The sequence below is a fragment of the Aminobacter sp. LjRoot7 genome, assembly GCF_964252895.1.
In the GTDB taxonomy this organism is placed as follows: domain Bacteria; phylum Pseudomonadota; class Alphaproteobacteria; order Rhizobiales; family Rhizobiaceae; genus Aminobacter; species Aminobacter aminovorans_B.
In genome coordinates this window covers 505,911-561,913 of record NZ_CAXUPX020000002.1, presented here as the reverse complement: position 1 = coordinate 561,913, position 56,003 = coordinate 505,911, and the positions used below count along the sequence as shown (strand labels likewise).

The 56,003-nt window shown below is 64.2% G+C and carries 52 protein-coding genes and 1 pseudogene (2 of these 53 cut by a window edge); 25 read left to right on the top strand and 28 right to left on the bottom strand.

Annotated features, from left to right (window positions below; all coding sequences use genetic code 11):
• The 5 genes from mltG to fabD all read right to left on the bottom strand — a co-directional run.
• Positions 1–218 carry the beginning of an endolytic transglycosylase MltG gene (gene mltG / locus ACSQ3E_RS08390; RefSeq protein ID WP_436122320.1) on the bottom strand. 988 nt of this gene lie to the left of the window's left edge, so the window shows 218 of its 1,206 coding nt (coding positions 1–218); its start codon is at positions 216–218; its stop codon lies beyond the left edge, outside the window.
• A 106-nt stretch (positions 219–324) separates the two neighbouring features.
• Complete coding sequence (fabF, locus tag ACSQ3E_RS08385; protein ID WP_436122502.1) at positions 325–1,587, bottom strand: beta-ketoacyl-ACP synthase II; 1,263 nt, start codon at positions 1,585–1,587, stop codon at positions 325–327.
• A gap of 29 nt (positions 1,588–1,616) precedes the next feature.
• A complete protein-coding gene (locus tag ACSQ3E_RS08380) occupies positions 1,617–1,853 on the bottom strand; it encodes an acyl carrier protein (protein WP_055978681.1) in 237 nt (78 codons plus the stop codon).
• Between the two features lie 195 nt (positions 1,854–2,048).
• A complete protein-coding gene (gene fabG / locus ACSQ3E_RS08375) occupies positions 2,049–2,786 on the bottom strand; it encodes a 3-oxoacyl-[acyl-carrier-protein] reductase (protein WP_115733903.1) in 738 nt (245 codons plus the stop codon).
• 56 nt (positions 2,787–2,842) lie between these two features.
• Positions 2,843–3,784: an ACP S-malonyltransferase gene (gene fabD, locus ACSQ3E_RS08370; protein ID WP_436122319.1), complete on the bottom strand. Its 942-nt coding sequence runs from the start codon at positions 3,782–3,784 to the stop codon at positions 2,843–2,845.
• Positions 3,785–4,212: 428 nt separating this feature from the next.
• Between fabD and ACSQ3E_RS08365 the strand changes: the two genes are divergently transcribed.
• The 6 genes from ACSQ3E_RS08365 to ACSQ3E_RS08340 all read left to right on the top strand — a co-directional run bounded on the left by ACSQ3E_RS08365 (position 4,213) and on the right by ACSQ3E_RS08340 (position 9,781).
• Positions 4,213–6,069, top strand: coding sequence for an LTA synthase family protein (locus ACSQ3E_RS08365; protein WP_436122501.1), 1,857 nt, complete (start codon positions 4,213–4,215; stop codon positions 6,067–6,069).
• A gap of 307 nt (positions 6,070–6,376) precedes the next feature.
• The gene (gene rpsF / locus ACSQ3E_RS08360; RefSeq protein ID WP_310324673.1) at positions 6,377–6,868 is read left to right on the top strand and encodes a 30S ribosomal protein S6; all 492 of its coding nucleotides are present in this window, start codon (positions 6,377–6,379) and stop codon (positions 6,866–6,868) included.
• Positions 6,868–7,116, top strand: coding sequence for a 30S ribosomal protein S18 (gene rpsR / locus ACSQ3E_RS08355; protein WP_018427106.1), 249 nt, complete (start codon positions 6,868–6,870; stop codon positions 7,114–7,116). Before rpsF ends, rpsR begins: the two co-directional genes overlap by 1 nt.
• Positions 7,117–7,331: 215 nt before the next feature.
• On the top strand, positions 7,332–7,910 hold the full coding sequence (rplI, locus tag ACSQ3E_RS08350) for a 50S ribosomal protein L9 (protein WP_310324657.1): 579 nt from the start codon (positions 7,332–7,334) through the stop codon (positions 7,908–7,910).
• 155 nt (positions 7,911–8,065) lie between these two features.
• Entirely contained in the window at positions 8,066–9,373 is a 1,308-nt protein-coding gene (locus tag ACSQ3E_RS08345; protein ID WP_436122318.1) for a class I SAM-dependent methyltransferase, read from the top strand.
• Between the two features lie 84 nt (positions 9,374–9,457).
• Complete coding sequence (locus tag ACSQ3E_RS08340; protein ID WP_436122500.1) at positions 9,458–9,781, top strand: YnfA family protein; 324 nt, start codon at positions 9,458–9,460, stop codon at positions 9,779–9,781.
• 39 nt (positions 9,782–9,820) lie between these two features.
• On the opposite strand, the gene ACSQ3E_RS08335 is transcribed toward ACSQ3E_RS08340, so the two are convergent.
• The gene (locus tag ACSQ3E_RS08335; RefSeq protein ID WP_436122317.1) at positions 9,821–12,160 is read right to left on the bottom strand and encodes an autotransporter outer membrane beta-barrel domain-containing protein; all 2,340 of its coding nucleotides are present in this window, start codon (positions 12,158–12,160) and stop codon (positions 9,821–9,823) included.
• Between the two features lie 583 nt (positions 12,161–12,743).
• Between ACSQ3E_RS08335 and ACSQ3E_RS08330 the strand changes: the two genes are divergently transcribed.
• From ACSQ3E_RS08330 to purF, 4 genes are all read left to right on the top strand, one after another.
• Entirely contained in the window at positions 12,744–14,240 is a 1,497-nt protein-coding gene (locus ACSQ3E_RS08330) for a replicative DNA helicase (protein WP_436122316.1), read from the top strand.
• A gap of 253 nt (positions 14,241–14,493) precedes the next feature.
• Positions 14,494–15,897 (top strand): DNA repair protein RadA, encoded by a 1,404-nt coding sequence (gene radA, locus ACSQ3E_RS08325; RefSeq protein ID WP_310324647.1) that lies wholly within the window; start codon positions 14,494–14,496, stop codon positions 15,895–15,897.
• A 28-nt stretch (positions 15,898–15,925) separates the two neighbouring features.
• Positions 15,926–16,528 carry a CvpA family protein gene (locus ACSQ3E_RS08320; protein ID WP_310324645.1) on the top strand — a complete coding sequence of 201 codons (603 nt, stop codon included), beginning with the start codon at positions 15,926–15,928 and terminating at the stop codon, positions 16,526–16,528.
• An 81-nt stretch (positions 16,529–16,609) separates the two neighbouring features.
• The gene (purF, locus tag ACSQ3E_RS08315; RefSeq protein ID WP_436122315.1) at positions 16,610–18,079 is read left to right on the top strand and encodes an amidophosphoribosyltransferase; all 1,470 of its coding nucleotides are present in this window, start codon (positions 16,610–16,612) and stop codon (positions 18,077–18,079) included.
• A 26-nt stretch (positions 18,080–18,105) separates the two neighbouring features.
• Here purF and ACSQ3E_RS08310 read toward each other — a convergent pair whose 3' ends face one another.
• Complete coding sequence (locus ACSQ3E_RS08310; RefSeq protein ID WP_436122314.1) at positions 18,106–18,528, bottom strand: DoxX family protein; 423 nt, start codon at positions 18,526–18,528, stop codon at positions 18,106–18,108.
• A gap of 188 nt (positions 18,529–18,716) precedes the next feature.
• Between ACSQ3E_RS08310 and ACSQ3E_RS08305 the strand changes: the two genes are divergently transcribed.
• The 4 genes from ACSQ3E_RS08305 (at position 18,717) to ACSQ3E_RS08290 (ending at position 22,984) form a co-directional block, all read left to right on the top strand.
• Complete coding sequence (locus ACSQ3E_RS08305) at positions 18,717–19,463, top strand: SDR family NAD(P)-dependent oxidoreductase (protein ID WP_436122313.1); 747 nt, start codon at positions 18,717–18,719, stop codon at positions 19,461–19,463.
• Positions 19,464–19,659: 196 nt separating this feature from the next.
• The gene (locus ACSQ3E_RS08300) at positions 19,660–21,426 is read left to right on the top strand and encodes an SLC13 family permease (RefSeq protein ID WP_436122312.1); all 1,767 of its coding nucleotides are present in this window, start codon (positions 19,660–19,662) and stop codon (positions 21,424–21,426) included.
• An 85-nt stretch (positions 21,427–21,511) separates the two neighbouring features.
• Entirely contained in the window at positions 21,512–22,138 is a 627-nt protein-coding gene (locus ACSQ3E_RS08295; protein ID WP_436122311.1) for a hypothetical protein, read from the top strand.
• A gap of 273 nt (positions 22,139–22,411) precedes the next feature.
• Positions 22,412–22,984 (top strand): GNAT family N-acetyltransferase, encoded by a 573-nt coding sequence (locus tag ACSQ3E_RS08290; protein WP_436122499.1) that lies wholly within the window; start codon positions 22,412–22,414, stop codon positions 22,982–22,984.
• A gap of 126 nt (positions 22,985–23,110) precedes the next feature.
• Here the strand turns inward: ACSQ3E_RS08290 and ACSQ3E_RS08285 are convergent, their stop codons facing one another.
• Positions 23,111–28,129 carry an autotransporter domain-containing protein gene (locus ACSQ3E_RS08285; RefSeq protein ID WP_436122310.1) on the bottom strand — a complete coding sequence of 1,673 codons (5,019 nt, stop codon included), beginning with the start codon at positions 28,127–28,129 and terminating at the stop codon, positions 23,111–23,113.
• Between the two features lie 736 nt (positions 28,130–28,865).
• Positions 28,866–29,370: pseudogene (locus ACSQ3E_RS08280) on the bottom strand (OsmC family protein).
• Positions 29,371–29,480: 110 nt separating this feature from the next.
• Here ACSQ3E_RS08280 and ACSQ3E_RS08275 point away from each other — a divergent pair.
• Together ACSQ3E_RS08275 and ACSQ3E_RS08270 are read left to right on the top strand one after the other, a co-directional pair.
• Complete coding sequence (locus ACSQ3E_RS08275; protein ID WP_436122309.1) at positions 29,481–30,398, top strand: DMT family transporter; 918 nt, start codon at positions 29,481–29,483, stop codon at positions 30,396–30,398.
• 222 nt (positions 30,399–30,620) lie between these two features.
• Positions 30,621–32,840 (top strand): AMP-binding protein, encoded by a 2,220-nt coding sequence (locus ACSQ3E_RS08270; RefSeq protein ID WP_436122308.1) that lies wholly within the window; start codon positions 30,621–30,623, stop codon positions 32,838–32,840.
• A gap of 25 nt (positions 32,841–32,865) precedes the next feature.
• Here ACSQ3E_RS08270 and ACSQ3E_RS08265 read toward each other — a convergent pair whose 3' ends face one another.
• From ACSQ3E_RS08265 to ACSQ3E_RS08245, 5 genes are all read right to left on the bottom strand, one after another.
• Positions 32,866–33,705 carry a CDP-alcohol phosphatidyltransferase family protein gene (locus ACSQ3E_RS08265; RefSeq protein WP_436122307.1) on the bottom strand — a complete coding sequence of 280 codons (840 nt, stop codon included), beginning with the start codon at positions 33,703–33,705 and terminating at the stop codon, positions 32,866–32,868.
• The gene (locus ACSQ3E_RS08260; RefSeq protein ID WP_310324622.1) at positions 33,705–34,403 is read right to left on the bottom strand and encodes a phosphatidylserine decarboxylase; all 699 of its coding nucleotides are present in this window, start codon (positions 34,401–34,403) and stop codon (positions 33,705–33,707) included. The genes ACSQ3E_RS08265 and ACSQ3E_RS08260 overlap by 1 nt, the downstream gene beginning before the upstream one ends.
• Positions 34,404–34,565: 162 nt before the next feature.
• The gene (locus ACSQ3E_RS08255; protein ID WP_436122306.1) at positions 34,566–36,464 is read right to left on the bottom strand and encodes an ABCB family ABC transporter ATP-binding protein/permease; all 1,899 of its coding nucleotides are present in this window, start codon (positions 36,462–36,464) and stop codon (positions 34,566–34,568) included.
• Between the two features lie 14 nt (positions 36,465–36,478).
• The gene (locus tag ACSQ3E_RS08250) at positions 36,479–36,814 is read right to left on the bottom strand and encodes an ArsR/SmtB family transcription factor (protein ID WP_436122305.1); all 336 of its coding nucleotides are present in this window, start codon (positions 36,812–36,814) and stop codon (positions 36,479–36,481) included.
• 68 nt (positions 36,815–36,882) lie between these two features.
• A complete protein-coding gene (locus ACSQ3E_RS08245; protein WP_436122304.1) occupies positions 36,883–38,334 on the bottom strand; it encodes a LysM peptidoglycan-binding domain-containing protein in 1,452 nt (483 codons plus the stop codon).
• A gap of 110 nt (positions 38,335–38,444) precedes the next feature.
• Here ACSQ3E_RS08245 and ACSQ3E_RS08240 point away from each other — a divergent pair, with 110 nt between their 5' ends.
• Positions 38,445–39,056 carry a TIGR00730 family Rossman fold protein gene (locus tag ACSQ3E_RS08240; RefSeq protein WP_310324612.1) on the top strand — a complete coding sequence of 204 codons (612 nt, stop codon included), beginning with the start codon at positions 38,445–38,447 and terminating at the stop codon, positions 39,054–39,056.
• A gap of 160 nt (positions 39,057–39,216) precedes the next feature.
• On the opposite strand, the gene rarD is transcribed toward ACSQ3E_RS08240, so the two are convergent.
• The 10 genes from rarD to cysS all read right to left on the bottom strand — a co-directional run bounded on the left by rarD (position 39,217) and on the right by cysS (position 47,431).
• Positions 39,217–40,134, bottom strand: a complete 918-nt coding sequence (gene rarD, locus ACSQ3E_RS08235; RefSeq protein WP_436122303.1) for an EamA family transporter RarD — start codon at positions 40,132–40,134, stop codon at positions 39,217–39,219.
• 245 nt (positions 40,135–40,379) lie between these two features.
• Complete coding sequence (locus ACSQ3E_RS08230; RefSeq protein ID WP_436122302.1) at positions 40,380–40,859, bottom strand: hypothetical protein; 480 nt, start codon at positions 40,857–40,859, stop codon at positions 40,380–40,382.
• A gap of 36 nt (positions 40,860–40,895) precedes the next feature.
• Entirely contained in the window at positions 40,896–42,518 is a 1,623-nt protein-coding gene (gene cimA / locus ACSQ3E_RS08225; protein ID WP_436122301.1) for a citramalate synthase, read from the bottom strand.
• A complete protein-coding gene (gene pip / locus ACSQ3E_RS08220; protein WP_436122300.1) occupies positions 42,515–43,471 on the bottom strand; it encodes a prolyl aminopeptidase in 957 nt (318 codons plus the stop codon). The genes cimA and pip overlap by 4 nt, the downstream gene beginning before the upstream one ends.
• Complete coding sequence (locus tag ACSQ3E_RS08215) at positions 43,468–43,944, bottom strand: GFA family protein (RefSeq protein WP_436122299.1); 477 nt, start codon at positions 43,942–43,944, stop codon at positions 43,468–43,470. Before ACSQ3E_RS08215 ends, pip begins: the two co-directional genes overlap by 4 nt.
• Positions 43,941–44,414, bottom strand: a complete 474-nt coding sequence (locus ACSQ3E_RS08210) for a GFA family protein (RefSeq protein WP_436122298.1) — start codon at positions 44,412–44,414, stop codon at positions 43,941–43,943. The genes ACSQ3E_RS08215 and ACSQ3E_RS08210 overlap by 4 nt, the downstream gene beginning before the upstream one ends.
• Complete coding sequence (locus ACSQ3E_RS08205; RefSeq protein WP_436122297.1) at positions 44,411–44,902, bottom strand: GFA family protein; 492 nt, start codon at positions 44,900–44,902, stop codon at positions 44,411–44,413. The genes ACSQ3E_RS08210 and ACSQ3E_RS08205 overlap by 4 nt, the downstream gene beginning before the upstream one ends.
• Positions 44,903–44,914: 12 nt before the next feature.
• Positions 44,915–45,295 carry a VOC family protein gene (locus ACSQ3E_RS08200; protein ID WP_436122296.1) on the bottom strand — a complete coding sequence of 127 codons (381 nt, stop codon included), beginning with the start codon at positions 45,293–45,295 and terminating at the stop codon, positions 44,915–44,917.
• The gene (locus tag ACSQ3E_RS08195; RefSeq protein ID WP_436122295.1) at positions 45,292–45,681 is read right to left on the bottom strand and encodes an endonuclease domain-containing protein; all 390 of its coding nucleotides are present in this window, start codon (positions 45,679–45,681) and stop codon (positions 45,292–45,294) included. The genes ACSQ3E_RS08200 and ACSQ3E_RS08195 overlap by 4 nt, the downstream gene beginning before the upstream one ends.
• Before the next feature lie 313 nt (positions 45,682–45,994).
• The gene (gene cysS / locus ACSQ3E_RS08190) at positions 45,995–47,431 is read right to left on the bottom strand and encodes a cysteine--tRNA ligase (protein WP_436122294.1); all 1,437 of its coding nucleotides are present in this window, start codon (positions 47,429–47,431) and stop codon (positions 45,995–45,997) included.
• Between the two features lie 307 nt (positions 47,432–47,738).
• On the opposite strand from cysS, the gene ACSQ3E_RS08185 reads away from it, so the two are divergent.
• Complete coding sequence (locus ACSQ3E_RS08185; protein WP_436122293.1) at positions 47,739–47,936, top strand: transcriptional regulator; 198 nt, start codon at positions 47,739–47,741, stop codon at positions 47,934–47,936.
• Here ACSQ3E_RS08185 and ACSQ3E_RS08180 read toward each other — a convergent pair.
• Positions 47,919–48,527, bottom strand: coding sequence for a LysE/ArgO family amino acid transporter (locus tag ACSQ3E_RS08180; protein WP_436122498.1), 609 nt, complete (start codon positions 48,525–48,527; stop codon positions 47,919–47,921). The two genes, ACSQ3E_RS08185 and ACSQ3E_RS08180, sit on opposite strands and share 18 nt — an antisense overlap.
• Before the next feature lie 129 nt (positions 48,528–48,656).
• Complete coding sequence (locus tag ACSQ3E_RS08175) at positions 48,657–49,433, bottom strand: SOS response-associated peptidase (RefSeq protein WP_436122292.1); 777 nt, start codon at positions 49,431–49,433, stop codon at positions 48,657–48,659.
• Between the two features lie 115 nt (positions 49,434–49,548).
• Between ACSQ3E_RS08175 and ACSQ3E_RS08170 the strand changes: the two genes are divergently transcribed.
• The 4 genes from ACSQ3E_RS08170 to ACSQ3E_RS08155 all read left to right on the top strand — a co-directional run bounded on the left by ACSQ3E_RS08170 (position 49,549) and on the right by ACSQ3E_RS08155 (position 51,805).
• On the top strand, positions 49,549–49,971 hold the full coding sequence (locus ACSQ3E_RS08170) for an NUDIX hydrolase (RefSeq protein WP_310324589.1): 423 nt from the start codon (positions 49,549–49,551) through the stop codon (positions 49,969–49,971).
• Positions 49,972–50,029: 58 nt separating this feature from the next.
• Complete coding sequence (locus tag ACSQ3E_RS08165) at positions 50,030–50,407, top strand: TIGR02301 family protein (RefSeq protein ID WP_409014653.1); 378 nt, start codon at positions 50,030–50,032, stop codon at positions 50,405–50,407.
• A gap of 133 nt (positions 50,408–50,540) precedes the next feature.
• Entirely contained in the window at positions 50,541–50,798 is a 258-nt protein-coding gene (locus tag ACSQ3E_RS08160; protein ID WP_214387082.1) for a hypothetical protein, read from the top strand.
• A 173-nt stretch (positions 50,799–50,971) separates the two neighbouring features.
• Positions 50,972–51,805, top strand: coding sequence for a hypothetical protein (locus ACSQ3E_RS08155; RefSeq protein ID WP_436122291.1), 834 nt, complete (start codon positions 50,972–50,974; stop codon positions 51,803–51,805).
• 148 nt (positions 51,806–51,953) lie between these two features.
• Here ACSQ3E_RS08155 and ACSQ3E_RS08150 read toward each other — a convergent pair whose 3' ends face one another.
• The gene (locus ACSQ3E_RS08150) at positions 51,954–53,285 is read right to left on the bottom strand and encodes a dihydroorotase (RefSeq protein WP_436122290.1); all 1,332 of its coding nucleotides are present in this window, start codon (positions 53,283–53,285) and stop codon (positions 51,954–51,956) included.
• Between the two features lie 71 nt (positions 53,286–53,356).
• On the opposite strand from ACSQ3E_RS08150, the gene ygfZ reads away from it, so the two are divergent.
• Entirely contained in the window at positions 53,357–54,211 is an 855-nt protein-coding gene (gene ygfZ, locus ACSQ3E_RS08145; protein ID WP_436122289.1) for a CAF17-like 4Fe-4S cluster assembly/insertion protein YgfZ, read from the top strand.
• Positions 54,208–54,828 carry an HD domain-containing protein gene (locus tag ACSQ3E_RS08140; RefSeq protein ID WP_436122497.1) on the top strand — a complete coding sequence of 207 codons (621 nt, stop codon included), beginning with the start codon at positions 54,208–54,210 and terminating at the stop codon, positions 54,826–54,828. The genes ygfZ and ACSQ3E_RS08140 overlap by 4 nt, the downstream gene beginning before the upstream one ends.
• A 50-nt stretch (positions 54,829–54,878) precedes the next feature.
• On the opposite strand, the gene ACSQ3E_RS08135 is transcribed toward ACSQ3E_RS08140, so the two are convergent.
• The gene (locus ACSQ3E_RS08135) at positions 54,879–55,505 is read right to left on the bottom strand and encodes a glutathione S-transferase family protein (RefSeq protein WP_436122288.1); all 627 of its coding nucleotides are present in this window, start codon (positions 55,503–55,505) and stop codon (positions 54,879–54,881) included.
• A gap of 169 nt (positions 55,506–55,674) precedes the next feature.
• Between ACSQ3E_RS08135 and ACSQ3E_RS08130 the strand changes: the two genes are divergently transcribed.
• Positions 55,675–56,003: the 5' portion of a TSUP family transporter gene (locus ACSQ3E_RS08130; RefSeq protein WP_436122287.1), read on the top strand. It continues 421 nt past the right edge of the window; only the first 329 of its 750 coding nucleotides appear in the window; its start codon is at positions 55,675–55,677; its stop codon lies beyond the right edge, outside the window.

Sequence of the window (56,003 nt, the reverse complement as noted above, 5' to 3'; positions counted from 1 at the left end):
TAGAGCGCAGCACCACCGGCGAGGATGACCAGCACCGCCGTCGACATCATGAAATTCAGGAACACGACGATCTGGTTGCGCGAGGCGCGCGAGCGCTTGGAGGGCGGCGGCGTGCCGGCTTCCGGCCGCAACGCTTCCTGCGCGGTCTTTGGAACGATCGGACTGGCCGGTGCGGCGCGTGGTGCGCCCTCTCCCTGACCTGGCGTATTGATGCTCATCTTGCCTCGCCACTCCCTCTTGCGTCGAATCCCCGCCGGGAGACTAGGCTTGAATGTGGCAAAAATCACGGCAAAGGGCCCTCAACGGGCCCCTTCCCACAACCTATCAGCCGTTGAAGCGCTGGAATACCAGCGAGGCGTTGGTGCCGCCGAAGCCGAAGGAGTTCGACAGGGCGACGTCGACCTGCCGGTTGCGCGGCTTGTTCGGCACCAGATCGATGGCCGTCTCGCGCTCTGGATTGTCGAGATTGATCGTCGCCGGCACGATGTTGTCGCGGATGGCGAGGATCGAGAAGATCGCTTCTGCCGCTCCGGCAGCACCCAGCAGGTGGCCGATCGACGACTTGGTCGACGACATCGACACCTTGGAGGCGGCGTTGCCGACGAGACGCTCGACAGCGCCGAGCTCGATCGTATCGGCCATGGTCGAGGTACCATGGGCGTTGATGTAGTCGATGTCGGCAGGCGTCAGGTTGGCGCGCTTGAGGGCGGCCGTCATGCAGCGGAAGGCGCCATCGCCATCCTCGGCGGGAGCCGTGATGTGATGGGCATCGCCGGTCAGGCCATAGCCGACAACTTCGGCATAGATCTTGGCGCCGCGCGCCTTCGCATGCTCGAGTTCTTCGAGAACGACAACGCCGGCACCCTCGCCCATGACGAAGCCGTCACGGTCGCGGTCATAGGGGCGCGAAGCCTTTTCCGGATCGTCGTTGCGGTCGGTCGAGAGCGCCTTGCAGGCGGCAAAGCCGGCGAGCGACAGGCGCGTTACCGGTGCTTCGGCACCGCCGGCCACCATCACGTCGGCATCGCCGAACATGATCAGGCGGGCAGCATCGCCAATGGCGTGCGCGCCGGTAGAGCAGGCGGTGACCACGGCATGGTTCGGGCCCTTGAGCCCGTGCCGGATAGAAACCTGGCCGGAAACCAGATTGATGATCTGGCCTGGAATGAAGAAGGGGCTGATGCGGCGCGGGCCGCGTTCCTTGAGGATCAGGGCATTTTCGGCGATGCCGTCAATGCCACCGATGCCCGAGCCGATCATGACGCCGGTCGAATTCTGTTCGTCCGGCGTCTTTGGCTGCCAACCCGAATCCTTCAATGCTTCGTCGGCGGCCGCGATCCCGTACAGGATGAAGTCGCCGATCTTGCGCAGTTCCTTGGGTTCAAGGACCGCTTCGGGATTGAAGGTGTTGTTGGAGCCATCACCGCGAGGGATGACATTGGCGATCTTGCACGCGAGGTCGTCGACCTCGAACTCCGTGATCCGCCGGGCTGCGCTGCGGCCGGAAAGAAGCTCTTTCCAGCCGTGCTCGTAGCCCATGCCGAACGGTGAAAGCAGGCCAAGGCCTGTGACGACCACACGCCTCATCGCAGGCATCCCTGACAATTCGCGATCGCTCAGGCCGAAGCCTTGTCGATGTACTTCACGGCGTCGCCAACGGTGAGGATGGTCTCGGCCGCGTCATCGGGGATCTCGACGCCGAATTCTTCTTCGAAAGCCATGACGAGCTCGACCGTGTCGAGGCTGTCCGCGCCCAGATCGTCGATGAAGCTCGCAGCTTCCGTCACCTTGTCGGCGTCGACGCCAAGATGTTCAATGACGATCTTCTTGACGCGCTCTGCGGTGTCACTCATGTGGGCATCCTCAGTCTGGTGTTGTTAGGTCTTCGTTAGCGGGCGGATTGCCGCTAATCAAGCTGTAATCTACGCTTTCCCAAGCGCTCGGGCGGCGGTCGGGTTTCGTCCTGGCCACCTGATGGAGCGCGGCAATACACGAAAAATTCACCGCGTCCAAGGCAAAAGGGCCGGTTATCCCGGCCAATTGCCCAATCAGATCATCGCCATGCCGCCATTGACGTGGATTGTCTGGCCGGTGACGTAGGCCGCTTCGTCGGAAGCGAGATAGGCAACGGCCGAGGCAACTTCCTTGCCGGTTCCCATGCGCTTGGCCGGGATCGCGGCCATGATCGCCTCTTTTTGCTTGTCGTTGAGCTTCTCGGTCATTGCCGATTCGATGAAGCCCGGTGCCACGCAGTTGACGGTGATGTTGCGGGTGGCGATCTCCTGCGCCAGCGACTTGGAGAAGCCGATCATGCCGGCCTTGGAGGCGCAGTAGTTGGTCTGGCCGGGATTGCCGGTGACCCCCACCACCGAGGTGATGTTGATGATGCGGCCATGACGGCGGCGCATCATCGGGTGCGTCAGCTCGCGTGTCAGGCGGAACATCGCCGTCAGGTTGATCTCGATGACCTGGTCCCAGTCGGCGTCGGACATGCGCACGAACAGCCCGTCCTTGGTGATGCCGGCATTGTTGACCAGGATGTCGACGCCTTCGAGTTCGGCCTCGGCCTTCTGGCCCAGCGCCTTGACCTCGTCGCGGTCGGCGAGATTGGCGGGGAACAGTTTGACGCGGTCGCCAAGTTCGCCGGCAAGCGCCTCGAGCTTTTCGATGCGGGTGCCGTGCAGGCCAACGATGGCGCCCTGCTTGTGCAGGATGCGGGCGATTTCTTCGCCGATGCCGCCGGATGCACCGGTGACGAGTGCCTTGCGGCCGGTCAGATCGAGCATGTTGCTACCTTCCTTGAAGAGCGCACCCTTCACACGGGTGGGGTCGATTGAATTGCTCAGGCGAGCGCGGCGATGGCCGCGTCGACGTCGGCCGGAGTGTTGACGGCAGCCGTCGCGATCTCCTTGTTGATGCGGCGGGCGAGGCCCGACAGCACCTTGCCGGCGCCCACCTCGTAAAGCGTGGTGATGCCGTTGTTGCCGAACCACTCGACCGTCTCGCGCCAGCGCACCTGGCCGGTGACCTGCTCGACGAGGCGGGCGGCAATCTCTTCGGGATCGGTGATCGGCTTGACGGTGACGTTGGCAACGACCGGCACGACCGGCACGTTCTTGGTCACGCCGGCCAGCGCCTCGCGCATCTTCTCAGCCGCAGGCGCCATCAGCGCCGAATGGAAGGGGGCGGAGACCTGCAGCATCAGCGCCCGTTTGGCGCCCTTTGCGGTGCAAAGTGCCGCAGCACGCTCGACGGCCGCCTTCTCACCCGAAATGACCAGCTGGCCGCCGCCGTTGTCGTTGGCAATCTGGCAGACCGAACCTTGCGCGGCCTCAGTGCAGGCGGCGTCGACGTCGCCCTGCTCGAGGCCGATGATCGCGGCCATGGCGCCCTGGCCTGCCGGCACGGCGGCCTGCATGGCGTTGCCGCGGATACGCAGCAGGCGGGCGGCGTCAGCGACCGAAACAAATCCTGCGGCGGCAAGTGCCGAATATTCGCCGAGCGAGTGGCCGGCGACATAGGCGACCTTGTCCTTGAGCGACAGGCCGCGCGATTCAAGCGCGCGGAACGCGGCCATCGACACCGCCATCAACGCCGGCTGGGCATTTGCGGTCAGCGTCAGTGTCTCCTCGGGCCCTTCCCAGATCAGCCTGGACAGCTTTTCACCGAGTGCATCATCGACTTCCTCGAAGACGCGGCGTGCCTCTGGAAAGGCATCTGCGAGTTCCTTGCCCATGCCGACGGCCTGGCTGCCTTGCCCCGGAAAAGTGAATGCAACGGCCATGTTGGTCTCCTGGCTATTTGCCGCATCGGCCCGAACCGGAATCGGCTTTTCGGGATTCGACGGGGCAGAGATATCACGCGGCACGGCGCCGGACGTCCTGGAACCGGCAGCGCGCCATATCGTTGTGCCTCTGGCGCAATGGATACCGCGAAGTCAAGCCTTGAGGGCTTTGGGACCCGTTTGGGGCAAATAATCACAGAGAATTAATGCGAAATACGTTTTGTTTGCCCCATCCTTCTCAATTTTGCCATATGCGCTAGCTTTTCGATGACAGTTTCGTGACGGTTGCGTGACGCCGCCGTCCAGCGTTCGAGGAAGTTGAGTTGGCAAAGCTGTTCGCGACAGGCAAAACCGTCGCACATGACCAGGAAAACGAGGCTGAAGCACTCAGCCGGCGTGCCTATGCCCTGGGCGTCCTGCGCTCGGTGATGATCACGCTTGCCGTCTCGGCCGTTCTCGTCTTCGCCATCGAGTTCGTCGCCCGCGGCTCCTTCATCGACACGCTCAACTTCTTCCAACAGCCGTTCAAGCCGAGCTGGACCACGGTTGCGCTGTTCGCGCTTCTGATCATCGGTTTCGACGCGCTGCTCGGCCGCCCCTATAACGGCCTTCTGATCGTCGCACCCGTGGCGCTCTTTCTGGCCTTTGTCGGCCATCAGAAGTCGCTTTATCTCGGCGACCCGCTCTATCCGACCGATTTCCTCTATGCCCGCCAGATCGTCGAACTGATGCCGCTGCTGGTCCGCGAGCGGCCGCTCGCAGGCATCGGCATTGCCGTTGGTCTCATCGCCGGCATCTCCCTGTTCGTCTTTGCCTGGCGCTACTGGCGCCGCCGTATGCCGACGCTGTCGTTCTGGGCCCGCATCTCGCGCCTGGCGATCGCCATTCCGGCGCTGGCCTTCTTCGTCTCGATCATGGACTACGCCACCTTCTCGTGGACGCGCGATCGCCTGCAGATCATCCCGATGATGTGGGATCAGAAGGAAAACTACGCCTCCAACGGCTTTGCCATCGCCTTTGCCCTCAACGTGCCGATGGCCAAGGTCAAGGCGCCGCAAGGCTATTCCGACAAGGCCATCGACGCCATCGCAGCACCGTCGCAGACGGCGGCCGTGCTGCCCGAGGAAAAGCCCGACGTCATCATCGTGATGAGCGAATCCTTCTGGGATCCGACACGGCTGCCCGGCGTCTCGATCACCCCGGACCCGATCCAGAACGTGCGCGCATCGCAGTCCGGCCATGTCTTCTCGCCCGAATTCGGCGGCATGACCGCCAATGTCGAGTTCGAGGCGCTGACCGGCTTCTCCAACGCGTTCCTGCCGGCTGGCTCGATCCCCTACCAGCAATATGTCCGCGCACCGGTGCCTTCGCTTGCCACCTTCTTCAAGAGCGAAGGCTACGACACCAAGGCCATCCATCCCTTCGGTGGCTGGTTCTGGAACCGCGCGCCGGTCTACAAGGCCTTCGGCTTCGACAAGTTCATGTCGGAAGAGAACCTGCCGCTGCTCGCCAAGCGCGGCCCGCTGGTCTCGGACGCCGCGCTGACCGAAGAGATCATCCGCGAGGCCGACGCCACCGATCACCCCTTCTTCATGTTCGCGGTCTCGCTGCAGAGCCACGGCCCTTACGAGCCGAACCGCTACAGCGACACCACCCACAAGGTCGAGGCGCCGACATCGCAATGGGCGCGCGATTCGATCCTGACCTATGCCGAAGGTGCCTCCGACGCCGACCGTGGCCTGAAGCGCCTGATGGACTGGGCCAGCAAGCGCGAGCGCCCGACCGTTATCGCCTTCTTCGGCGACCACCTGCCGCCGCTTGGGCCGGTCTATGTCGAGACGGGTTTCATGAAAGAGCCGGTTGCCAAGCGCAAGGCGCCGATCGACGAGATGCTGGTGCAGCACGAAACACCGCTGGTGGTGTGGTCGAACCGCACGGGTGCCGCGCGCAACATCGGCTCGATCAGCCCGGCGTTCCTGCCGCTGCACGTGCTCGAGACCGCCGGCATCAGCCATCCCTACTACACCGGCTTCCTCGGCGACCTGCATGACCGCTACCGTGTCGTCGACCGCAACATGCTCTTGCCGCGCCAGGGCGAGTCGGTGTTCGACTGGTCGCGCCAGAAGGAGCTCGACCCGGCGATCCGCGATTTCCGCTGGCTGCAATACGACATGATGTTCGGCAAGCGCCGCGGCGCCAAGGGCTTCTTCCCCGAGACCGTCGACAAGGTCGTCGCCAACCGCACGCGTTCGCCGCTGTTCCTCCGGGACGAGGCATTCGGCTGAGCCAAAACCGGCCGGAAAGGCCGGTTTTCCTGAGAATCTCGGCCTTCCCCCTTGCCTTGGCGGCACTTAGCATGTAGACGCCCGCCATCTGCCGGTCCCAGCTGGGGGCTGAACGGAGGGCCGGAGGCTTTCTTGAAAGTCGCCGTGTGAAGCGAAAACGCTTCCGCCTCCCGTGTCTCCGCTCTCGACCGTCTCGTCGTGCTCCTTTCTTCCCCTGAAGAGGCCGCAAGGTCCTCGAAGGGTCAGGGAGGTCGCAGAGGCTCTAGCCGCCGGGACCGGAAGATGGAAACGAAGAAAGGCAAAAACTATGGCTCTTTATGAACATGTGTTTCTTGCCCGCCAGGACCTCTCGCAGCAGCAGGTCGATGCACTTGTCGAACACTACAAGGGCATCATCACTGCAGCTGGTGGATCGGTTGGCCGGGTCGAGAACTGGGGACTGAAGTCCCTCACCTACCGCATCAACAAGAACCGCAAGGCGTATTACACGCTCATGGACATCAGCGCTCCATCGGCTGCCGTCAAGGAAGTCGAGCGCCAGCAGGGCCTGTCCGAAGACGTTCTGCGCTTCCTGACCGTCAAGGTCGAGGCGCATGAAGAAGGCGTCTCCGCCATGATGCAGAAGCGCGAAGAGCGCTCCGAGCGTGGCGAACGCGGTGGCTTCGGCGACCGTCCGCAGCGCAGCTTCGGCGACCGCGACCGCGGCGACCGTGGTCCGCGCAGCTTCGGCGACCGCGATGGCGGTGGTGATCGTGGCCCGCGCCGTCCGCGCGAAGGCGTTGAAGGGGGTGCAGAATAATGGTCGACATCAATCAGATCCCGACCCGTCGTCCTTTCCACCGCCGCCGCAAGACCTGCCCGTTCTCCGGCGCCAACGCACCGAAGATCGACTACAAGGACGTGCGTCTGCTGCAGCGCTACATTTCCGAGCGCGGCAAGATCGTTCCTTCGCGCATCACCGCCGTCAGCCAGAAGAAGCAGCGTGAACTCGCCCAGGCGATCAAGCGCGCCCGCTTCCTCGGCCTGCTGCCCTACGTGGTGAAGTGATATCAGTTCCGGCCCGGCGGCATCTGCCCCGGGCCGGAATTCTCCCTTCCGCGACGGGCGCGGTCGGGCGAGCCTTCAAATCCCGGGTTGGATTTCTGAGGAAATCCTAACTGCCGCGACAGGCAGGACAGCGAAACCGGCGGCAACGCCCTCATTGCTTCCTTGCCCGTTGAATTTTTTCCGCTGCCTTTGCAGCCAACGAAAGGACAAGGACAATGGACGTCATTCTCCTCGAACGCATTTCCCGCCTCGGCCAGATGGGCGACACCGTCAAGGTCAAGGACGGCTTTGCCCGTAACTTCCTTCTGCCCAAGGGCAAGGCGCTCCGTGCCAACGAAGCCAACAAGAAGAAGTTCGAAGGCCAGCGCGCTCAGCTGGAAGCCCGCAACCTTGAGCGCAAGTCGGAAGCCCAGCAGGTCGCCGACAAGCTCGACGGCAAGTCGTTCATCATCGTGCGTTCGGCTGGTGAAACCGGCCAGCTCTACGGTTCGGTCTCGACCCGCGACATCGCCGATCTGCTGATCGCCGAAGGCTTCACGATTGCCCGCAACCAGGTCGAGCTCAACCAGCCGATCAAGACCATCGGCCTGACCAACGTCGCCATCGCGCTGCACGCCGAAGTCGAAGTCACCATCACCCTGAACATCGCGCGCACGGCCGACGAAGCCGAGCGTCAGTCGAAGGGCGAGACGCTGACGACCGCCGAAGCCATCTACGGCGACGACATCAACGAAAACGCCCGTCCGGACAGCTTCTTTGATCCGAACGAAGACGGCGAAGGCGACGAAGGCTGATCTAAGCCTCTGTCCCAAACCAGTTTTCTGGCCAGTTTTCTGGACCAAGCCCGGATGGCAACATCCGGGCTTTTTTTGTGCCAGGCGTGGAACTTGGCAGCGTCGCCCCTATCTTGAGAGACGGACTACACGACTGACCTTTTCGCGAGCACGCCATGAATATGTTGTTGCAACGCATCGTCGGGAAGCTTGTGCGCACCGGCAATCTGACAGTCACCGGCCCCAACGGTCGATCGCACCGTTTCGGCGATGACACGGGCGACCCTGTCCACCTCCTGATCAAGACGCGGCGTGCCGAAAGCGCCATCACGCTCGACCCGATGCTCGCCTTGCCCGAGGCCTACATGGACGGCGATGTCGACATCGTCGGCGGCGACGTGCTCGGGCTGATGCGGGTCGTGTTCCAGAACCTCGGCAATGGCAGCATAGATACCGCCTGGACCAAGGCGCTTGACGGCCTCCGGCTTGCCTTCCGCCGCTTCCAGCAGGTCAACACCGCCGCCCGCTCCAAGCGCAACGTCCAGCGCCACTACGACCTGTCGGGCGAGCTCTACCGGCTCTTCCTCGACACCGACATGCAATACTCCTGCGCCTATTTCGCCGACCCCGAAATGACGCTGGAAGAAGCCCAGATCGCCAAGAAGGCGCATATCGCCGCCAAGATGCGGATCAGGCCCGGCCAGTCGGTGCTTGACATCGGCTCCGGCTGGGGCGGGCTCGGGCTCTACCTTGCCCGGACCTTCGAGGCGCAGGTGCTTGGCGTGACTTTGTCGACCGAGCAGCATGCGGTTGCCACCGAACGGGCCCAGGCCGAAGGGCTCGAGAACCAGGTCCATTTCGAGATCAGGGACTATCGCAATCTGGTCGAGCGTTTCGACCGCATCGTCTCCGTCGGCATGTTCGAGCATGTCGGCGTCAACCACTACCGGACCTTTTTCGACAATGTCGCCAAGCGCCTGAAACCAGACGGCGTGATGGTGCTGCATTCGATCGGCCGCGCCGGCCCGCCGGCCTCGACAAGCGCCTTCATCCGCAAGCACATCTTCCCCGGCGGCTATATCCCCGCCTTGTCCGAGGTGCTGCCGGCGATCGAAAAGGCCGGCCTGATGGTCACCGACGTCGAGATCCTCAGGCTGCACTATGCCGAGACGCTGAGGCATTGGAGCCTGCGTTTCGCCGCCAACCGCGACAAGGCCAAGGCGATCTATGACGAACGTTTCTGCCGGATGTGGGAGTTCTATCTCGCCGCGTCCGAGGCGGCCTTCCGCTGGCAGGACCTGATGGTCTTCCAGATCCAGCTCAGCCACCGCAACGACACGCTGCCGCTGACCCGCGACTATATCGGCAAGTGCGAGAAGGCGCTGGCCATGCACGAGATGGGGCACCGCCAGACAAAGCTCGCCTCGGAAGTCGAACCTGCCACCAAGACCAACCGCCGCAAGAAGGTCGGCGACAAGGAGTAGGACGCAGCCAACCGACGTCGGGCCTTGCGCCTCATGCGTCTCCCATAGGAAAAAGCCCGTCTTGCCATGAGCCGGGCTTTTTTCATGACCTATGCCATCTACGCCGCCGCTGCCCTTGCCGAGATCGCCGGCTGCTTTGCCTTCTGGGCCTGGTGGCGGCTCGACAAGTCGCCGCTCTGGCTCGCGCCCGGGCTCGTCGCGCTGGTCGCCTTCGCCTGGCTGCTTGCCCTTGTCGAAGCCAACACCGCCGGCCGCGCCTATGCCGCTTATGGCGGCATCTACATCGCGGCGTCCTTGTGCTGGCTATGGCTCGCCGAAGGCATCCGCCCCGACCGCTGGGACATGATCGGCGCCGTCATCTGCATCCTCGGCGCCTCGATCATCCTGCTCGCCCCGCGCGGAGCCTAGGATTTCAGGCGCGCCCGGCCGAAGCGGGGCGCGACTTCGTCACCATTTGACCTGCAGGCCGATATTGCCTTCGAAGGTGCGGCTACGCTCGCCACCCAGATTGAAGGTGTAGTCGGCCACAGCAAAGGCACTGACCTTGTCGGTGAAGGCGTGGCTTATGCCGGCGCCGAGCTCGAGCCTGGTGCCGCCCGTCTCGATCCGGATCGCGTCGCTGTCGAAATAGGTGACGTCCTCGCCGTCAAAGCCGTGCCAGAGATTGGCCTTGAGATAGGGCTTGAGCTGGCCCGAGGCGGTGTCGAATGTACCCTGTAGGCGGGCGCCGATGCGACCGGTCACGCCACGCCCCTCGTCGAAGCGCACGCCCGACAAGGTGTCGTTGGCGTCGTCCAGGGAAACATCCTGCCAGATGATCTGCGCCTGCGGCTCGAGCATCCAGCCTTCGGTCAGGGCGATCGGCGCTCCCGCTTCCAGCGAGGCGGTCACGACGCGGCCGTCGGCATCGATGCCGATGGCGCGGTCAGAGCTTGCATCGCCGCCGAGCCACGTTCCCATCAGCACGGCATCGACATACCAGCCGCCGGCCCCGACATGGGTGTAGTAGCCGCCGACGCTGTAGGCATCGAGGTCGAGCTTGCCTGCGGCAAGGTCGGCCTGGCCCTGGACCGCACCGCTGATATCGGCGTTGAGACTGGCGTAACCGAGGAACATGCCGGCGGCATTGCGCGCCCCGGCTTGGGTCTCGCCACGCCAGAAATCAAGGCCGGCCTGGATGCCCAAGGTCGTGCTGTCGGCCGAAGGCGATACCGTGCCGGCCCAGTCCTGCCTGGCGCTTGAGCCGAAAACCCGCCCCCATGTGGTCGAAAAATCATCGCCGCCTGCAAGGAAACCCTGTTCGCCACGACGCTCATGGAAGGTGCCGAGCGTCGCCAGCGCGACGTCGCGGGCCATTGGCGGCATCACCGAGTAGACAGCCGTCTCGGGCCGGATCAGCGGGATGCCGGGCTCACTTGGGTCAACCGGGTTGATCAACTCGGAGCGCAGGTACCAGTTCTCGCCCTGCCCCGCGGCATCGCCTCGGAACAGCAGATATTCGTAGGCGCCATAGGCCACCGGACTTGCCAGCGTGAAGGCACCAGTGTCGGTGGTGCCGCCCGATGTCGTTTCGACCACCAGGATGCCGTCGGCATCGGTCTGCTGGCCAGTGCCGCCGAGATTGACCACGATGATGCCGGTTGAGCCGCTGGCGTTGCCGCCCTCGATCACCAGCTTGTCGGACGGCGCGCCGTCACCGGCGACGACCGTGTCCAGCCTGAGATAGCCGCCGGCACCGATGTAGTTGCCAATGACGGTAAAGGTGTCGGCGGCACTGGCCGCACCATTGGTCAGGTCGACGGTGCCGGCGTTGGTCAGCGTCACCGCATTGCCCGAGGCGCGCACGGCGGCATTGACGCCGGCACCGGCAAACAACGTGCTCGACGCGTCGATGTTGAAGTTGCGGGGCGCCGATGTCGCGTCGCCAAGAACAAAATCGCCATCCAGCGTGAAAGCCGACCCCACCGTCAGGTTGACGGTTTCCCAGTTTAGGTAGCGCGCCACTGTCGCGGACTGGGTGTTGTCGAATGTCAGCGTGTCGATCGAGTTGATGACGGCATTCGTGCCGCCATCGATGACCTGTCCGGCGGCAAAGCTCGCCTCCGTCAGGCCGCGCAGCAGCGCCGTGTCCTGGCCCGTGCCCATCGTGACATTGCCGCCAATGCTGCCGCCACCCAGCCAGCGGAAGGTGTTGTTGCCGTTACCCAGATTGACGAACGTGCCGACAGCGGCGGTTCCGGAAATTTCAAGCAGGTCGTTGCCCTGCACCGCGACGATGGAAGTGTCGACGCTGCCGCCCGACATCCGCATCTCGTTGTTGGCCTGCTCGAGATTGACGTTGCCTATCCGCCCGCCGGTCATGGTGACGAAATCGCCGGCGAAAAACTCGCCGATGATGTGGCCGCCGCTGATGGTTGCAGTATCAAGCGCACTGCCCTGGTTGAGCGAGTTGATCACGCCGCCAGTCATGATGAACACATCGGCACCGCCGCTCTGGTTGACGGCGCCATCTATGGTTCCCGAATGGATTTCGACCCGATCGGCAAAATTGCCAAACACCACATCGCCAGTGATGGCACCCGTGCCACCCGCCGGCATTGTCAGCGTGTTGGTGCCGTCAGTGTCGGTCAGTCCGCCGCTGGCGCCGCTGTCGCAGACATAGATGCTGTTGCCGACGGTCGGCGTCAGGACGCAGGCGGCCAAGCCGGCCTGCGTCGAACCCAACAGAACCATGGCCGTGGATGCCAGCCAGCCGATTCGAGCCGACGCCGGGCGAAGAATGTGCATGTTGCCTCCTCAAGCAGACGAGGCCCGCGCCGCAGCAGCGCAGAATCGGCCCCGGGTAGCCCTCGGACATATGCTTCGCCATGTGCCGCATCGCGATGAACAAGCCCTCGGTACGGCAAGGATCAGCGAATGTCCTGACAAAATCAACAAGCAATGTATACAAACTACCTCTGGATAGTGCTGAGCAGCTTCTTGGTAAACAAAACGGTCGGCAGAATATTCCTGTTTTGTTCCTTCCGATTTCCGGCTACAATCGCGTCGATTCGTGTCGACCGGTTTCAGTCGCAGGCGGCTGCGCCGTGGGTAGTTGGCTCGCAGGAGGCATCTCTTCCCCGGTGGTTCAATGCCCCTGCTGCGCGCAGTTCGGGTCTGAGGATTCGATGGTTTTGGAGAAATTCGCGAGCCAGGATTCGGCAACAGTCAAATTGATTCCGGCAGTAGGACTCATGTCCTGTGGATGGTTTCGCCCAGCCTGTGAATTCTTGAGCAAACTGGCCTTGAAACCCAGCTAAAGCAGATTGAGCCAGCAATTCGATATCGGACTCTGCTACGGGGAGTATCTGGTTCAGCGACGGGGACGACATTGGCAGAGGCAGCGCGCAAATTCGAGGTGGCGGAAGCGACCCCGCTCTATCGGGAAGCCCCCAACAACATCGAGGCCGAGCAGGCTTTGCTCGGCGCCATGCTGGTCAACAACGACGCCTTCTACCGCGTCTCCGACTTCCTCAAGGCGACCCACTTCTACGAGCCGCTGCACCGCAAGATCTTCGAGGTTTCCGCCGAGCTCATCCGCATGGGCAAGATGGCGAACCCGGTGACGCTGAAGACCTTCCTGCCCGCCGACGAAAAGGTCGGCGACATGACGGTTATGCAGTATCTCGTCGCCCTTGCCGCCAACGCCGTCACCGTCATCAACGCCTCCGACTACGGCCGCGCCGTCTATGACCTCGCCACCCGCCGCGCGCTGATCACCGTCGGCGAGGACATGGTCAACATCGCCTATGACGCGCCTGTCGACATGTCGCCGGCCGAGCAGATCGAGGACGCCGAGCGCCGCCTGTTCGAGCTCGCCGAAACCGGCCGTTATGACGGCGGCTTCGAAAGCTTCTCCGACGCGGTCAAGACCGCCATCGACATGGCAAGCGCCGCCTTTATGCGCGACGGCCATCTTTCCGGCGTCGCCTCCGGCCTGCACGACCTTGACGCCCGCATGGGCGGCCTGCAGTCTTCCGACTTGATCGTGCTCGCCGGCCGCCCCGGCATGGGCAAGACCTCGCTCGTCACCAACATCGCCTTCAACGTCGCCCACGCTTATGTACCGGCACAGCAGGCGGACGGCTCGTTCAAGGCCGAGAACGGTGGCGTGGTCGGCTTCTTCTCGCTCGAAATGTCGTCCGAGCAGCTCGCCACCCGTATCATTTCCGAGCAGGCTGAGGTGCCCTCCTCCAAGATCCGCCGCGGCGATCTCACCGAAGCCGACTTCGAAAAGCTGGTCAGCTGCACCCAGACACTGCAGAAGATCCCGCTGTTCATCGACTCCACCGGTGGTATCTCGATCGCCCAGCTCTCGGCGCGCGCCCGCCGCCTCAAGCGCCAGCGCGGCCTCGACCTGATCATCATCGACTATATTCAGCTGATGCAGGGTTCGTCCAAGTCGTCGCAGAACCGCGTCCAGGAAATCACCGAGATCACCACCGGCCTCAAGGCGCTGGCCAAGGAACTCAACGTCCCGATCATCGCGCTGTCGCAGCTGTCGCGTCAGGTCGAAAGCCGCGACGACAAGCGCCCGCAGCTCTCCGACTTGCGTGAATCGGGCTCGATCGAGCAGGACGCCGACGTCGTGATCTTCGTCTTCCGCGAGGAGTATTACCTGCAAGGCAAGGCGCCCGACCAAGGAACATCAGAGTACGAGGAGTGGCGGCTGAAATTCGAAAAAGTGAAGGGCAAGGCAGAGGTGATTGTCGCGAAACAACGTCACGGCCCTACTGGGACGGTTTCGCTTGGCTTCCAGGGTGAGTTCACCCGCTTCTTCGACCTCGCGCCTGAAGATCATCTGCCGGACAGGTTCGGGGAAGAATAGGCTTTGTCGCACGCGGCATTCCTTCGCACCCTCCTCTGGTCTGCCGGCCATCTCCCCAGCAAGGGGGGAAATCAATCGCGTCGCCGGCGGCGGTCATCCTGCGCGCTTGCAACTGCAGGCTTTGCAAGGTTGGTGATTGGCCCCAGCGCCGAAGAAGGCGTGATCTCCCCCCTTGCGGGGGAGATGGCCGGCAGGCCAGAGGGGGGTGCGAAAAAGCCCAGCCTCTCCCAATCAGCATTGCAGTACCCCACCCATGGCTAAAGCCCGCGTTCAATTCATCTGTCAGAACTGCGGTGCCGCGCATCAGCGCTGGGCCGGCAAGTGCGATTCCTGCGGCGAGTGGAACACGCTTGTCGAGGAAGGCACGGCCGGCGGCATCGGCTCAGGTCCGGGTTCGCTCAAGAGCGCGCGAAAAGGCCGCCCGGTTACCCTGACCTCGCTCGACGGCGACATCGAGGATGCGCCGCGCATCGTCTCTGGCATCGGCGAACTCGACCGAGCCACCGGCGGCGGTTTCGTGCGCGGCTCGGCGCTGCTGATCGGCGGCGATCCCGGCATCGGAAAGTCGACGCTACTAACCCAGGCGGCGGCGGCACTCGCCGCGCGCGGCCACCGCGTCGTCTATGTCTCGGGCGAAGAGGCGGTTGCCCAGATCAGGCTGCGCGCCCAGCGCCTCGGCGTCGCCTCGACACCCGTCGAGCTTGCCGCCGAGACCAATGTCGAGGACATCCTCGCCACCATCGCCGACGGCAAGCGGCCGGACCTCGTCATCATCGATTCGATCCAGACCTTGTGGACCGACCTCGCCGATTCGGCGCCGGGCACGGTCACCCAGGTGCGCGCCGCGTCCCAGGCGATGATCCGTTACGCCAAATCGACAGGTGCAGCAGTCGTACTCGTCGGCCATGTCACCAAGGAAGGCCAGATCGCCGGTCCCCGCGTCGTCGAACACATGGTCGACGGCGTGCTCTATTTCGAGGGCGAAGGCGGCCACCATTTCCGCATCCTGCGCACGGTCAAGAACCGCTTCGGCCCGACCGACGAGATCGGCGTCTTCGAGATGTCCGACAAGGGCCTGCGCGAGGTCGCCAACCCCTCCGAGCTGTTTCTGGGCGAACGCCATTCCAAGGCGCCCGGGGCTGCGGTCTTTGCGGCGATCGAAGGCACCCGTCCCGTGCTGGTCGAGATACAGGCGCTTGTCGCCGCCTCCAGCCTGGGCACGCCGCGCCGCGCCGTCGTCGGCTGGGATTCGTCGCGCCTGTCGATGATCCTCGCCGTGCTCGAGGCGCATTGCGGCGTACGCTTCGGCCAGCACGACGTCTATCTCAACGTCGCCGGCGGCTACCGCATCTCGGAGCCTGCGGCCGACCTCGCTGTGGCTTCCGCACTGGTTTCATCGCTCACCGGTATTGCCCTGCCTGCTGATTGCGTCTATTTCGGCGAAATCAGCCTTTCTGGCGCCGTGAGGCCGGTTGCGCATGCGCAGCAACGCCTTAAAGAGGCCGAAAAGTTGGGCTTCGGAAGGGCCGTGCTGCCCTCCGGCAGTGGGGAGCTCGCAGGTGGAATCGGAGCCGGATCGTTCCAGCCGACCGCACTCGCGGATCTGGTGGCGCGGATAGCCGGCTCAAGGCGAAGCCGCGCGGAAGAGACGGACTGAAACCGTCGCCATGGAGTGAGTGGACACGATGCCGATTACGCTGCTTGACGGAATTCTTGTCGGCTTCACCCTGGTCTCGGCGATGCTCGCCATGGTGCGCGGTTTTTCCCGCGAAGTGCTGTCGGTCGCCTCATGGGCCGCTGCCGCTGCTGCCGCCTTCTTCTTCTACAAGCCCGTGGTGCCTTACGTTCAGCCCTATATCGACAACGAAAAGATCGCCATGGCGGCTGCCGCCGGCATCGTCTTCGTCATCGCGCTGATCGTCGTCACCATCATCACCATGAAGATCGCCGATTTCATCATCGACAGCCGCATCGGCGCGCTCGATCGCACGCTCGGCTTCCTCTACGGTGCCGCCCGCGGCATCCTGGTTGTTGCCGTCGGCCTGCTGTTCTTCAACTGGCTGGTCGGCCCCAACGCTCCGGCCTGGGTTGCCGAAGCGAAGTCGCGCCCGCTGCTCGAGAGCATCGGCACCTCGATCGAGAACCTTCTGCCCGAGGATCCCGAGAATTCGATCCTCAAGAAGCTCAGTCCGCAGGGCGGCGAGCCCGAGGCCGGCACGGCAACGCCCCCGGCTGAAGCTCCTGCCGAAGGCGACACGCCGGCCGAACCGGCACCGACCAACAACTGATTTCGCATGAGGCGGGATGGTGCGTTGCCCTTCCCGCCTCATCGCACTATATAGCGTTTTTGCGACAAGAGGCCGCCCCCGATGGCAGACGCAGCTGACGTGCTTTCCGCGGAAGCCGATGATCATTTCCACGACGAATGCGGCGTGTTCGGCATTTTTGGCCGACAGGACGCCGCGGCAATCGTCACGCTGGGGCTACATGCGCTCCAGCATCGCGGCCAGGAGGCCGCCGGCATCGTCAGCTATGACGGTAGCCAGTTCCACGTCGAGCGCCATGTCGGCCTGATCGGCGACACCTTCACAAAGCAGCGCGTCATCGACAGCCTCAAGGGCAACCGCGCCATCGGCCACACCCGCTACGCCACGACGGGCGGCGCGGGCGTCCGCAACATCCAGCCTTTCTTCGCCGAACTCGCCGATGGCGGCTTCGCGGTTGCGCATAACGGCAACCTGACCAATGCGATGACCGTGCAGCGCGCGCTGCAGAAGCAAGGCTCGATCTTCTCGTCGACCTCCGACACCGAGACCATCCTGCACCTCGTCGCCACCTCCAAGGAACGCGACCTCAATGCGCGCTTCATCGATGCGGTGCGCCAGGTCGAGGGTGCGTTCTCGCTGGTCGCGCTGTCATCCAAGAAGATGATCGGCTGCCGCGATCCGCTCGGCATTCGCCCGCTTGTGCTCGGCGACCTCGATGGCGCCTGGATCCTCGCCTCGGAGACCTGCGCGCTCGACATCATCGGCGCGCGCTTCGTGCGCGACCTCAAGCCCGGCGAGATGGTCATCGTCACCTCCAAGGGCATCGAGAGCATCTTCCCGTTCGAGCCGCAGAAGTCGCGCTTCTGCATCTTCGAATATGTCTATTTCGCCCGCCCCGATTCCTCGGTCGAAGGCCGCAACGTCTATGACGTGCGCAAGCGCATCGGTGCCGAACTCGCCATCGAAAGCCCCGTCGACGCCGACATCGTCGTTCCGGTGCCGGATTCAGGCACGCCGGCGGCGATCGGCTTCTCGCAGCAGGCCGGCCTTCCCTTCGAGCTCGGCATCATCCGCAATCACTATGTCGGCCGTACCTTCATCTCGCCGGGCGATTCGATCCGCCACATGGGCGTCAAGCTGAAGCACAACGCCAACCGCCGCATGATCGAGGGCAAGCGCATCGTGCTGGTCGACGATTCCATCGTCCGCGGCACCACCAGCCAGAAGATCGTGCAGATGGTGCGCGACGCCGGCGCCAAGGAGGTGCACATGCGCATCGCTTCGCCGCCGACCCGCGCTTCCTGCTTCTACGGCGTCGACACGCCGGAAAAGTCGAAGCTCCTGGCCTCGCGCATGACGATCGAGGAAATGGCCGAGTTCATCCGCGTCGACTCGCTCGGCTTCCTGTCGATGAACGGCCTCTACCGCGCCGTCGGCGAGGCAAGCCGCAACGACGAGCAGCCGCAATATTGCGATGCCTGCTTCTCCGGCCAGTACCCGACCCGCCTGCTCGACCTCGAAGGCGCCGACAATGTGCGCTCGCTGTCGCTTTTGGCCACCGGCGGGCTGTAGACCCACACATTCAGCGTGCTTCCGCGTCAATGCGCGGAAGCAGCCTTGTCCTTCCAAATCAAGCTTTGCCGCAGTGCCAGCCTTTTGCCTGGGCCGTGGACGGCTGCGTAAAGCAGTCCAGCCAAGAAGGTGAAGTGATCGACGAAGAAGCCGAATTCGGCCTGGTTGCCCTGCCAGTGCGACGGGCCGTGGAAGGCGAAGGCCAGGAAGATCACATAGGCGCCGGCCAGAAGTGCCGCTTCCGAGAAGAACGCGCCGGTCAGGAACGCCAGCACCAGCCCAAGTTCAAAGAATGCCGCCAGCCAGGCCAATGGCAGGGCGAAGGGAAAGCCGGCAGCGGAAATGTAGGCGGCCGTCTCGGCCATTCCAGCGAACTTGAAGAAAGCCGCCATGCCGAATGCGCCGGCAAAGATCAGTCTGGCAACGAGGATTTCAACGGTTCTGCCCATGGGTCTGTCTCCCGTGTCATTGGCTTTCTCAACTTAGGACGCATGACGGTCGCTCTCGCCGACAGAAGCTCGCGAAAATTTCATGCGCAGCGGCCCCGAGTCGACGTTCAATCGGCCGTGCGGGGTTTTGTTCCTGATAAAATCGTCCTATCAGGCAGCGGACCGACAAGATCGAACTGGATGCCATCATGACAACCACTCCCGACCTCTCCGGCCGCATCGCGCTCGTCACCGGCGCATCGCGCGGCATCGGCTACAACACGGCCAAGCAGCTTGCCGCGGCGGGCGCGCATGTGATTGCCGTGGCGCGCACGGTGGGCGGGCTGGAAGAGCTCGACGACGAGATCAAGGCAGCCGGCGGACAGGCGACGCTGGTGCCGCTCGATCTCACCGACATGGCCGGCATCGACCGCCTCGGCAGCTCGATCAATGATCGCTGGGGCAAGCTCGACATTCTGGTGGCCAACGCCGCCGTGCTCGGCGTCATCGCCCCCATCGGCCATGTCGAGGCCAAGGTCTTCGACAAGGTCATGGCCGTCAACGTCACCGGCACCTGGCGCCTGATCCGCTCGGTCGATCCGCTGCTGCGCAAGTCGGATGCCGGCCGCGCCGTCATCGTCAGCTCCGGCTCCGCCCATTCGGCGCGTGCCTTCTGGGCGCCCTATGCCGCCTCCAAGGCGGCCGTCGAGGCGCTTGCCCGCTCCTGGGCCGACGAGACCAGGAACACCGCCTTGCGCGTCAACATCTTCGACCCCGGCACCAGCCGCACCGCGATGCGGGCGCTGGCCGTGCCCGGCGAGGATCCGGCGACCGTCACGCATCCGTCGGAGACGGCAAGCCACATCCTTGGGATGGTCGACCCCGGCCTCACCCGCACCGGCGAGATCTACCAGATCCGCGAACAGCGCTGGGTTTCCCACCAGAAGCCGGCCTGACACCACATTTCCTCGTGAAACATCGCGGCGGCAACCCTGCCATCAGGGCAACGATGTCGCCGCTGTCGCGTTGACCAAAGCTTGAGCGCATCGCAGCGATGCGTGGAATGGACGTCTTACAAGTGCCCGTCCGGGCGCTCTATGCCACCAGGCGCCCATCAGGGCGCTATATATCAACGTAGGGGACATCGGCCGCATGACCACCGACCAGATGATGTCCTTCGCCGTCATTGCGCTGATGATGGCGGCATTCGTCTGGGGCCGGTTCCGCTACGATCTCGTCGCCTGCGGCGCATTGATCGCAGCCGTTGCGATCGGAATCGTGCCGCAGGCCGAAGCGTTCAGCGGCTTCAGCGACGACATCGTCATCATCGTCGGTTCGGCACTCCTGGTCAGCGCCGGCGTCGCGCGCTCCGGCATCATGGAATATGCCATCCAGCGCTTCGCCCCCGATGTCTCGAGCGTCAGGGCGCAACTGGCGCTGCTGGTGCTCATCGTCACCATCCTGTCGGCCTTCGTGAAGAACATCGGCGCGCTGGCGATCATGATCCCGATCGCCTTCCAGTTTGCCCGCCGCTCCAACACCTCGCCCTCGGTTTTCCTGATGCCGATGGCCTTCGGTTCGCTGCTCGGCGGCCTGATGACACTCGTGGGCACCTCACCCAACATCGTGGTGTCGCGCGTGCGCCAGGAAATGACCGGCGAAGCCTTCTCGATGTTCGACTTCACCCCTGTCGGCGCAGCACTTGCGGTCTCCGGCCTTGTCTTCCTCGTGCTGTTCTACTGGCTCTTGCCGATCCGCACCCGCGCCTCGGCCTCGATCCACGAGGCGCTCGACGTCAACAACTACGTCACCGAGGCCCGCCTGGTCGCCGACTCCACCGTCGTCGGCAAGACGCTGGCCGACCTTTTGAAGCTCGGAGGCAGCCGCGCGGTGGTCACCTCGATCCTGCGTTCGCGCGCCCTGCATGTGACGCCGTTCCCCGACGTCGTGCTGCGCGAGGGCGACATCCTGCTGATCGAAGGCGCGCCTGAAGCGCTCGACCGCATCGTCACCCAGGCCAAGCTCAGCGTCACCGGCAGCCGTGATTCCGCCGGCGGCAAGCACGCGGCCACCGCCGTAGAGGCGATCATCGGCGAAAACTCCACCCTGATCGGTGGCTCGGCCCAGCGCCTGGCGCTCTATGACCGTTTCAACGTCAATCTGCTGGCGGTCAGCCGCAAGGGCGAACGCATCCAGGAGCGGCTCGGCGCCGTCATCCTGCGCCTTGGCGACGTCGTCGTGCTGCAGGGCAACCCGCAGACCATGCCCGACATATTGCGCGAGCTCGGCTGCCTGCCTTTGGCCGAGCGTCCGATCCTGCTCGGCAGTTTCAGGCGCGGCATCGTCCCGCTTGCCATCCTCGTCGCGGCGATGGGCGCCACCGCTCTTGGCCTTTTGCCGGTGCCGCTCGCCTTCTTCACCGCCGCCGTCGCCATGGTGCTGTTCCGCGTCATCCCGCTGCGCGAGGTCTATGGTGCCATAGACGGCCCGATCCTGGTCATGCTTGCCGCCCTCATCCCGGTCAGCGACTCGCTGCGCCGGACCGGTGCCACCGACATCATTTCCGCCTGGCTCGCCGAATTCGCCTCGACGTTGCCGCCTGCCGGTGCGCTGACGCTGATCATGGTCGTGGCGATGGCGGTCACGCCATTCCTCAACAATGCCGCCACTGTGCTTGTCGTCGCGCCCATCGCCGCCGGATTTGCCACCACGCTGGGCTTTCGCCCCGAAGCCTTCCTGATGGCGGTGGCGATCGGCGCCGGCTGCGATTTCCTCACTCCCATCGGCCACCAGTGCAACACGCTGGTCATGGGTCCCGGCGGCTACAAATTCTCCGATTATCCGCGCCTCGGCCTGCCGCTGTCGCTGCTTGTCATCGTCGTTGCCGTACCGATGCTGATGCTCGTCTGGCCGATGTAGGCGACACGCAAGCGTGATTGGCCGGTGAATTCGGCCGGTCCTAGTTTTGCGGCCCTCAAGCAAGAAAATGAGGGAGGACCACTCGATGAAACGCATTCTTCTGATGTCTGCGCTGCTGTTATCAGGTCTGTCGGGCGCCAGCGCCCAGGACGCCACGATGAGCTTCTTCGTCACCGGCACCGGCCTCGGCAAGGGCGCCAATCTCGGCGGCCTGGCCGGCGCCGACGCCCATTGCCAGAGCCTGGCCGAAGCCGCCGGCTCGACCGGCAAGACCTGGCACGCCTATCTCTCGACCAAGGACGCCGATGCCAAGGACCGCATCGGCAAGGGCCCGTGGGTCAATGCCAAGGGCCAGAAGATCGCCGACGATGTCGCGTCGCTGCACAGCGACGCCAACAACATCAACAAGGAAACCGCCCTCGACGAGAAGGGCAACACCATCAATGGCCGCGGCGACCAGCCCAACAAGCACGACATCCTGACTGGCTCGAAGCCTGACGGCACCAGGATCGCCGACCAGACCTGCGGCGACTGGACCCTCGACGGCGCCGAGGGTGTGGCCATGATGGGCCACCACGACCGCATGGGCCTCGACGATTCCGCCGCCGCCAAATCCTGGAACTCCTCGCATGCCTCGCGCGGCGGCTGCAGCCAGGAGGCCCTGAAGGGAACGGGCGGCGACGGTCTGTTCTACTGCTTCGCCGCCAACTGAAGGCGGCGCCCCGACCCGGGGGAAATCATGCCTTGAGAGGCTCGCCGCCATCCGGCGAGCCTTTTTGTTGCAGGCAGGCCAATGCCGTAGCCCATACCATCGCCGGCGCGCCGGTCGCAGCCTTTGCCGTGCACCAATGGAAAATGCGACGGCGAGCCTTGCCGCTTGGCTCGGAAACAATGTCATCTTCGCTGGGCGACGTCAGCGGAAGCCAGCGCGAAAGCCCCAGCACCACAGCATTGGGCCTCGCACCAGTTGCAACAACGGGTGAACATGGAAACCGTCCTTGAAACCGAAGCGCTCATGCTTCGCCCCTGGCGGCCAGACGACATCGACCAGCTCGTCGACGGCCTGAACGACATCGGCGTCGCGCAATGGCTGGCCTTCGTCCCGCATCCCTATCAACGCGCTGACGGGCTGAAATGGCTCGAGCATTGCCGGCGGCTTTCACCGGACCAGGCTACTTTGCCCGACTACGAATTTGCGATCGAGCGGAAGGCCGACCACGCGCTTGTGGGCGGCGTCAGCCTGAACAATGGCGAGATGGAACGCGGCACAGCAGGCGGCGGGATCTGGATCAGCTCTGCCTGCCAGCGCCTGGGCTACGGCAGCGAAGCCTTCGGCGCGCGCATCCGCTTCGCGTTCGAGACGCTGCGCCTGCGCGAACTGCACAACGGCTATGTTACCGGAAACGAAGCGTCATGGGAGCTGCAGAAGCGGTTCGGCTACAGGCACACCGGCGCCCCGCCGATTCGCCGCCTCTGCCTTGCCGATGGGACTGGGAAAGACGAGATCCTGACTAGCCTGCACTGCGACGACTGGACTAGGACACAAGGCCGGTCCTGACCCGAGGGCGCGGAAAGGCGCATCCCTGGCGACGCCCCTGCTCAAAGTCGCGCGCCAACCCAATCCGGACCGGCCGAGGTCCAACCGCTGAGGCACCCATCCAGTGCCTCGTCATCGTTAGGGCGCTCAGAAGCGCTGCGAGATTTCCAGCCGCAGCCCGATCGACCGGCTGTTGCCAGACAGGTTGCCGGTGACATCGGCTCCCATCTGCCAGCCTGTCGGCAGCGCCGCGCCGATGCCCAGCTCGGCCGTCACTTGGCTGCGCGACCAGCCGTCCGCGTCGATCATGAAGGACGGTCCGGTCATCCAGTCGGCGAAGCGCACGCGCTGCCCCTCGGCCTGTTCGAAATCGTAGCGATATTCGAACCGGCCGCGCGGGGTGAGCACGGTGTCGCCCCACAGGAAGCTGTATTCGATGCGTCCGCCCACGAGACCGTCGATCGTGTCCATTCCCCGCTCATCATAGGCGAGCGAATAGCTCTCCGGCCCGACCTCGACGTAAGCGCCGAAGTTGGTGCGCGACGCCTCGATGCCGCCGAACAGCGACCAGCGCCACGGCCCGTCATTGCGGTCGATGCCGGCGCGAACCGACCCGAAGAACAGGTCGGCATTGCGCTGCGCGGTGGCAAAGCTGTCGGCAGCACCGACGTAGCGGGTGAGATCGAAGTCGATCCCGCCGGCGCCGGCGAGGACGTCGATGAAGCCGTTGGGCGTTGGCCGGAAGCTGCCATAGGCGCCGGCGACCCAGGAGCTGGCCTCGACCTGCGAGCCATTGCTGCCGACATCAGTCTGGTCACGGCCGTAGCCGCCGCCAATGCCGATGGTGACGCCGGGGGCCAGGACGATGTCAGCGCCAGCGGTCAGGCCGGAGGTAGAGATGTCGAAGCGATCCGTGCCGGTGGTCGCGTCACGGCTGCCGATCGTTACCTCACCGTTGCTCCACAGCTCGATATTGCCCGGATCGCGCAGCGGCGAACCGTCGTCGCAGCTGACGCCTGAACCAAACCTGTCCGCATTGATTGTTGCGGCCGTTCCGTTGGCCGCCGTTCCCCTGCTGGTGTCATCGGCCGCCTGAAGCGGACCCGTGCCTTGACCAATCGCTCGACCGTCGCGGCCGATCCACCCGGGCTGGGTCGGATCGTCATTGGCCCGCTGCTGCTCCGCCGTGGCCCCTGTCGGGATACCGAGATTGAGGCTGACGCCCATGCCTGGCGCGCAGCGACCGTCATGCAGCTGCTCCAGGCGGCGGCCGAAATTGCGGATCTGCGTCTCGGCCGTGCGGCGGGCAGCACCCGTCTCGGCAGCCTCGAGCCCGCGCACGTCGGGGTCATCAGACAGGTCGGGGCGCGCGTCGATCTGGACGATCAAGCTGAGCGGCGCCGACGTGCCGCCGCCATTGCTCAGGGTGTAGAGTATGGTGACCGCCTGCGCCTCATTGCTGCGGGATGTGAAGCGCAGGCTGTAGCTGCGGTTCATCGCCGTTCCGCCCTCGACCAGCTCCACCTCGGCGGCATCGGCAGGGGTGATCGACACAATCGCTGCGCCGGTGAATGGTGCGCCGGTCGCGCCGCCGGTGAGATCGAAGGTAACGATGCTGCCGGCCTGGGCTGCGACCGAGCGTGTCGGCGCGGTCGGAACCGCCTCGATCACCTCCAGCGAGACGGTGGCAATGTTGGAGGTGCCGCCGGCACCGGTTGCCGTGTAGGTAAAGCTGTCAGGCCCGGTGTAACCTGATGTCGGGGTGTAGGTCACGACATCGCCGGCGATCGACGTCGTGCCCTGGGTCGGAGCCGTGCCGATGGCGATGCTGCTGTGCGGGCCACCTGAGATGGAGCCTGACAGGTCGATTGCCGTGCCTGGGCTGTTGAAGGCGACGACCACGCCTGACCTGTCGGCCGCGATCGGCTTGTCGATGAAGGTGAAGGTCACGGTTTCGGTGCTGGTCTGGCCGTCGACGGTGACAGTGACGATCGCCGGACCCGATCCGGTCGCAGGCGCAGTCACCGTGAGCGAGGTCGCGCTGGCTGCGGTCACGCTGCCGGCCACGCCGCCGAACCGCACGATGTTGTTGCCCGGCGTCGTGCTGAATCCGGTGCCGGAGACCGTCACCACCTGGCTGACGGGGCCCGAGGGCGGCGACACGCCGGTCACTGTGGGCACCACCACGACGGCAAAGCTCTGCTGGAGCTGAGGTGCTGCGTTCCAGTTGGAATCGCCCGCCTGGTTGGCGTTGATCGTGCAGGTACCGGCGCTGGTGAAGGTGACCGAGTTGCCCGACACTGCGCAGCCGGTGCTGGCGCCGTCGACCGAAAAGACCACGGCAAGTCCTGACGTCGCCGTCGCGGTCACGGTGTAGGCGGCGCCGCCTGCCGCAGCATTACCGGGCGCAGTGGAGGTGAAGCTGATGGTCTGGTTGCCCTTGGCGATCGTCGTCGTGGTGACCTGGCCGCTTGCCGTGACTGGCGGGCCCTGGCTGTCGGTCACAGCGACAATGTAGCTGAACGTGCCGGCCATTGTCGGCGTGCCCGACACCAGGCCGGTGTTCGGATCGATGCTCGTGCCGGGGACGAACGCCCCGGCATTGAGCGCAAAGCTATAGGGGGCGATACCGCCCGAGGCTGTGTTGGACTGGCTGTAGCTGGCGCCCACCTGGTTGCCCGACTCTGCACCGGCGGTGAGCACCAGATTGGCCGGGGTGACGGTGAAGCTCTGCACGACGTCGCTCGCCGCGTTCCAGTCAGCGTCGCCCGCCTGGCTGGCGGTGATCGAACAGGTGCCCATCTGGTGCAAGGTCAGCGTGGTGCCGGAAACCGTGCAGATGGTCGCTGTCGTCGAGGCGAAGTCGACCGTCAGGCCCGACGACGCCGTTGCCGACAAGGTCAATGGCGAGGCCGAGAGCGAGGCATTGGGCAGCGGGCCGAAGCTGATCGTCTGGCCGCCCTGGACCATCGTTATGCTGTAGGACTGCACCCTTGAGTACGGCCCGCCGCTGCCCGCGGTCGAGCTGTCGGTCGCAGTGATATCGAAATTGAAGGTGCCGGTGGTGGTCGGCGTTCCCGACAGCGTGCCGCCGGTCAGGGTCAGGCCCGGGGGCAGCGTCCCCACCGTGCGCGCATAGGCGTAGGTGGAGGTGCCGCCACCCGCCGTGAAGCTCTGCGAATAGGCGGTGCCGACCGAGCCGCCCGGCAGCGCGCCGGAAGCAGGCGACAGCGTGATCGTCGGCGCGGCGATGGTCAGCACGAGCGGACCGGTTGCCTGGGTGAAGGGACCGGTGCCGAGCGAGCTGTCGGTCACACTGGCGGTGAAGGTGAAGGTGCCGCTTGCCGCCGGCGTGCCTGATATCGTGCAATCGCTGTTGAGCTGCGTGCCGGCAGGCAGCGCGCCGCTGTTCAGCGCGGTCGAGCAGTTGTAGGGCGACCTGCCGCCGGTGGTGTCGATCTGGACGCCCGAAAGTGCTGTGCCGCGTGTCCCGGAGCCGACCGGGAAGACGGAGACCAGCACCGGGTTGCTGACCGGCACGGTGACCGTCGCCGGGGCGGAGGTGCCGCCCAGATTGGTCGCGGTGAAGGTGAAGCTGTCATTGCCGCGGAAGCCGGTCGGCGCGGTGTAGGTGACGAGGCCGGCGGCATTGACCGATACCGAACCGCCCTGGGCCGTGGTCGCCGAGCCCACCGCATAGAAGGTCGGGCTGTTCGTCGCATGGCCTGATACGCTGAAGGTCGCATTGCTGACGTCATAAGCGACAGCCGACGCGGTGAATGAGCTGGCGACGGGTGCCGCGACATAGGTGAACCGGTCGGCGACACTCGTGGCGCTGGTGCCGCCCGGCGCGACGACGGTGACGTCGATGATACCCGCGGCATGAGCCGGCGCAACCGCCGTGATCTGCGTGTCGCTGTTGACCGTGTAGGTCGTCGCATTGGTTGCGCCGAAGCGCACGCCGCCGGCACCCATCGTGCCGGTGAAGGCGGTGCCGGTGATGATGACCGACGTGCCGCCTGCGGCCGGGCCTGTTGTCGGCGCAACCGAGGTCACCGTCGGCGCGGGTGCTGTGACGGTGAGCGGTGTCGGCGTCGTTGCGGTGCTTCCCGAAGCCGGGGTTGGGCCGGAGGCCGATACCGTGCCGCTGGTGTAGCTGTAAGAGCCCGGCGTGGCGGACGAGACGGTGATCGACACCGTGCATGAAGCGCTCGCATTCAGCGTCGCGCCGGACAGGCTCAGCGTGCCGCCGGCCAGCGTGGCGGTGCCGCCGCTGCAGGTCGTCGTCGCGCTCGATCCGGTGAGCCCCCCCGGCAGCGCCGCTGCAGACACCGCAACGCCGGTCAGTTGCGTTGCGGCATTCGGATTGGTGATCGTCAGGGTCAGTGTCGAGGACACGCCAGTGGCGACCGAGGTCGGGCTGAAGGCCGCAGCGATCGTCGGCGCCGCCGCATTGACCGTAAGCTGGAAGGTCTTGAACGCCGAGCCCATTCCCTGGTGGGTCACGGTGACGGTGAAGGTGGTGGCGGCGAGTGCGGCGGTCGGCGTACCGGTGATGGCCCCGGTTGCGGTGTTGAAAGCAAGGCCGGAAGGCAGCGTGCCGCCGCTCAGCGCATAGGTGTAGGATCCGTAGCCGAACGAGGCCGTGACCGGCGTGAAGCTTATCGCCGTGCCCACCGTGCCCGTGGCCGAAGCAACGGCCTGGGTTGCACGCGCAGCGCAATAGATCGTCCAGGTCACCGTCCCGGAGCCGGCTCCCGGCACATAGGCCGAAGCTGCCATGGAACGAGTATCTACCGGCAGTGTAATGCTGCCGCTGTTGCTGATGTTCGAATCGACAAAGACGGTGGCGACGCCGGCGAGAGGCGCGCGGTTCAGCCTGGCATTCACCGCGGAACTGGAGACCGTGTACGCGTAATAGACTTCGGTTCCCGCCGCGAAATTGACGATGCCGGTCTGCGGTCCGAACGGCGCCTGATTGATGATGGTGGTCGGGCCGGTGCTGCTGACGTTGTAGGTGGCATTGTCATAAAAGCCGGGATTGTTCCTGAGATAGTTGCAGCCGTCGCCATCGGCGGCCCTGGCAGCGATCGGCGAGAGCAGGATCAGCATCGCCGACAGCGCGAGCGCTACGGCGTTTGCCTTGCACCTGATCGTGTCGGACAATGAAGCGAGATCGGAAAACCGCTCCGCCAGGGCTGCAAGGAAAGACTGCGTCGAGGATCGTGGCGCAGCGCGCTCACAGATCCGCTTACCGGTCATCGAATGTCGAGCCGCCGACAGCAGGGACAATACGCCTGACATCACGAACAGGCGCCCAAGCCAACTCCTGGGCACCGTGTTTCCACGGCAACCTCGAAACAGCGCGCAAATGTTCCACGCAGCTTTGCGCACCCTGGCCATATCAAGACTGTCCCGCCCCGCAAGAACCGCACACTATCGGCAAGCGCCGCAGGTCCGGTCCAACTCCATGTCTTCGCCCCTGCCGACCCTTTGCAGAGTCCTGACAGACGAGCGTCACGATCACGTGACATTGGTCTGGAAGCACTTGCTTAAAGTCAACTGAACTAAATAAGGAATACACGGAAAAATTGTAAAAACATCTGATAATTTGCTGGTCTCATCATATTTCTGGGGCCTGATATACAAGCCCGAGCCAATAGCTGAATGTGAGGCCGAGGCAACACAGTCCGGCATGTCACGCTTTTTTCCTCTCTGTTTCAGCCCGGCGACTGGTCGCTCGCTGGCGAGGCGCGTTCGGGCAAGCGACCCCATTTCGGCTTTCGCCCCAGGCCTATGGAGAGATGAAATCCTGATCGGGCTGCAAGGGGACGACGGGACCAGGAATGAGGACGGAATTGCGGTTGCGAGGCGTCCAGGCCGAGGGGCCAGGGACAGAATCCTAGCGTTCGGCCGAAACACTCAGCTCCGGCCTGACGTTCAGCGTCTGGAACACCACGCAATACCTCTCCGTCAGCTTGATCAGCGCATCGATGCGATCCTTCGGCTCGTCGGTGTCGAGCTTGAAGGCCAGCCGAATGGCGCGGAAGCCGACCGGCGCGTCCTTGGCGACGCCGAGTGTGCCGCGAAAATCGAGATCGCCCTCGGCTGAAACCACGGCTTCGCCGAGGCGGAATTCGAGTGCCGTCGCCACCGCCTTCAAGGTCACGCCGGCGCAGGCCACCAGCGCTTCGAGCAGCATATCGCCCGAACACAGCTCCATGCCGCTGCCGCCCGTCGCTGGATGCAGGCCGGCGGTGACGATCGCCTTGCCGGTGTCGATCTTGCAGGAAATCGACTGGTCGTCGACGGCGCCGCGTGCCCTAAGCGTGATCAGCGCGCGGCCCATCGTCGCGATAGGAATCCTTCATCGGCGCCTGCAACGCCTTCAGCTGTGCGGCATCCATCATCTTCCTCCCTGATTGAACCAGTTCCGCGCCATCCCAGCACGCCGGTCTCCTGACAGCAGGCTGTCAGTGGCACAGGGATAGGCTACGCTACTGCCTGGGAGGCCGAGATGTCGACAACAAGCGAAACCGCCGCTCAGCACCGCCTCGGCATGCTGCTCGTCGCAGCCTCGGCCGCCGTCTTCGGCCTTGCCGGCATCCTGACAAAGTCTGTTGACGCCGCCCCGCTGACCATCACCTCCTGGCGCGGGCTGGTCGGCGGCCTGCTGATCTCGGCCTATGTCTTGTGGCGTCGGCGAAACGGCGTCGGCGAAAGCCTGCATCTCGGCTGGCAAGGTTGGGTACTGGCCATCCTGGGGACGATCTCCAGCATCGCCTTCATCGCCGCCTTCAAGAACACCTATGTCGCCAATGTCGTGGTCATCTACGCCACCGTGCCATTCGTCGTCGCACTGCTCGCCTGGCTGATCGTCGGCGAGGTGTTCAGGCGCCAGACGGCGGTGGCGGCGGCCGTCTGCCTTGTCGGCGTAGCGATCATGGTCTGGTCCGGGCTTGGCGGCGGCCATGCCTTCGGCGACAGCCTGGCGCTAATGATGACCTTCCTGTTTGCACTCTATGCCGCCCTTGTCCGGCGTTTCCGCAACGCTTCGGTGGTCTGGGCAGGCGCGGTTTCAGCGTTTCTCGGCATAATACCTGCCTGGCTCGTCACCGATCCGCTCACCGTTCCGCCGAGCAGCATTCCGCCGTTGATCATTTTCGGCTTCACCTTCGCCCTTGCCGTCATCTTGTGGACCGAGGGCGCACGCCGCATTCCCGCCGCCGAAGCCGGCCTGCTCGGTACAGCCGAGGTGCCATGCGGCATCTTGTTTGCCTGGCTGTTCCTGGCCGAGTTGCCACCGATGGCGAGCGTTATCGGCGGCGCCATCGTGCTGGGCGCTGTGTTCTGGCACGCCTGGCGCGACTGGGCCAACGCCCGCGACACCGCCATCCCGTCCAGCCCGATCGAAAAAGAATCGCAAAAAGCATGATTGCCGTGGAACCAAATGTTAGCGGCCGCGTTCTTGTGCTCAGGACGGGTTGCCCCATCCCCCCATCCCCTCCACCCGTCCCTTTGCTTTAAGCCGGTCGCAAGACCGGCTTTTTCCTGTCCTGATGCCAAGGGGATGGAATGACGATGCGCATTGACGTCGCCTCGTCATCGTCTAGTTTCGATGCGCGCGGTGGGTTTCGCGTGCATTGGGAGGTGCGGCATGGTCCTGGCCAGTGCAATTGTGCTCGGCTTCGTTGCGGCATGGATGCTTGCATCAGCTGTTCTGATGCACGGACGCGGCATTCGCTTCCGCCAGGCGCTGCTTTATCTGCCGCTCAAGCTGATCTATCGGATCGAGGACCGCGCCCTGATCCAGGCCCGTGATGCCGAAGCTCCCGTCATCTACGTCATTTCGCACCAGTCGCGGCTCGAACCGGCGCTGATGCTGTCGCTGCTGCCCGACCAGACGCTGCATATCCTCGATGATGCCTCAGCCAAGGCATTCTGGCTCGAGCCGTGGCGCGAGCTTGGCCGCACCATCGCCTTCAACGCCGAGCATGTCTTCGTCAGCCGCCGGCTGGTCCGGGTATTGCGCGGCAAGGGCCGCCTCGCCGTTTACCTGCCCGACACCGTCGAGCCCGACGTCAAATCGTTCCGGCTGTTCCGCGCCGTTGCGCGCATCGCCATGCAGGCCGACGCGAGGGTCGTGCCGATCTTCGTCAGCGGCGCCCGCCACCTGCCCTTCTCGCTGACGCCTGCCGAACGCGCACCGCGCCATTGGTTCCAGCGCCTCAGGATCGCTGCCCTTGCCCCGATGACCATGGCCGAGCTTCTCCAGCGCACCGGCTACAGCCAGACGACAACCGCCAACGCGCTGTTCGACCGCTTCGCCGAAGCGCGGCTTGCCGGCACTGATCTCGACCGGGGTGTATTCGGCTCGATGGTCGACGCTGCCAGGCGCTATGACCCGTCGCGGCCGATCGTCGAGGACGTTGTCAGCGGCGCGCTCAACTATCGCAAGCTTCTGACCGGCGCGCGCGTGCTCGGCAAACGCTTCGAAGACATGTCCAGGCCGGGCGAAGCCCTGGGCATCCTCTTGCCCAACGCCAATGGCGTGGTGCTTTCGATGCTCGGCCTGATCTCGGCCGGCCGCGTTGCCGCGATGATCAACTACACGGCGGGTGCCGCCAATGTCGCGTCCGCCGTCAAGACGGCCGCGATCAGGACCATCGTGTCGTCGCGAGCGTTCATCCAGAAGGCCGATCTTGGCGACGTCGTCACTGCTGCCGAACAGGCCGGCGCCAAGATCGTCTGGCTGGAAGAGCTGCGCGACAGCGTCACGACCTCGGAGAAGCTCACGGCTGCCCTGCAATGGTGGCGGCCGCTTGCGCCACAGGACGCCTCGAAGCCGGCCGTCATCCTGTTCACTTCGGGCTCCGAGGGCACGCCCAAGGCGGTGGTTCTGTCGCACCGCAACCTTGTCGCCAATGCCATGCAGGCCGAGGCGCGCATCAGCATCTCGCCGGAAGACAAGCTGTTCAACGTGCTGCCGGTGTTCCACTCCTTCGGCCTGACCGGCGGCACCATCCTGCCGCTTCTAACCGGCATCAGGCTGTTCCTCTACCCCTCGCCGCTGCACTACAAGATCATCCCCGATGTCGCGCGCAAGATCCTCCCGACGATCATGTTCGGCACCGATACCTTCCTCGCCGCCTATGCCCGCACCGCCGAGGATGGCGATTTCTCCAGCCTGCGCTTCGTCGTCGCCGGTGCCGAGCCGGTGCGGGCGGAGACGCGCCGGGTCTGGCGCAGCCGCTTCAATGCCGAGATCATCGAAGGTTTCGGCCTGACCGAGGCCGCACCTGTCGTTGCCGTCAACACGGCGACGCATGGCCGCGACGGCACTGTCGGGCGCCTTTTGCCTGGCATGCGCATGCGCCTCGAAGAGGTCGAGGGCGTCACCGAAGGTGGCCAGCTCTGGCTCAGCGGCCCCAACCTGATGATGGGCTACATGACATCAGACCGGCCGGGCGAGTTGCAGCCGCTCGAAGGCTGGCACGACACCGGCGACATCGTTTCTGTCGACCGCGAGGGTTTCATCACCATCAAGGGCCGCGCCAAGCGCTTTGCCAAGATCGCCGGCGAAATGGTGTCGCTCGGCGCCGTCGAGATGCTGGTGCAGGCGCTGTGGCCGGAACAGCGCCACGCCGCCGTCGCCGTACCTGACAAGCGCCGGGGCGAGCGCATCGTGCTGGTCACGACAGCCGGAAATGCCGATCCCGAGGCGTTGCGTGTCTATGGCAAGCAGGCCGGCGCCACCGAGCTGATGGTGCCGCACGACATCATCAAGGTGCACGAGATTCCGGTGCTCGGCTCGGGCAAGACAGACTATGTCGCCGCCCGGCGTCTGGCGCTCGACCAGCTCGGGCTGGCGGCTTAGCGCCAGTCCGGAAAGGCGCCCGCCGTCAGGCGTCCGGCTTGGTCTCGTCGGTCGCAGCCGCCTCGGCCGCAGCCGCTGCTGCGGTAGCTTCGATCCTGGAGCGGCGTGCGTAGGCGCTGGCGCTTAGCGGCAGGAACAGCAGGTATCCGCCCACCGAGGCGGTCAGCGTCTGCCAGGGATAGACGGTCAGAAGCAGCACGTAGAACACCGCCAGCAACATCACCGGCAGCAAGTGCTCGCGTTTGATCTTCAGCTTCTTGCCGGAATAGACGGGCAAGCGGCTGACCAGCAGGAAGGCGACCAGAATGGTGAAACCGGTGCCAATGTAGGCCACGGTGCGGGTGCCTTCGAGGCCGAGGAAGCCGAGATACATCGGCAGCATCAAGGTGATGGCACCGATCGGCGCCGGCACGCCGACGAAATATTCGGCCTGCCATGCGGGCCGATCGAGATCCTCGTCGAGCACGTTGAAGCGCGCCAGCCTCAGGCCCATGGCGATGGCAAACAAAAGCGTTGCGATCCAGCCCAGCGAGCCTGCCTTGTCCAGCAGATAGGCGTAGAGCACCAGAGCCGGCACGACGCCGAAATTGACGATGTCGGCGAGTGAATCCATCTGCGCGCCGAAGCGCGAGGTCGCCTTGAGCATGCGGGCCAGGCGGCCGTCGATGCCGTCGAGGAAGGCAGCCAGCAGCACCATCACGACGGCCGATTCGAAGCGGCCCTCGAAGGCGAGCCGGATGCCCGACAGGCCGGCGCAGATCGCCAGCACGGTGATCAGGTTGGGCAGCACCATGCGCAGCGGGATTTCGCGAATGCGCGGGCCGCCGCTGCCATGCGGTTCGAATGGCTTGAACGGCGCGACCATCAGGAGACCCGCACCAGCGGCGGATGGCTGGCACCACCAAACTCGGCAAGGACGGTTTCACCCGCAACGGCGGTCTGGCCGACGGATACGCGCGCAACCGCATGGGTCGGCAGGAACACGTCGACGCGCGAGCCGAAGCGGATCAGGCCGAAACGCTCGCCAACGGCGATGTTACCGCCGACATCGGCCCAGCAAAGGATGCGGCGGGCGACGAGACCGGCGATCTGCACGGCCGCCACCTGCCCGTTGGGGCTGTCGATGACGATGCCGTTGCGCTCGTTTTCCTGGCTTGCCTTGTCGAGCTCGGCATTGAGGAATTTTCCGGGACGGTGTTCGATGCGCACGATCTTGCCACGCACCGGTGCGCGGTTGATGTGCACGGAAAAGACATTCATGAACACCGAGATGCGGGTCATTTCAGCACTGCCGAGATTGAGCTCGCGCGGCGGCACGGCGGGGCCCACGGCCGAGACCACGCCGTCGGCGGGGCTTATCACCAGCTTGTCGTCGACAGGCGTGACGCGCTCGGGGTCACGGTAGAAGTAGGCGCACCAGGCAGTCAGGATCGCGCCAATCCAGAACAGCGAAGTAGAAAAGAAGCCCAGCAGGACGGCAACCGCCGCAAATCCGGCAATGAAGGGATATCCCTCGCGATGGACCGGAACGAAGGCGTTGCGGATCGTGTCGGCTATGCTCATGAAGTGGAGGCCGTTGCTGTTGAAGTCCCGGAGTGCTTACCGGAAACGACCGTCAGCCGCAACGCGGCATTGGCAGCGCCCACCGCTATCGCAGGCCGCAAGCGGCGCAATCGCCGCTCGCATTACAATTGATCATGTCAGCCTGCGGCCTGGTCCGGCCGCTCACTCCGCGTCGTTGGTGACCTCCGGCGTGCGGCGGCGCACGACGACGCCCAACTCGTCGCCCTCGCGGGCCTGGCGCAGCCGTTCCTCGGCCTCGGTCGCTTCGCGCTGGCGATCCCACATCGAGGCGTAAAGCCCGCCCTGCGCCAGCAGATCGGCGTGGGTGCCGCGCTCGGCAATGCCACCATCGGCGAGCACGATGATCTCGTCGGCCGAGATGACCGTCGACAGGCGATGGGCAATGACGATCGTGGTGCGGCCTTTGCTGACCAGGTCGAGCGCGCTCTGGATTTCCTGCTCGGTCTGGGTGTCGAGCGCCGAGGTCGCCTCGTCGAGCATCAGGATCGGCGGCGCCTTGAGGATGGTGCGGGCGATCGCCACGCGCTGCTTTTCGCCGCCCGACAGCTTCAGCCCACGCTCGCCGACCATCGCCTTGTAGCCTTCCGGCAGGCGCTGGATGAAGCCTGATATCTGCGCCAACTCGGCTGCCTTGCGCACATCCTCCTCGTCGGCGTTCACGCGGCCATAGCGAATGTTGTAGGCGATGGTGTCGTTGAACAGCACCGTGTCCTGCGGCACCATGCCGATGGCCCCGCGCAGGCTCTGCTGGGAAACGTCGCGAATGTCCTGCCCGTCGATCAGGATGGCGCCCTGCTGGATGTCGTAGAAGCGGAACAAAAGCCGCGAGATTGTCGACTTGCCGGCGCCCGAGGGCCCGACGATCGCCACCGTCTTGCCGGCCGGCACCTCGAAGCTCACGCCCTTCAGGATCTGGCGGTTCGGGTCATAGGCAAAATGCACGTCGCGGAACTCGACACGGCCGGTACCGACGACCAGTGCCTTTGCGCCGGGCTTGTCGACCACTTCCTGGCTTACATCGAGCAGGTCGAACATCTGCTCGATGTCGGTCAGGCCCTGGCGAATTTCGCGATAGATGAAGCCGATGAAGTTGAGTGGCACCGAAAGCTGCATCAGCATGGCGTTGATGAAGACGAAATCGCCGACGGTCTGGGTACCGGCCATCACCTCCATCGCCGACATGGCCATGACGATCGTCATGCCGATGCCGAAGATGACGCCCTGGCCGAAATTCAGCCAGCCGAGCGAGGTCCAGATGCGGGTTGCCGCCGTCTCGTAGCGGGCCATCGAGCGGTCGAAGCGCTCGGCCTCCATGGCCTCGTTGTTGAAGTACTTCACCGTCTCGAAATTGAGCAGCGAATCGATTGCCTTGGTGTTCGCGTCGGTGTCGGAATCGTTCATCTCGCGTCGGATGCCGATGCGCCAGTCGCTCGCCCACACCGTGAACCAGGTGTAGAGCCACACCGTCGCGGCCACCACGGCCACATATTTCCAGCCATAGGCGAAGCCGAAGATGCCGGCGGTCAGGCCGAATTCCAGCACCGTCGGCGCGGTGTTCAGGATGGTGAAGCGGACGATCGTCTCGATGCCCTTGGTGCCGCGCTCGATGATGCGCGACAGGCCGCCGGTGCGGCGCTCGAGATGGAAGCGCAGCGACAGCTGGTGCATGTGCACGAAGGTGCGGTGGGCAAGCTGGCGCACCGCATATTGGCCGACGCGGGCAAACAGCGCGTCGCGCAGCTGGTTGAAGCCGAGCTGGACGATGCGCACCACATTGTAGGCGATCACCAGCATGATCGGCGCCACCAGGAAGGCCGGCAGCGGCAACGGCGTGCGCTGGTCGCCGGCGAGCGCATCCGTCGCCCATTTGAAGAAGTACGGCCCGGCCACCAGCGTCAGCTTGGCGACGAACAGGAACACTGTCGCCCACACCACCCGCGCCCTGAGGTCGGGCCGGTCTTCTGGCCACATATAGGGCCACAGATTCCTGATCGTGCTGAGGGTCGAGCCGCGCTCGGCGGATACGGTTTTGCTGGCCACTGTGCTTGCCTTGATTAGATGTTTGCGCCTTCGACGGCGCAGCAGGTCTCGACCAACGCCGATACCGACGCGGAAACGGCAAGCAGTGCTGCCTGGTCAATCTCATAACGCGACCGCTGCCGCTCCGGCGCGTAACGCACCAGACCGGCTTCGACGAGGATTTTCAGATGTTGCGAGACTGTCGACTGGGCGAGATCGAGATGCTCGACCACTTCCTTGCAGCAGCATGACCTGCCGCCAGCCAGGCATCTCAGGATTTCGAGCCGTGCCGGATGCGACAGCGCGGCAAGCTTCTGCGTCACGTCCTTGACGGGTGCGCAACAGGCAGATGTGGAGGAAAATGATTTCATCGTTTATCGACGATAGACGATGAACTCATTCCAATCAACCCGGAATGACCGGAAAGGCGTTCCCGTGATTACGGCTTGGGAGCCGGCATCGCCTGCTCGCCCATGGCGTCCATGTTGGCCGCCTCGCCTTCCTTGGACTTCTCGGGAACACGGAACACCTGGCCCGGCCAGATGCGGTCCGGATCCTGGATCTGGTCCTGGTTGGCGAGATAGATATTCGAGAAGCGCACACCATGGCCGTAGACGCGGCGCGAGATCCGCCACAAAGAATCGCCGCGACGGATGATGACGGCGCCGTCGACTGCTTCGAGCTTGGGCGTCGTGGTCTCGGCTGTAACAGGTGCGGCGGCGACTTCAGCCGGCTTGTCGGCCGTAGCAGTGGGGGCCGGAGCAGTTGCCTGTGCCGGTGCCGTCGCTTCTGCAGCCGGGTCGGCAGGCTTGGACGGCACTTCGCCAGCCATCGCCGTCTTGGCCTCTGCCGCAGGCGCAGTTGCTTCAGCGGCAGGCGCAGCTGGGGCCGTCGGCTGCGGTGCGACCGCTGCCACCGCCTCGCCCGGCTCGCGCTGGAACGGCACGGCGGCGCGGGCCACGACCTTGGCGCCGTTCGGCTCGAGCGCGTCGACGCGGATGATGTAGTCGCCGACAGGCAACTCACGCTCGGCTTCGATCAGGAAGCGGCCCTCTGGCGAGGTCAGCGTCTCGCCGATCAGGATCTCGTTGGCATAGGCGCGCACCTTGCGCCCGGCGTCAGCGGAGCCGGCGATGAAGATCTTCTTGCCTTCGATCTCGACGGCCTCGACGGCCACCTTGATCTCAGCTGCGGCCGCTGCCGACTTCGCCGGTGCGGGCTCAGCCGCAGCAGGTGCTGCGGGCGCTGCCGCAGGCGCGCTTGCCTGCTGTTCGCCAGCGGCTGGCGCCGATGGCGCATCGGCGGCCTTCGGCACGGTGATCAGTTGCGACGGCTTGCCCGGCTCCTCGACCAGGGCCAGCACCTGGCCGCCCGGATCCGACGGTACCGAAACCACTGCCGTCTCTGTCGAGGTCGCCACGACATTGTCGGGTGCGGTAGCGCGCAGCACGATCTGGTAGTCGCCGGGCTTCAGCGGATCGTTGAGCACGACGGCGAAATCGCCGTCGGCGCCGGCAACGGCGGCACCAATGACCTTCGAACCGGTCACGATCTCGACCTTGGAATTGCCGGCAGCCTTGCCGGCAATCACCACGGAACCGTTGTTTTCGACACGCACCACGTCGAAGGACGGGGCGACCACGGCTGCGGCTGCGGCAGGCGCTGCGGGCGCCGGTGTGATGGTGGTGGTCGCCGCTGCGCCGGCTGCCGGCTTGGCCGGATCTGCGGGCTTGTCGCCCGTCGGCGTCGTTGCCGCGGGTGCCGGCAAGGACGCGATCGCGGCGGGCGGCGCAAGATAGGGATCGAGTGCCCCGGACACATACGCAACAGTCGCAGCAGCGGCCGCGCCGCCTGCTGCGAGTAGGAAAATCTTCAACGGATTAATCGCCATATTTCTCTGCCCCTAGCCGCCCGCCGGGTCTACCTTGTTTTGCCGGCAGCGACAAGAAAAAGCCCCGTTCGGGCTTGACCCTGCCTGTGGAGGCAATACCCAATCAGCCGATGAACAAGATTCGATCCATCTGCGTCTATTGTGGCTCCTCGCCGGGCAGCGACGAGGTCTACATCAAGGCCGGCCACCTGCTCGGCCATTCGATCGCAAAGGCCGGCGTCAGGCTCGTCTATGGCGGCGGCACCAAAGGCATCATGGGCGCCGTCGCTGACGGTGCAAGGCGCGCCGGCGGCAAGGTCACCGGCATCATCCCGCGCTTCCTGATGAACAGGGAAGCAACGGAAAGCGCGCTCACCAAGCTCGACGAAGTCATCGTCACCGACAACATGCACGAGCGCAAACATCTTATGTTCGAGAAATCGGACGCATTCGTGGCACTGCCCGGCGGCATCGGTACGGTCGAGGAGATCGTCGAGATCATGACCTGGGCCCAACTTGGCCATCACCGCAAGCCGATCGTCTTCGCCAACGTCAAGGGCTTCTGGGATCCGATGCTGTCGCTCATCGATCACATGAAGACCGAGGGCTTCGTTCACACCTCCCATCTCGTCCAGCCGCTGGTCGTCGACGAGCCGGAAGCGGTGGTCTCGGCGATCATGGTCGCCGCCGGTTCCGACTCGACGCCGACCGAAGGCGTGCAGTCGCTCATCGACAAGATGTAGGTTTCCAGTTCGGATCGAACCCGGAAGTACGCTCGGCCTGTTTCAGGTCAGGCCGAGCCGAAAATGGCGATTACCGAGAACCGGAACGGAGCGTACATTCAGGTACGCGAGTACCGGAAGCGCAGGTGGCAGGCATTTGTAGGCCGGCCTCGCCTGAAACTCAGCCGTTTTTGGCGCGCTCGGAAAACATCGACCAGGTATAGATCGCCAAGGCTGCCCAGATCAGGGCGAAGGCGACCGCGCGTTCGCTCGAGAACGGCTCCTTGAAGATGAAGATCGCGATGACGAAGATCATCGTCGGCGCGATGTACTGCATGATGCCGATCGTCGACATGCGGAGCAGCTTGGCGCCATTGGCAAACAGGATCAGCGGCACGGCGGTGACGATGCCGCAGCCAAGCATCAGCCAGACGTCGGTCATCCCCGTGGTGCCGAAATGGCCGACACCGGTGCCCTGCAGATAGGCGATGTAGACCAGCGCCGGGATGCCGAGGATCAGCACTTCGAGGAAGAAGCCCTGCGCCGGGCCGATCGGCAGCGTCTTCTTGAACAGCGCGTAAAAGCCCCAGGACAGCGCCAGCACGATCGAAACCCAGGGCAAGCCGCCGCTTTCCCAGGTCAAGAGAGCTACCGCGATCACCGCCAGCCCGATCGCCACCGTCTGCGCCCGCGTCAGCTTCTCGCCCAGAACGACAGCGCCCAAGAACACCGAAAACAGCGGGTTGATGTAATAGCCGAGAGCGGTTTCGAGCGCCCGGTCGTTGCCGATCGCCCAGACATAAACGCCCCAGTTGATGGTGATCAGCGTCGCCGTCAGCGTGCCCATGGCCAGCGTGCGTGGGGTGCGCAAGGCGGTCTTGATGTCGGAGGTACGGCCAAGCCACCACAACAGCAACGCTGCGATCGGGATCGACCAGGTGATGCGATGCGCAATGACCTCTGCGGCGGGAATGTGGGCCACCGCCTTCATGTAGAAGGGCAAAAAACCCCACATCAAATAGGCCGACAGGGCAAACAGGAAGCCGCGGGTGGCTTCGTCGCGGGAAATCGCAGGCGTGTTGGTGCTCATGGCGGGCACCTATGCGCCCGCCCGCCAGCGCACGCCATTTCAAAATAGTGATGGTCCACCCGCTTTTCGTTGATGGATCAATCGACAGGGCCAGCCGCTGCGGCTGGCACCTTAGCGAGCATCACTGAAAGTTAGCCGGACTAATTTTTTATCGGAGGCTCGTAGCCTTCTCTAATTTCTCGACCTGCCGGAGGTTCAGGCTTTTGCTGCTCCCTCGGCCGCTTGTCCTCTTTGTCCTCGTCGATCATCGCCGCTTACCCCCAGATAAGGAAATGTACGAATACCACAACTCCGCAGGCAAATGGAAGCAAACTCCACGCAAACCACAGCTTAGCCTGGAAATAGCCTTCTGATTTCTTATCATTTTCTTGTGCGTTATGTGTCGCAAATCGCGCGAATTGGTCCGTCATCTCAGCCAAAAAGTCAGAATCCGCAGCTGTTTTGTTTACACCATGGTAGCTGATTAACTTGTTGTAGTAGTCCCAGACATCATTCGCATAGCCAACGTATCGGTATGGCCTTCCATGGAAACCATAGACTAGGAAGGCAATTGAAATTGCGATCATAAAAGCGCAAATCGCAAAAAATATAGAAACTAATATAACTCCATCGTATCCATTTTTTGAACTAACCTTCTCAAATATGTAAACCATTGATATAGATACAGCTGTAATAGCTGTAAGAATTACCCCTATTCCGGAGTCAAGTTTGTCCTTTCTTTCAATTTCGTTCAAGTATATTTCCTTGAAAAATTGATTAACGTCCATGTTTTACTCCGCCGCCACCAGCCCGGCCATCTCGCGGTTCTTCATCAGCTTGTAGATGATCGAATCCATCAGCGCCTGGAACGAGGCGTCGATGATGTTGGTCGACACGCCGACCGTCCACCAGCGCGCGCCGGTCGAGTCATGCGATTCTATCAGCACGCGCGTGATCGCCTCGGTGCCGCCATTGAGGATACGGACCTTGTAGTCGACGAGCTCGAGGTCGCCGATCTCGTCCTGGAACTTGCCGAGATCCTTGCGCAGGGCGATGTCGAGCGCGTTTATCGGGCCGTCGCCTTCGGCCACCGACATCTTCTCCTCGCCGTCGACCATGACCTTCACCACGGCTTCCGACACGGTCTTGAGATTGCCATTGGCGTCGAAACGGCGCTCGACGAGGCAGCGGAACGAGGTCACCCGGAAGAACTCCGGCACGCTGTGCAGCATGCCGCGCGCCAGAAGCTCGAAGCTGGCATCCGCCCCCTCATAGGCATAACCCTCGGCTTCACGCTCCTTGACCACCGCGATCAGCGCATCGAGCCGGCGGTCGTCCTTGGGCACGTCGATGCCGCGCCGCCTGAGCTCGGCGATGAAATTCGCCTTGCCGCCCTGGTCCGACACCATGACCTTGCGGCGATTGCCCACCGTCTCCGGCGGCACATGCTCATAGGTCTTCGGCTCCTTGACGATCGCCGAAGCGTGGATGCCTGCCTTGGTGGCAAAGGCCGATGCGCCGACATAAGGCGCCTGCGCCTCGGGCGCGCGGTTGAGCAGCTCGTCGAACGCCCGCGACAGCCGCGCAATGCCCGCCAGCGCCTCGGACGAGACGCCTGTTTCGAAACGTTCGGCGAAATGTGGCTTAAGCGCCAGTGTCGGCATGATGGTGATCAGATTGGCGTTGCCGCAGCGCTCGCCAATGCCGTTGATCGTGCCCTGCACCTGGCGCACGCCGGCTTCGATCGCAGCCAGCGAGTTCGCCACCGCCTGGCCGGTGTCGTCATGGGCGTGGATACCGAGATTGGCGCCCGGGATGCCAGAGGCGATGACCTTGGCGACGATTTCGCGCACCTCCGACGGCTGGGTGCCGCCATTGGTGTCGCACAACACCACCCAGCGCGCGCCGGCGTCATAGGCCGTCCGCGCGCAGGCCAGCGCGTAGTCGGGGTTGGCCTTGAAGCCGTCGAAGAAGTGTTCGCAGTCAACCATCGGCTCGCGGCCGGCGGCACGCGCCGCCTCGACCGAAGCGCGGATCGACTCCAGATTCTCCTCGTTGGTGACGCCGAGCGCCACCCGCACATGGTAGTCCCAGCTCTTGGCGACGTAGCAGATGCCGTCGGCCTTCGCTTGGAGCAGCGTGGCCAGGCCCGGATCGTTGGAGGCCGAGACACCTGCCCGCTTGGTCATGCCGAAGGCGACGAACTTCGCCCGGCGCGTCCGCTTCTCCTGGAAGAAAGCGGTGTCGGTCGGGTTGGCCCCGGGATAGCCGCCCTCGACATAGTCGAGGCCGAACTCGTCGAGCATCGACGCGATCGCGATCTTGTCCTCGACGGAAAAGTCGATGCCCGGCGTCTGCTGGCCGTCGCGCAATGTGGTGTCGAAGAGATAGATGCGTTCGCGTGCCATCGTCATTTCCCTGCGAACCTGTCGGTCGCCCTGACCAGCTGGTCCAGTATGCCCGGTTCCGAAAAAGCGTGCCCGGCGCCCTCGATCAGGTGGAACTCCGCCTCGGGCCAGGCCTTGTGCAGCGCCCAGGCATATTTCGCCGGGCACGGCATGTCATAGCGCCCATGGACGATGACACCGGGAATGTCGCGCAGCTTGTGGGCGTCGCGGATCAGCTGGCCTTCCTCCATCCAGCCGGCATGGACGAAATAATGGTTCTCGATGCGGGCGAAAGCGATGGCGAAATGATCCTCGCCGAACTTGCCGCTGGTGTCCGGGTCGGGCAGCAGTGTGATCGTCTCGCCTTCCCAGGTGCTCCAAGCAAGGGCTGCCTCGAGCTGCGCCTTCGGGTCGTTGCCGACGAGGCGCTTGCGGTAGGCGCCCATCATGTCGCCACGTTCGGCCTCGGGGATCGGCTTGACGAAACGCTCCCACTTGTCGGGGAACATCTCGGAGACGCCGAACTGGTAATACCAATCGAGCTCGGGGCGGGTCAGTGTGTAGATGCCACGCACGACGAGTTCGCTCACCCGCTCCGGATGCGTCTCGGCATAGGCCAGCGCGAGCGTCGAACCCCAGGAGCCGCCGAACACCTGCCATTTGTCGAAACCGGCCATCTCGCGCAGCCGCTCGATGTCGGCGACCAAGTGCCAGGTGGTGTTGGCATCGAGCGAGGCATTCGGCACCGACTTGCCGCAGCCGCGCTGGTCGAACAGCATGATGTCGTACAAGGCGGGATCGAACAGGCGGCGATGCTTGGGCGAGGTCGCGCCGCCTGGGCCGCCATGCAGGAACACCGCCGGCTTGCCGCCCTTGGTGCCCGAACGCTCCCAATAGACCTGATGGCCGCCGCCGACATCGAGCATGCCGCTGTCGAAGGGTTCGATCTCGGGATAGAGGCCGCGCAGTTCGTCGCTCATAGTTTCAGTCCATGCTCCGGCCAGTTGGCCGTTTCTTCATCGGGATGCTGGAAGGAGATGATCTGCTCCTGCCGCTGGTAGTAGTCGGGATTGTCGAGCACCGGCTGGCCGAAGATCGTCTCGACCCAAGGCAGGCGGAAGCCGTGGTTGATCTGGATCGTCGGTGCGAGGTCGGACCGGTCGTCGAACGAGCCGATCGACAGTTCCAGGCCTTCTGCGTGCCGGTATGCCATCGGCGTGCCGCAGCGTTGGCAGAAGCCGCGCGATATGTTGATCGACGACTGGAAGTAGCTCGGCTCCTCGCGGATCCACTCGATGCCATCCACCGGCACCGCGACGAAGGCGCCGAAGAACGAGCCGAACTGCTTCTGGCACATGCGGCAATGGCAGATCGAGCTGCGCCCCAGCGCGCCGTGGATACGGAAGCGGACGGCGCCGCACTGGCAGCCGCCTGTCCTTGCAGTTTCGGTCATGACCTTTTCTCCGCTGGCCATTGTTCAGTGTCGTGGTCGGGGTGCTGGTGGTTCGAAGGGGCGACCGCCGCGTACCAGGCGGTTTCATCGTCCGACAACTCGACCGTGTCGAGCTCGCCGAACCATGGCATCTTCTCGGCCGATCCGCACTGGAATGTCGGCTTCACCGCTTCTGGATCGTCGAGCGCGCCAAGCACGACATTGATGGTGTCGCGGGCAACCACGTCGAACAGAAGTGGCGTGCCGCAGTCGCGGCAGAAGCCGCGACGCACGATGTCGGACGACTGGAACCAGCCGATCTCGCCGCGCGTGACCGAGAACTTCGCCTTGGGCGTGCGGGCCAGCGGCTGGAAGTAGTTGCCCGATGCCTTCTGGCACATGCGGCAATGGCAGATATGCGCATTCTCCAGCGCCTGGTCGATGCGGTAGCGCACGGCACCGCACTGGCAACCGCCTGTCGTGACAGTCATTTGCGCTCCTCCGGCGGCCAGGTCTCGGTGTCGTGGTCGGGGTGCTGGAACGAGACGATGTCGTTGACGAACTCGGCCGCCTCGGGGTCCTCCTCGGTCGAATAACCGGGCAGTTCGTGGACGTGGTCGACATAAGGCAGCTTGCCCTCGAGCCCCCACTGCACCGTCGGCGCGATCTCCTCCGGCTCGTCGAAGGCGGCGATCGCCAACGCCACGCCGTCAGGTGCCTCGTAGCTCAGCGGCGTGCCGCACTCACCGCAGAAGCCGCGAAAGGCAAAGTTCGACGAGCGGAATTTCTTCGGCTCGCCTCGCGTCCAGGTCAGTTTCGCCTGCCGCACCGACACAAGCGGCGCATAGAAATTGCCGAACGCCTTCTGGCACATGCGGCAATGGCAGACGGATGCATCGCCGAGCTTGCCGTCGACATGGAAACGAACGGCGCCGCATTGGCACCCGCCGGAATAATGCGGCCTGTTGTCGAGGCTCATTGCGTCAAACCCTCAAGCTGGCGCATGGCACACCGCCTCGATGTTGTTGCCGTCGGGATCAAAGACAAAGGCCGCATAATAGTCGGGGTGATAATGCGGCCGTGGCCCCGGCCCGCCATTGTCCTTGCCGCCAGCGGAAATCGCCGCCGCATAGAACGCGTCGACCTCGGCCCGGCTGCGCGCCGTGAACGCATAATGCCGCCCCGGCCCGGCTGCCGCTTCGTGCAGCCAGAACACCGGCCGCTCGCGGCCATAGCCGCCAACCTTGACGCCACCGGTATATTCGCCCGGCACCATCATCAGAAGCGACGCACCCAGCGGCGCGAAAGCCTTGTCGTAAAACGCCTGCGCGGTGTCGAAATCGGCGACCGAAATTCCAGTATGGTCGATCATTGCACGAACTCCTCCTTCATGCGGACGGCCGTCCCGGCCGAGATCACAATGTTCTGGCAGACGTTATCCATATCGCGAACAACGTCGTCGTTCCAGAAGCGGAGAATGGTCCAGCCGTCTTGTTCTAGGCGGAGCGTGCGCACCGCATCGGCCTCGACGTTGGCCGCATCGGCATGCTGCGAGCCGTCCAGCTCAACGATCAGCTTGTGTGCCGGACAAGCGAAATCGACGATGTAGCCTGCAACAGGATACTGGCGACGAAATCCGAGCCCCATCAACCGGTGTGCGCGCAGCTCATTCCACAACTTCAACTCGGCATCGGTCATCTTCCGACGCATCGACTTGGCATTCTTGCGGTTGGCGGGCACGACCGGCGTGTGTGGCATCAGCAATGCCCTCCTGGCGAAGCTAGCGTCCTACGTTGCCCCCCTCTGTCCTGCCGGACATCTCCCCCACAAGGGGGGAGATTGGCAGCGGCGCTCACACTGCCACTTCTGCAACGTTGGCGATTGGCGAAAGTCGGCGTGACAGCTGATCTCCCCCCTTGTGGGGGAGATGTCCGGCAGGACAGAGGGGGGCGCTGTCCCGCAAACCCATCCACCGAATACGCAACTTGATCTTCCCCCTTGAGGGAGAGATGCCCGGCAGGACGGAGGGGGACACCCGGCCCCGCCCTATCCACGCCGTGCAGCAGCATCATCACCGCTTCACTTCCCACGTCGTCACGCGCTCACCGCTCACCGGGTCCTTGCCGTCCTTCAGCTGCACGCCCTGTGCCAAAAGCTCGTCGCGGATACGATCAGCTTCGGCCCAGTTTTTGGCGTTGATCAGCTCCAGCCGGCGGGCGATGGTAACCGCGACCGCCGCCTCGTCGACCTCGGCCGCCTCGAGCCCGAAGCCGAGGAACAGCAGCGCGGCCTTGAGTTCTGCCGCGGCCGCGACGTTGCCGCCCGCTTCTCCGGCCAGCTGCGACAGGCCCTGGAAGACGCTCGACGTGGCGAGGTCGTCGCCGAGAGCCGCGATCAGTGCCGCGGGCACTTCAGCTTCGGCCTCGCCGGCGCTGTCGGCCGCGCGCTTCCACTTGCGCAGCGTGTTCTCGGCCTCTTCCAACTTGCGCAGCGAGAAGTCGATCGGCTCGCGATAATGCGTCATCAGCATCGCCAGCCGCAGCACCTCGCCCGGCCATTTGCGGCCGCCGAAATTCTCGGTCGCGAGCAGTTCGTGGATCGAATAGAAATTGCCCAGGCTCTTGGACATCTTCTGGCCCTCGACCTGCAGGAAGCCGTTGTGCATCCAATAGTTGGCCATCACCTCGGTGCCATGGGCGCAGCGCGACTGGGCGATCTCGTTCTCGTGGTGCGGGAAGATCAGGTCGAGCCCGCCGCCATGGATGTCGAAGACCTCGCCGAGATAGGCCGAGGCCATTGCCGAGCACTCGATGTGCCAGCCCGGACGGCCGCGGCCCCAGGGGCTGTCCCAGCCCGGCTCCTCCGGCGACGAAGACTTCCACAAGACGAAGTCGCCGGGGTTCTTCTTGTGCGCCTCGACCTCGACGCGCGCGCCGGCCTGCTGCTCGTCGAGATTGCGCTTCGACAGCTGGCCGTAGTCTTCCATCGAACCGGTGTCGAACAGCACTTCACCTTGCGCCTCATAGGCATGGCCGCGTTCGATCAGGCTTAGAATCAAGGTGATCATGTCGGCGCGGCCGTCGGCGCGCGGCTGGACGAACTCGGTCGCCCGTGGCTCGACGGTCGGCTCGAGGCAGCCAAGCGCCTTGACGTCGGCCTGGTACTGGTTGGCCGTCTTTTCGGTGACGCGCCTGATCGCCTCGTTGAGCGGCAGGTCGGGGAAGTCGCGCAATGCGCGCGCGTTGATCTTGTCGTCGAGGTCGGTGAGGTTGCGCACGTAGGTCACGTGATCCTCGCCATAGACATGGCGCAGCAGGCGGAACAGCACGTCGAAGACGATCGCCGGCCGCGCATTGCCGATATGGGCGAAGTCGTAGACCGTCGGGCCGCAGACGTACATCCGCACGTTTTGCGGATCGATCGGCACGAAGTCCTCCTTCGTGCGCGTCAGCGTGTTGGTAAGGCGCAAGCCCTTGAATGCCTCGGACTTCAACGTGAGATCAGACATAACTCTCCCCTGGCCTGCTGGCCCGGGCGTTCAACCTGTCTCGTGTGAAGATGAGGCGAAAACGTCCTGACCAGCGCGAACGCTAGCCAATAATGCAAATGCCGGAAATGGCGAAAGACGTTTTCATCAAGGGCTTTATCGCCTCACCAAGCTGTTGCCGTCAAGACGCATCGACATGAAACTTTACCGCTCCGACCGGAACGGAAGCAGTACTGAAACACTTTGTTAAACATCCCGGCACCGTAATGAAACATCGCCCGGATAAAAGGCGCCGCACTGCCACGAATTCGACCGAATCCGTAAGCAAATGCAGCCGCTCTCGACAGAGCTGACTTTAGGGAAGAGACCGATGAAACGAAAACAATCCGACCAGGACCGAGCGCGTAGCCAGTACGCCGAACTGACCAAGCACTACCGGGCCATCGGCCCCGCAGCAATTCTTGCCGCGCTGATCTGCGCGCCGAAGAAAGAAAAGACAGTCCCCAAGCTAAACAAGGCTGCCTAACAGGCTGAGGCCGATCGCCGCCATCACTAGGCCGATCAGCACATCGAGCACGCGCCATGCGGCAGGCCGGGCAAAGACCGGCTCAAGTAGCCGGGCGCCATAGCCGAGCCCGAAAAACCAGACGAATGAAGCGGAAGCAGCGCCGATGCCATAGGCAAGGCGCGCCTGTCCTTCATGGGCTGCCGAAAGGCTGCCCAAAAGCACCACCGTGTCGAGATAGACATGCGGGTTGAGGAAGGTGAAGGCGAGACAGGCCGCGACCGCCGGCCAGAGCCTGGCTTCGCCGCTCTTTGCCGCTTGCAGTACTTCCGGCTTCATCGCGCGCCGGAAGGCAATGACGGCGTAGGCGAACAGGAACAGCGCGCCACCGACCGTCACCACTGATATCAGGCGTGGCGACTGCGAAATCAGCGTGCCGAGCCCAGCAACGCCGAGGCCGATCAGCAACGCATCCGAGGCCGCACAGATAAGGCTCAGGATGAAGACGTGCTGGCGCAGCAGGCCCTGGCGCAGGATGAACGCGTTTTGCGCGCCGATCGCGATGATCAGCGAGGCACCAAGCAGGAATCCGGAGATGGCGGCGGAGAGAATTGGCGTGGACACGCCGTTCTTCTAATGCACAGCTTCGAAAATCAAAATGGATTTTCGAAAGGCAGGATGCAGGGTTTCATGATGCCAGAGCGTCGCAGAGCGCCTTTGACGCGCAGAACCCTGTACCGGTCAGAACAGCTTCATCTGGCCGTCGTCAGGTTTGATCTTCTCCACCTTCGGCTTCGCCGCCCGTTCGGGTGCTGCCTCAGGCAGCGGCTCGACGCGCTCCTGGATCTCCGGCCCGACATTGGCGACCTTGTTGACCAGTTCCGACACCGGGATCTGCTCGAAGAAATCGGGCTGCGCCGGCCGCATCAGATCAGCTACATCGCGCGGTTCCTGGGTGCGGCAGTCGAGCCAGCGGGCAAAATCCTCCGGCTGGATCACCACAGGCATGCGGTCGTGGATATGCAGGATGTCGGCGCTGGCATTGGTGGTCAGGATCGCCGCCGTGTCCATTTCCGAGCCGCCCGGCTCACTCCACGTCTCCATTAGCCCGGCCAGCGCCACCAGCCCGCCCTTGCGCGGCTTCAACCAATAGGGCTGGCGGCGATTGCCAGGCAGCTTCTTCCATTCGTAGAAACCCGAAACCGGGATCAGCGCCCGACGGTGACGCATTGCCGTCTTGAACGAAGCCTTTTCGATCGCCGTTTCGGAGCGGGCGTTGATCAAAAGCGGCATGTCGGCGGGGTTCTTGGCCCAGGCCGGGATCAGCCCCCAGCGCGCCAGAAGCGCCATGCGGTCGGACAGATTCGAGCCCGGTGGGCGCTGCGGCCCCGCCATCACCACCAGAATCGGTTGGGTCGGCGCCACATTGTAGCGCGGCGGAAAGCTCTCGAGATCGTCCAGCCCGAGAAAGGCGGAGGTCTCGTCGGGCGACGCCAACACCGCTACGCGTCCGCACATCAGGTCAGGTTCCGGTTCATCGCCTGAAAGTGGCGATGGATCGCGCCCGCCGCAACCGCTAAAGCGGATAGGATCGGCTGTTCCACAATGGAACGCATCCCCCGAGGCAAAACGCATGATCGACGCGACCATCATCCCTGCCGTCTCAGTCGCTGTCCTGCGCGGCCGCTCGGTCATGCTGGTGCGCCGTGGCCGCGCGCCGTCGAAGGGGCTCTACGCCTTCCCCGGCGGACGCGTCGAAGCAGGCGAGGCGCTGGAGGATGCCGCCCGCCGCGAATTGATGGAGGAAACGGGCATTGCCGTTGGCGCGCTGGTGCAGCTACGCGAACTGCTCATCGACAGCCGCAACGACAGCGGCTCGGTCTACCTGCTCACCGTCTTCGGTGCCCGCCACCTCGAGGGCGAGCCGGTTGCCGCCGACGATGCCGACGAGGCCGCCTATTTCGACCTCGCTGAGATCGAACGCCTGCCACTCACCGATTCGACGCTCGAAATCGTGCTCGAACTGCTCGGCGGTGAGGTTGTGCTGCCTGCTTAGCCTTGGGATAGCGCCAGAACGGCCTTGCAGGGGACAAATTGTTTCGCCACAAAAGCTTATGATGCGCGCTTCGACCTACATCATGGCCCTGACGCTTGCCGCGACGACCGCGTTCGCGGTACCGGTGCGCGCCGTCGAAGCGCCATTCGAGCCGGGCCTGATGCGCCTCGCCGAAGTGCTCGGCTCGCTGCATTTCCTGCGCAATCTGTGCGGCGAAAAGGGCACCCAATGGCGCGGCGAGATGGAAAAGCTACTGCAGGCGGAAAACCCCTCGCCCGAGCGCCGCGCCCGATTCATCGCGTCCTTCAACCGGGGCTATCGCTCCTTCGACGGCACCTACACTGCCTGCACGCCTTCGGCGACCGAAGCGATCAGCCGCTACATGAAGGAAGGCGAGGCACTGAGCCGGGATATCGCCTCCCGCTTCGGTAATTAACAGGCTATTTACTTTCCCGGCATTGCCTGCCGTACACGAACGGGCGATTGTGCTAGGTGTCTTAACGGGACATTAAAGGGATAGCTCAAGTTGATCCGAATCATCGGATCAGTGGGCAGGGTGAAAGACCGCAATGGAACAAAGCGTAAGCGACATCGACGCCCTGGTTCGGGAAGAAAAGCGCCTGACCGCTGTCGAGAGCCACAATGAGGCGTGGGCCGAAGGCCTGTCCGCCGGCATCGAGCCCGAGATCATCGCCGAAGCAGCCCTTGCCACCGCTTTTGCCGAGATCGTCGCCGCCAATGGCGAACGCGCGGCGCTGGCGATGCTCGACCGCATGCGCGCCAGGGTGGAAGCCGGCGACTTCGAGCCGGTGCGCCTGCGGCATTGAGCGCTACCCCACTTCTTTGACTAGCCGACACGGTTTCGGCATCATGCTGGCACATTAGCGGCGTAACCACGCATTGTCGGAACATGATTCCGGGCGGGGTCATGCGATTGAAAGCGTTGCAGCGTCGGCCCGAGAGGGGGCAAACGCTCGGGAATACCGGAGCCAGGGATCTGATGCGGCCAAAGACTGAAACTGCGCCCCGCGGCGCATTGCGACTTGCCGGTCTCGGCCTTGCCGCCTCGCTCGTCCTGCCGCTTTACGCCTCGACGGCGTTTGCGCTGTCCGAAATCAAGCGCGAAGAAATCCCGGCCCCCGTCACGCCGCCGAAGCCCGCCACCGACCAGAGCGCTACACCTGAAAAATCGGTGCCGATGCCCGACCCGATCCAGACGCCGGCGACCACCGCACCTTCCGGCACCGAAACACCTGCGGACACCGAAGAACCGGGCGACGAGCAACCGGCCGAACCGGACGCCACGCCCACCGAACCGGGTGGTGCCACCGGTCCCGCTGCGCCCAATCTCGATCCGGAAGGCCCGCTTCCCGAAATCGTCTACGACCTCAGCCGCCTGCCCGAGCCGGTGGCCCGCATGCGCACATTGCTGGTCGAAGCAGCCAAGACCGGCGACATCGAAAAGCTGCGGCCGCTGGTCGGCCAGGGCGAAGCGATGCCGCAATTGTCGTTCGGCGACATCGAGGGCGATCCGATCGCCTTCATCAAGGGCCTGTCCGGCGACGGCGAAGGCCAGGAAATCCTCGCCATCATGGAAGAGGTGCTGAACGCCGGTTACGTCCATCTCGGCGAAGGCACCGACGAAGACCTCTATGTCTGGCCCTATTTCTTCGGCATCCCGCTCGACAAGCTCGATCCGCGCCAGAAGGTCGAGCTGTTCAAGATCGTCACCGCCGGCGACTACGAAGACATGAAGCAATACGGCGCCTACGTCTTCTACCGCCTGGGCATCACCCCCGAAGGCCGCTGGGCGTTTTTCGTCGCGGGGGATTGAGCACTAAAGCTGCCTCTTCCTTCGCCCCGTTTACGGGGAGAAGGTGGCCCGAAGGGCCGGATGAGGGGCAGCGCATTCGTCTGTGAGGCTAGCTCCGCCCCTCATCTGCCTGCCGGCATCTTCTCCCCGTGAACGGGGAGAAGAAAGCCTACCTCACCACTGCTTCCGAAAACTCCACCGCCCTGCCCTGCGACGGCGTGGTGATCTCGGCTTCCCACATGACGCGGATGCCGCGGACGATGGTGCCGACCGGCCAGCCGGTGACCTGCTTGCCGTCATAGGGCGTCCAGCCGGCCTTGGAGCCGGCCTGGGCGTTGGTGATGGTTTCCTTGCGCTTCATGTCGACGACGGTGAAGTCGGCGTCATAACCAGCGGCGATGCGGCCCTTGCGCGCCATGCCGAAGATGCGGTTGGGGCCGTGGCTCGACAGATCGACGAAGCGCTCCAGCGAAAGCCGGCCTGAATTGACGTGGTCGAGCATGATCGGCACCAGCGTCTGCACGCCGGTCATGCCGGAGGGCGACGACGGATACGGTTTTGCCTTCTCAGCCAGCGTGTGCGGCGCATGGTCGGAGCCGAGCACGTCGACGACGCCTTGGCTGATACCGTGCCAGATGCCGTCGCGGTGGCGTGCTGCGCGCACCGGCGGGTTCATCTGCAACAGCGTGCCGAGACGAGCGTAATCGTCCGAGCTCATGGTCAAATGATGCGGCGTTGCCTCGCAGGTGGCGACATCCTTGTGCTGTTCGAGGAAGGTGATTTCCTCCGCGCTCGAGATGTGCAGCACGTGGATGCGGGCGCGGGTTTCGCGAGCGATGCGCACCAGCCGCTCGGTGCACTGAAGCGCTGCGATCTCGTCGCGCCAGATCGGGTGCGAGGACGGGTCGTTGTCGACACGCAGGTTCTGGCGCTCGCGCAGGCGGAACTCGTCTTCCGAGTGGAAGGCAGCGCGGCGGCGGGTGTTGCGCAGAATCGAGGCGACACCCTCGTCGTCCTCGACCAGAAGGTCGCCGGTCGACGAGCCCATGAACACCTTGATGCCGGCAGCTCCCGGCAGGCGCTCCAGTTCGGCAACGTCCTTGGCGTTTTCGCGCGTACCGCCGACCCAGAAGGCGAAGTCGCAATGCATGCGCGCGGTCGCCCGGCTGACCTTGTCGGCAAGCGTCGCTTCGCTCGTCGTTAGCGGATTGGTGTTGGGCATCTCGAAAACAGCGGTGACGCCGCCCAGCACGGCCGCGCGCGAGCCACTCTCCAGGTCTTCCTTGTGTTCCAGCCCCGGCTCGCGGAAATGCACCTGGCTGTCGACGACGCCGGGCAGGATGTGCAGGCCACGACAATCGATGGTCTCGCCGGCCGAAGCGCTGCCGAGATCACCGATGGCGGCGATCCTGCCATTGGTGACGCCGACGTCGCGGTCGCCGCTGCCGTCATGATTGACGACCGTGCCGCCCTTGAGGATGAGATCGAAGGTGGTAGCCATGTCGCGCGTGCCCTTGTCTGGGAATTGCCTGCGGCTTACGTAATGGCTCTCCGAAATGCAAGATCAGGTCCATGCCGACAGCCATCCTCGCAGACCGCGCCATCATCGATGTTTCCGGCCCAGATGCCGAGCATTTTCTGCAGAACATCCTGACGCTTGATCTGGATGCACTCGGCAAGGATGAGGCCAAACCCGGCGCGCTGCTCGCCCCGCAAGGCAAGATCATGTTCGATTTCCTGGTCTCGCGCAGCGGGGACAATGCGCTCAGGCTGGAATGCCGGGCCGACATAGCGGACGATTTCGTCCGCCGCCTGATGCTCTACCGGCTACGTGCCAAGGCAGAGATTTCCAAGCAGGATCAGTCTGTTGTTGCCGTTACGTGGCAAGATGATTCAGCTGCTTCGCACTCTGATTCAACTGTCCGCGACAGCCGTTTCCAACAACCCGTCTTCCGCCATTACGGCACGCACCCCGCAACCAGCGCCTCCGAGGCCGACTGGCACTCGTTCCGCATCGACAATGGCGTCGCCGAAAGCGGCCCCGACTACGCGCTCTCCGATGCCTTTCCACACGACGTGCTGCTCGACCAGATGGGTGGGATCGGTTTCAAGAAAGGCTGCTTCATCGGCCAGGAGGTCGTGTCGCGCATGCAACATCGCGGCACCGCCCGCCGCCGCGTGCTGCTGGTCTCGGCCACATCCGGTCTGCCGGCGCCTGGCACCGAACTCAGGGCCGACGGCAAGGTTCTGGGCACGCTCGGCTCCGTCGACGGCTCGAACGGTCTCGCCATCGCCCGTATCGACAGGGTCAAGGCAGCACTCGATGCCGGCAGCGCCATCACCGCCGATGACGTCACCGTGGCGCTCGCCATTCCTGCCTGGGCCAGCTTCACCTATCCCGAAGCCGCCAGTGCGGAAGACGCCTGATGGCCGACCGTCCCGGCGCCCCGCCCCGCGCCTGGCAGCGCATGCTGTCGGGCCGCCGCCTCGACCTGCTCGACCCCTCGCCGCTCGACGTCGAGATCTCAGACATCGCCCATGGTCTCGCACGTGTCGCGCGCTGGAACGGCCAGACGTCGGGCGACCACGCATTCTCGGTGGCGCAGCACTCGCTTCTGGTCGAGCAGATCTTCCGCAGGATCGTGCCTGATGCCGCACCGGAGGCGCTGCTCGCCGCCCTGCTGCATGACGCGCCGGAATATGTCATCGGCGACATGATCTCTCCGTTCAAGTCGGTCGTCGGCGGCGGCTACAAATCCTGCGAGGAGCGGCTGCAGCACGCCATCCACCTGCGCGTCGGCCTGCCGGCCGAGATCGGCCAGGGCCTGAAAAAGGACATCAAGCGCGCCGACCAGATATCGGCCTATTTCGAGGCGACATTGCTCGCCGGCTTTTCAATTGCCGAGGCGACCGAGTTCTTCGGCCGTCCGCGCGGTATCACCGCCGACGGGCTAGACCTTGCACCGCAGCCGGCAAAGCGCGTCCAGGATGCCTTCCTCAAGCGCTTTGCGGCGATCGAGAAGCTGCGCGCCGGCCAAAACTGATCCCGGAGACTGGATGCCGGCTTTCGGGCCAGGTCATCCACCGGAAACCCTCACGCCGGCGGGATGAACTCCTGGCTGATCTCCTTGAACACCGCCATCGCCTCCAGCCGTGCCGCGTCGGCGGCAAGCGCGGGGAATTCGGCCATGTCGAGCAGGCCCTGATGCGCGTCATTGATGAAGCGCAGCACGGCAACCACGGCAATGTCGGCATGGCCGATGCGATCGCCGAACCAGTAGGTTCCGCCGCGCTGGGCCCGGTCGGCCTCGAGCACCGCAAGCACCGAGGCGATCTGCGTCCGGCAGCGTTCGACCCAAACCTCAGAGACATGCGTATGCAGCCGCTTCTCGTAGAACAGGCTGACCGCCTTTTCGCCAACGCCGGTGGCCAGCGTCGCGATCTTCAGCGCCTGGTGCCGAGCCGGCTCGGACTTCGGGAACATCGCCTCGCCTGAAGGCGCCAGGCTGTCGAGATAGTCGAGCATCATGTGGCTGTCGATCAGCACCTCGCCATTGTCGAGCACCAGTGTCGGCACCCGGGTCAGCGGGTTGTAGGCGCGGATCTTGTCGGCGTCGCCGAAGGCCGACCACGTCTCATGCGTGAACGGGATGCCGTAGAGCCTCAGCGCAATGCCGACGCGGCGGACGAAGGGGCTGTCATACTGGCCGATGAGGATCATGTCGTAACGTCCCGGAGCGAAACCTCGGGGGGATAGTACACGAGGCATCGTTCCGATCCAGAAGCCAGGGATCGGGTTCCGACGGCACCAGTTCGTCAAGCGCGGCCTTGCCGGCAGGCCGCAACTGTTTGAGAACGGCTGGGCAATTCATACCGGGCGGGGCTGAGTCGTGACCTTTGGTGACGTAGCGCTGTGGCAATATCTGCTGGTCGCGGCGGTGTCGTTCTGCGCTGCCATTCTTGGCGGCGTTACCGGCTACGGAACGGGCCTTCTGCTGCCGCCGGTCCTGCTGCCGATTGTCGGGCCCGAGGCGGTGGTGCCGATCATCAGCGTCTCGGCCCTGATGACAAACGGCAGCCGACTGGCCGCCTTCCACACGGAGTTTGATCGCCGCACGGCCGTCATCGTCGGCGCTTTGGCCTTGCCTGCCTGCCTTGCCGGCGCCTACGGCTATACGCTGCTTTCAGGTCCAGGCATCACCCTGCTCATCGGGTCGAT

What these genes read in the sequence shown, in the direction of transcription:
- ACSQ3E_RS08275 (WP_436122309.1), top strand. Translation starts at nt 29,481, where the DNA reads ATGTCGACAACAAGCGAAACCGCCGCTCAGCACCGCCTCGGCATGCTG.
- ACSQ3E_RS08290 (WP_436122499.1), top strand. Translation starts at nt 22,412, where the DNA reads ATGGAAACCGTCCTTGAAACCGAAGCGCTCATGCTTCGCCCCTGGCGG.
- cysS (WP_436122294.1), bottom strand. Translation starts at nt 47,431, where the DNA reads ATGTCTGATCTCACGTTGAAGTCCGAGGCATTCAAGGGCTTGCGCCTT.
- ACSQ3E_RS08365 (WP_436122501.1), top strand. Translation starts at nt 4,213, where the DNA reads ATGATCACGCTTGCCGTCTCGGCCGTTCTCGTCTTCGCCATCGAGTTC.
- ACSQ3E_RS08205 (WP_436122297.1), bottom strand. Translation starts at nt 44,902, where the DNA reads ATGAGCCTCGACAACAGGCCGCATTATTCCGGCGGGTGCCAATGCGGC.
- ACSQ3E_RS08345 (WP_436122318.1), top strand. Translation starts at nt 8,066, where the DNA reads ATGAATATGTTGTTGCAACGCATCGTCGGGAAGCTTGTGCGCACCGGC.
- ACSQ3E_RS08305 (WP_436122313.1), top strand. Translation starts at nt 18,717, where the DNA reads ATGACAACCACTCCCGACCTCTCCGGCCGCATCGCGCTCGTCACCGGC.
- ACSQ3E_RS08150 (WP_436122290.1), bottom strand. Translation starts at nt 53,285, where the DNA reads ATGGCTACCACCTTCGATCTCATCCTCAAGGGCGGCACGGTCGTCAAT.
- ACSQ3E_RS08165 (WP_409014653.1), top strand. Translation starts at nt 50,030, where the DNA reads ATGATGCGCGCTTCGACCTACATCATGGCCCTGACGCTTGCCGCGACG.
- ACSQ3E_RS08245 (WP_436122304.1), bottom strand. Translation starts at nt 38,334, where the DNA reads ATGGCGATTAATCCGTTGAAGATTTTCCTACTCGCAGCAGGCGGCGCG.
- ACSQ3E_RS08340 (WP_436122500.1), top strand. Translation starts at nt 9,458, where the DNA reads ATGACCTATGCCATCTACGCCGCCGCTGCCCTTGCCGAGATCGCCGGC.
- ygfZ (WP_436122289.1), top strand. Translation starts at nt 53,357, where the DNA reads ATGCCGACAGCCATCCTCGCAGACCGCGCCATCATCGATGTTTCCGGC.
- ACSQ3E_RS08195 (WP_436122295.1), bottom strand. Translation starts at nt 45,681, where the DNA reads ATGCCACACACGCCGGTCGTGCCCGCCAACCGCAAGAATGCCAAGTCG.
- ACSQ3E_RS08250 (WP_436122305.1), bottom strand. Translation starts at nt 36,814, where the DNA reads ATGAAATCATTTTCCTCCACATCTGCCTGTTGCGCACCCGTCAAGGAC.
- ACSQ3E_RS08155 (WP_436122291.1), top strand. Translation starts at nt 50,972, where the DNA reads ATGCGGCCAAAGACTGAAACTGCGCCCCGCGGCGCATTGCGACTTGCC.
- ACSQ3E_RS08295 (WP_436122311.1), top strand. Translation starts at nt 21,512, where the DNA reads ATGAAACGCATTCTTCTGATGTCTGCGCTGCTGTTATCAGGTCTGTCG.
- rpsF (WP_310324673.1), top strand. Translation starts at nt 6,377, where the DNA reads ATGGCTCTTTATGAACATGTGTTTCTTGCCCGCCAGGACCTCTCGCAG.
- ACSQ3E_RS08270 (WP_436122308.1), top strand. Translation starts at nt 30,621, where the DNA reads ATGGTCCTGGCCAGTGCAATTGTGCTCGGCTTCGTTGCGGCATGGATG.
- cimA (WP_436122301.1), bottom strand. Translation starts at nt 42,518, where the DNA reads ATGACGATGGCACGCGAACGCATCTATCTCTTCGACACCACATTGCGC.
- ACSQ3E_RS08160 (WP_214387082.1), top strand. Translation starts at nt 50,541, where the DNA reads ATGGAACAAAGCGTAAGCGACATCGACGCCCTGGTTCGGGAAGAAAAG.
- ACSQ3E_RS08215 (WP_436122299.1), bottom strand. Translation starts at nt 43,944, where the DNA reads ATGACCGAAACTGCAAGGACAGGCGGCTGCCAGTGCGGCGCCGTCCGC.
- ACSQ3E_RS08265 (WP_436122307.1), bottom strand. Translation starts at nt 33,705, where the DNA reads ATGGTCGCGCCGTTCAAGCCATTCGAACCGCATGGCAGCGGCGGCCCG.
- ACSQ3E_RS08320 (WP_310324645.1), top strand. Translation starts at nt 15,926, where the DNA reads ATGCCGATTACGCTGCTTGACGGAATTCTTGTCGGCTTCACCCTGGTC.
- fabF (WP_436122502.1), bottom strand. Translation starts at nt 1,587, where the DNA reads ATGAGGCGTGTGGTCGTCACAGGCCTTGGCCTGCTTTCACCGTTCGGC.
- ACSQ3E_RS08210 (WP_436122298.1), bottom strand. Translation starts at nt 44,414, where the DNA reads ATGACTGTCACGACAGGCGGTTGCCAGTGCGGTGCCGTGCGCTACCGC.
- ACSQ3E_RS08135 (WP_436122288.1), bottom strand. Translation starts at nt 55,505, where the DNA reads ATGATCCTCATCGGCCAGTATGACAGCCCCTTCGTCCGCCGCGTCGGC.
- rpsR (WP_018427106.1), top strand. Translation starts at nt 6,868, where the DNA reads ATGGTCGACATCAATCAGATCCCGACCCGTCGTCCTTTCCACCGCCGC.
- ACSQ3E_RS08310 (WP_436122314.1), bottom strand. Translation starts at nt 18,528, where the DNA reads ATGGGCAGAACCGTTGAAATCCTCGTTGCCAGACTGATCTTTGCCGGC.
- fabD (WP_436122319.1), bottom strand. Translation starts at nt 3,784, where the DNA reads ATGGCCGTTGCATTCACTTTTCCGGGGCAAGGCAGCCAGGCCGTCGGC.
- ACSQ3E_RS08260 (WP_310324622.1), bottom strand. Translation starts at nt 34,403, where the DNA reads ATGAGCATAGCCGACACGATCCGCAACGCCTTCGTTCCGGTCCATCGC.
- fabG (WP_115733903.1), bottom strand. Translation starts at nt 2,786, where the DNA reads ATGCTCGATCTGACCGGCCGCAAGGCACTCGTCACCGGTGCATCCGGC.
- purF (WP_436122315.1), top strand. Translation starts at nt 16,610, where the DNA reads ATGGCAGACGCAGCTGACGTGCTTTCCGCGGAAGCCGATGATCATTTC.
- ACSQ3E_RS08240 (WP_310324612.1), top strand. Translation starts at nt 38,445, where the DNA reads ATGAACAAGATTCGATCCATCTGCGTCTATTGTGGCTCCTCGCCGGGC.
- ACSQ3E_RS08175 (WP_436122292.1), bottom strand. Translation starts at nt 49,433, where the DNA reads ATGTGCGGACGCGTAGCGGTGTTGGCGTCGCCCGACGAGACCTCCGCC.
- pip (WP_436122300.1), bottom strand. Translation starts at nt 43,471, where the DNA reads ATGAGCGACGAACTGCGCGGCCTCTATCCCGAGATCGAACCCTTCGAC.
- ACSQ3E_RS08300 (WP_436122312.1), top strand. Translation starts at nt 19,660, where the DNA reads ATGACCACCGACCAGATGATGTCCTTCGCCGTCATTGCGCTGATGATG.
- ACSQ3E_RS08170 (WP_310324589.1), top strand. Translation starts at nt 49,549, where the DNA reads ATGATCGACGCGACCATCATCCCTGCCGTCTCAGTCGCTGTCCTGCGC.
- radA (WP_310324647.1), top strand. Translation starts at nt 14,494, where the DNA reads ATGGCTAAAGCCCGCGTTCAATTCATCTGTCAGAACTGCGGTGCCGCG.
- ACSQ3E_RS08185 (WP_436122293.1), top strand. Translation starts at nt 47,739, where the DNA reads ATGCAGCCGCTCTCGACAGAGCTGACTTTAGGGAAGAGACCGATGAAA.
- rplI (WP_310324657.1), top strand. Translation starts at nt 7,332, where the DNA reads ATGGACGTCATTCTCCTCGAACGCATTTCCCGCCTCGGCCAGATGGGC.
- ACSQ3E_RS08380 (WP_055978681.1), bottom strand. Translation starts at nt 1,853, where the DNA reads ATGAGTGACACCGCAGAGCGCGTCAAGAAGATCGTCATTGAACATCTT.
- ACSQ3E_RS08335 (WP_436122317.1), bottom strand. Translation starts at nt 12,160, where the DNA reads ATGCACATTCTTCGCCCGGCGTCGGCTCGAATCGGCTGGCTGGCATCC.
- ACSQ3E_RS08200 (WP_436122296.1), bottom strand. Translation starts at nt 45,295, where the DNA reads ATGATCGACCATACTGGAATTTCGGTCGCCGATTTCGACACCGCGCAG.